General features: G+C 64.8%; 53 protein-coding genes and 1 pseudogene (1 of these 54 cut by a window edge). 17 read left to right on the forward strand and 37 right to left on the reverse strand.

What is annotated here, in order from left to right; genetic code table 11:
* Window positions 1–487: 487 nt before the first annotated feature.
* On the forward strand, window positions 488–1,567 hold the full coding sequence (locus tag LK12_RS22085) for a hypothetical protein (protein ID WP_039289981.1): 1,080 nt from the start codon (window positions 488–490) through the stop codon (window positions 1,565–1,567).
* 23 nt (window positions 1,568–1,590) lie between these two features.
* Here the strand turns inward: LK12_RS22085 and LK12_RS22090 are convergent, their stop codons facing one another.
* Genes LK12_RS22090 through LK12_RS22100 form a run of 3 tightly spaced genes read right to left on the reverse strand, consistent with a single transcriptional unit; the run spans window position 1,591 to window position 4,595 of the window.
* Entirely contained in the window at window positions 1,591–2,358 is a 768-nt protein-coding gene (locus LK12_RS22090) for an SDR family NAD(P)-dependent oxidoreductase (RefSeq protein WP_039289984.1), read from the reverse strand.
* 25 nt (window positions 2,359–2,383) lie between these two features.
* Complete coding sequence (locus tag LK12_RS24025; RefSeq protein ID WP_052223696.1) at window positions 2,384–3,517, reverse strand: hypothetical protein; 1,134 nt, start codon at window positions 3,515–3,517, stop codon at window positions 2,384–2,386.
* 25 nt (window positions 3,518–3,542) lie between these two features.
* A complete protein-coding gene (locus tag LK12_RS22100; RefSeq protein ID WP_039289987.1) occupies window positions 3,543–4,595 on the reverse strand; it encodes a phosphotransferase family protein in 1,053 nt (350 codons plus the stop codon).
* A 134-nt stretch (window positions 4,596–4,729) separates the two neighbouring features.
* Between LK12_RS22100 and LK12_RS22105 the strand changes: the two genes are divergently transcribed.
* Window positions 4,730–5,341 (forward strand): TetR/AcrR family transcriptional regulator, encoded by a 612-nt coding sequence (locus LK12_RS22105; RefSeq protein WP_039289990.1) that lies wholly within the window; start codon window positions 4,730–4,732, stop codon window positions 5,339–5,341.
* Window positions 5,342–5,456: 115 nt separating this feature from the next.
* Window positions 5,457–6,644, forward strand: coding sequence for a hypothetical protein (locus LK12_RS22110; RefSeq protein WP_039289993.1), 1,188 nt, complete (start codon window positions 5,457–5,459; stop codon window positions 6,642–6,644).
* A 556-nt stretch (window positions 6,645–7,200) separates the two neighbouring features.
* Here LK12_RS22110 and LK12_RS22115 read toward each other — a convergent pair.
* The gene (locus LK12_RS22115) at window positions 7,201–7,431 is read right to left on the reverse strand and encodes a hypothetical protein (RefSeq protein ID WP_039289995.1); all 231 of its coding nucleotides are present in this window, start codon (window positions 7,429–7,431) and stop codon (window positions 7,201–7,203) included.
* Between the two features lie 199 nt (window positions 7,432–7,630).
* On the opposite strand from LK12_RS22115, the gene pip reads away from it, so the two are divergent.
* Window positions 7,631–8,572, forward strand: a complete 942-nt coding sequence (pip, locus tag LK12_RS22120) for a prolyl aminopeptidase (RefSeq protein ID WP_039289998.1) — start codon at window positions 7,631–7,633, stop codon at window positions 8,570–8,572.
* Between the two features lie 85 nt (window positions 8,573–8,657).
* On the opposite strand, the gene LK12_RS22125 is transcribed toward pip, so the two are convergent.
* The 6 genes from LK12_RS22125 to LK12_RS22150 form a co-directional block, all read right to left on the reverse strand.
* Window positions 8,658–9,956 (reverse strand): hypothetical protein, encoded by a 1,299-nt coding sequence (locus tag LK12_RS22125; protein WP_039290001.1) that lies wholly within the window; start codon window positions 9,954–9,956, stop codon window positions 8,658–8,660.
* Between the two features lie 168 nt (window positions 9,957–10,124).
* Entirely contained in the window at window positions 10,125–10,325 is a 201-nt protein-coding gene (locus tag LK12_RS22130) for a hypothetical protein (protein ID WP_197063623.1), read from the reverse strand.
* A gap of 95 nt (window positions 10,326–10,420) precedes the next feature.
* Window positions 10,421–11,332: a HEPN domain-containing protein gene (locus tag LK12_RS22135; protein WP_039290003.1), complete on the reverse strand. Its 912-nt coding sequence runs from the start codon at window positions 11,330–11,332 to the stop codon at window positions 10,421–10,423.
* Window positions 11,333–11,509: 177 nt separating this feature from the next.
* Window positions 11,510–13,477 (reverse strand): relaxase/mobilization nuclease RlxS, encoded by a 1,968-nt coding sequence (gene rlxS / locus LK12_RS22140; protein WP_039290006.1) that lies wholly within the window; start codon window positions 13,475–13,477, stop codon window positions 11,510–11,512.
* 487 nt (window positions 13,478–13,964) lie between these two features.
* Window positions 13,965–14,117 carry a hypothetical protein gene (locus LK12_RS25000; protein ID WP_197063624.1) on the reverse strand — a complete coding sequence of 51 codons (153 nt, stop codon included), beginning with the start codon at window positions 14,115–14,117 and terminating at the stop codon, window positions 13,965–13,967.
* Window positions 14,118–14,562: 445 nt separating this feature from the next.
* Complete coding sequence (locus tag LK12_RS22150) at window positions 14,563–14,883, reverse strand: DUF736 domain-containing protein (RefSeq protein WP_039290012.1); 321 nt, start codon at window positions 14,881–14,883, stop codon at window positions 14,563–14,565.
* A gap of 385 nt (window positions 14,884–15,268) precedes the next feature.
* Between LK12_RS22150 and LK12_RS22155 the strand changes: the two genes are divergently transcribed.
* Window positions 15,269–15,496 carry a hypothetical protein gene (locus LK12_RS22155; RefSeq protein WP_039290015.1) on the forward strand — a complete coding sequence of 76 codons (228 nt, stop codon included), beginning with the start codon at window positions 15,269–15,271 and terminating at the stop codon, window positions 15,494–15,496.
* Between the two features lie 142 nt (window positions 15,497–15,638).
* Here LK12_RS22155 and LK12_RS22160 read toward each other — a convergent pair whose 3' ends face one another.
* The 4 genes from LK12_RS22160 to LK12_RS22175 all read right to left on the reverse strand — a co-directional run bounded on the left by LK12_RS22160 (window position 15,639) and on the right by LK12_RS22175 (window position 19,922).
* Window positions 15,639–16,037, reverse strand: a complete 399-nt coding sequence (locus LK12_RS22160) for a hypothetical protein (protein WP_156135583.1) — start codon at window positions 16,035–16,037, stop codon at window positions 15,639–15,641.
* Window positions 16,038–16,293: 256 nt separating this feature from the next.
* Complete coding sequence (locus tag LK12_RS22165; RefSeq protein ID WP_082010697.1) at window positions 16,294–18,255, reverse strand: ParB/RepB/Spo0J family partition protein; 1,962 nt, start codon at window positions 18,253–18,255, stop codon at window positions 16,294–16,296.
* 108 nt (window positions 18,256–18,363) lie between these two features.
* Window positions 18,364–18,804 carry a DUF2958 domain-containing protein gene (locus LK12_RS22170; RefSeq protein WP_052223698.1) on the reverse strand — a complete coding sequence of 147 codons (441 nt, stop codon included), beginning with the start codon at window positions 18,802–18,804 and terminating at the stop codon, window positions 18,364–18,366.
* Window positions 18,801–19,922 carry an ArdC family protein gene (locus tag LK12_RS22175; protein ID WP_052223699.1) on the reverse strand — a complete coding sequence of 374 codons (1,122 nt, stop codon included), beginning with the start codon at window positions 19,920–19,922 and terminating at the stop codon, window positions 18,801–18,803. Before LK12_RS22175 ends, LK12_RS22170 begins: the two co-directional genes overlap by 4 nt.
* 632 nt (window positions 19,923–20,554) lie before the next feature.
* Between LK12_RS22175 and LK12_RS25330 the strand changes: the two genes are divergently transcribed.
* Window positions 20,555–21,196: a thermonuclease family protein gene (locus LK12_RS25330; RefSeq protein WP_331454157.1), complete on the forward strand. Its 642-nt coding sequence runs from the start codon at window positions 20,555–20,557 to the stop codon at window positions 21,194–21,196.
* A 109-nt stretch (window positions 21,197–21,305) separates the two neighbouring features.
* On the opposite strand, the gene LK12_RS22185 is transcribed toward LK12_RS25330, so the two are convergent.
* A complete protein-coding gene (locus LK12_RS22185; protein ID WP_052223700.1) occupies window positions 21,306–21,914 on the reverse strand; it encodes a TetR/AcrR family transcriptional regulator in 609 nt (202 codons plus the stop codon).
* Window positions 21,915–22,107: 193 nt separating this feature from the next.
* On the opposite strand from LK12_RS22185, the gene LK12_RS22190 reads away from it, so the two are divergent.
* On the forward strand, window positions 22,108–23,535 hold the full coding sequence (locus LK12_RS22190; protein ID WP_052223726.1) for an aromatic ring-hydroxylating oxygenase subunit alpha: 1,428 nt from the start codon (window positions 22,108–22,110) through the stop codon (window positions 23,533–23,535).
* 60 nt (window positions 23,536–23,595) lie between these two features.
* Here LK12_RS22190 and LK12_RS22195 read toward each other — a convergent pair whose 3' ends face one another.
* From LK12_RS22195 to LK12_RS22205, 3 genes are all read right to left on the reverse strand, one after another.
* Window positions 23,596–23,898, reverse strand: coding sequence for a HigA family addiction module antitoxin (locus LK12_RS22195; RefSeq protein WP_039290018.1), 303 nt, complete (start codon window positions 23,896–23,898; stop codon window positions 23,596–23,598).
* Window positions 23,898–24,179 carry a type II toxin-antitoxin system RelE/ParE family toxin gene (locus LK12_RS22200; RefSeq protein WP_039290020.1) on the reverse strand — a complete coding sequence of 94 codons (282 nt, stop codon included), beginning with the start codon at window positions 24,177–24,179 and terminating at the stop codon, window positions 23,898–23,900. Before LK12_RS22200 ends, LK12_RS22195 begins: the two co-directional genes overlap by 1 nt.
* Before the next feature lie 93 nt (window positions 24,180–24,272).
* A complete protein-coding gene (locus tag LK12_RS22205) occupies window positions 24,273–24,893 on the reverse strand; it encodes an SOS response-associated peptidase (protein ID WP_039290022.1) in 621 nt (206 codons plus the stop codon).
* A gap of 96 nt (window positions 24,894–24,989) precedes the next feature.
* Here LK12_RS22205 and LK12_RS22210 point away from each other — a divergent pair, with 96 nt between their 5' ends.
* Window positions 24,990–25,322, forward strand: a complete 333-nt coding sequence (locus tag LK12_RS22210; RefSeq protein WP_039290190.1) for a hypothetical protein — start codon at window positions 24,990–24,992, stop codon at window positions 25,320–25,322.
* On the opposite strand, the gene LK12_RS22215 is transcribed toward LK12_RS22210, so the two are convergent.
* The 4 genes from LK12_RS22215 to LK12_RS24775 form a co-directional block, all read right to left on the reverse strand.
* On the reverse strand, window positions 25,303–26,040 hold the full coding sequence (locus tag LK12_RS22215) for a lytic transglycosylase domain-containing protein (protein ID WP_052223701.1): 738 nt from the start codon (window positions 26,038–26,040) through the stop codon (window positions 25,303–25,305). The genes LK12_RS22210 and LK12_RS22215 overlap by 20 nt on opposite strands.
* A complete protein-coding gene (locus LK12_RS22220) occupies window positions 26,028–26,582 on the reverse strand; it encodes a S26 family signal peptidase (RefSeq protein ID WP_039290024.1) in 555 nt (184 codons plus the stop codon). The genes LK12_RS22215 and LK12_RS22220 overlap by 13 nt, the downstream gene beginning before the upstream one ends.
* Complete coding sequence (locus LK12_RS22225; RefSeq protein WP_039290027.1) at window positions 26,575–26,802, reverse strand: helix-turn-helix transcriptional regulator; 228 nt, start codon at window positions 26,800–26,802, stop codon at window positions 26,575–26,577. Before LK12_RS22225 ends, LK12_RS22220 begins: the two co-directional genes overlap by 8 nt.
* A 169-nt stretch (window positions 26,803–26,971) precedes the next feature.
* Window positions 26,972–27,703 carry a helix-turn-helix transcriptional regulator gene (locus LK12_RS24775; protein ID WP_052223702.1) on the reverse strand — a complete coding sequence of 244 codons (732 nt, stop codon included), beginning with the start codon at window positions 27,701–27,703 and terminating at the stop codon, window positions 26,972–26,974.
* A 204-nt stretch (window positions 27,704–27,907) separates the two neighbouring features.
* Here LK12_RS24775 and LK12_RS24390 point away from each other — a divergent pair, with 204 nt between their 5' ends.
* The 7 genes from LK12_RS24390 (at window position 27,908) to LK12_RS22260 (ending at window position 33,887) form a co-directional block, all read left to right on the forward strand.
* Window positions 27,908–28,792, forward strand: coding sequence for a LuxR family transcriptional regulator (locus LK12_RS24390; protein ID WP_052223703.1), 885 nt, complete (start codon window positions 27,908–27,910; stop codon window positions 28,790–28,792).
* A gap of 126 nt (window positions 28,793–28,918) precedes the next feature.
* Window positions 28,919–29,536 carry an acyl-homoserine-lactone synthase gene (locus LK12_RS22240; protein ID WP_039290030.1) on the forward strand — a complete coding sequence of 206 codons (618 nt, stop codon included), beginning with the start codon at window positions 28,919–28,921 and terminating at the stop codon, window positions 29,534–29,536.
* Between the two features lie 18 nt (window positions 29,537–29,554).
* The gene (locus LK12_RS22245) at window positions 29,555–30,469 is read left to right on the forward strand and encodes a phytanoyl-CoA dioxygenase family protein (protein WP_052223704.1); all 915 of its coding nucleotides are present in this window, start codon (window positions 29,555–29,557) and stop codon (window positions 30,467–30,469) included.
* Window positions 30,466–31,122, forward strand: coding sequence for a GntR family transcriptional regulator (locus LK12_RS22250; protein WP_052223705.1), 657 nt, complete (start codon window positions 30,466–30,468; stop codon window positions 31,120–31,122). Before LK12_RS22245 ends, LK12_RS22250 begins: the two co-directional genes overlap by 4 nt.
* Before the next feature lie 111 nt (window positions 31,123–31,233).
* Complete coding sequence (locus tag LK12_RS24780; protein ID WP_156135585.1) at window positions 31,234–31,371, forward strand: benenodin family lasso peptide; 138 nt, start codon at window positions 31,234–31,236, stop codon at window positions 31,369–31,371.
* 114 nt (window positions 31,372–31,485) lie between these two features.
* Complete coding sequence (locus LK12_RS22255; protein ID WP_039290033.1) at window positions 31,486–32,085, forward strand: lasso peptide biosynthesis B2 protein; 600 nt, start codon at window positions 31,486–31,488, stop codon at window positions 32,083–32,085.
* Window positions 32,082–33,887 carry an asparagine synthase-related protein gene (locus LK12_RS22260; RefSeq protein ID WP_052223706.1) on the forward strand — a complete coding sequence of 602 codons (1,806 nt, stop codon included), beginning with the start codon at window positions 32,082–32,084 and terminating at the stop codon, window positions 33,885–33,887. Before LK12_RS22255 ends, LK12_RS22260 begins: the two co-directional genes overlap by 4 nt.
* Window positions 33,888–33,953: 66 nt before the next feature.
* Here the strand turns inward: LK12_RS22260 and LK12_RS22265 are convergent, their stop codons facing one another.
* The 9 genes and pseudogenes from LK12_RS22265 to LK12_RS22310 form a co-directional block, all read right to left on the reverse strand.
* Window positions 33,954–36,077 (reverse strand): Atxe2 family lasso peptide isopeptidase, encoded by a 2,124-nt coding sequence (locus LK12_RS22265; RefSeq protein ID WP_052223707.1) that lies wholly within the window; start codon window positions 36,075–36,077, stop codon window positions 33,954–33,956.
* Window positions 36,077–38,647: a TonB-dependent receptor gene (locus LK12_RS22270; protein ID WP_039290038.1), complete on the reverse strand. Its 2,571-nt coding sequence runs from the start codon at window positions 38,645–38,647 to the stop codon at window positions 36,077–36,079. Before LK12_RS22270 ends, LK12_RS22265 begins: the two co-directional genes overlap by 1 nt.
* Before the next feature lie 100 nt (window positions 38,648–38,747).
* Window positions 38,748–39,740 (reverse strand): FecR family protein, encoded by a 993-nt coding sequence (locus tag LK12_RS24030; RefSeq protein WP_052223708.1) that lies wholly within the window; start codon window positions 39,738–39,740, stop codon window positions 38,748–38,750.
* The gene (locus LK12_RS22280; protein WP_052223709.1) at window positions 39,737–40,345 is read right to left on the reverse strand and encodes an RNA polymerase sigma factor; all 609 of its coding nucleotides are present in this window, start codon (window positions 40,343–40,345) and stop codon (window positions 39,737–39,739) included. Before LK12_RS22280 ends, LK12_RS24030 begins: the two co-directional genes overlap by 4 nt.
* A gap of 683 nt (window positions 40,346–41,028) precedes the next feature.
* Window positions 41,029–42,036, reverse strand: coding sequence for an aldo/keto reductase (locus LK12_RS22290; protein WP_197063625.1), 1,008 nt, complete (start codon window positions 42,034–42,036; stop codon window positions 41,029–41,031).
* Between the two features lie 50 nt (window positions 42,037–42,086).
* On the reverse strand, window positions 42,087–43,022 hold the full coding sequence (locus LK12_RS22295; protein WP_039290044.1) for a TauD/TfdA dioxygenase family protein: 936 nt from the start codon (window positions 43,020–43,022) through the stop codon (window positions 42,087–42,089).
* 233 nt (window positions 43,023–43,255) lie between these two features.
* A pseudogene (locus LK12_RS24035) lies at window positions 43,256–43,468 on the reverse strand (thioesterase family protein); the annotation flags it as partial.
* A gap of 171 nt (window positions 43,469–43,639) precedes the next feature.
* Window positions 43,640–45,268, reverse strand: coding sequence for an AMP-binding protein (locus LK12_RS22305; protein WP_052223711.1), 1,629 nt, complete (start codon window positions 45,266–45,268; stop codon window positions 43,640–43,642).
* A gap of 151 nt (window positions 45,269–45,419) precedes the next feature.
* Window positions 45,420–46,208 carry an SDR family NAD(P)-dependent oxidoreductase gene (locus LK12_RS22310; RefSeq protein WP_039290050.1) on the reverse strand — a complete coding sequence of 263 codons (789 nt, stop codon included), beginning with the start codon at window positions 46,206–46,208 and terminating at the stop codon, window positions 45,420–45,422.
* Between the two features lie 179 nt (window positions 46,209–46,387).
* On the opposite strand from LK12_RS22310, the gene LK12_RS22315 reads away from it, so the two are divergent.
* A complete protein-coding gene (locus LK12_RS22315) occupies window positions 46,388–47,398 on the forward strand; it encodes an alpha/beta fold hydrolase (RefSeq protein WP_197063626.1) in 1,011 nt (336 codons plus the stop codon).
* 49 nt (window positions 47,399–47,447) lie between these two features.
* Here the strand turns inward: LK12_RS22315 and LK12_RS22320 are convergent, their stop codons facing one another.
* On the reverse strand, window positions 47,448–49,022 hold the full coding sequence (locus LK12_RS22320; protein WP_052223713.1) for an AMP-binding protein: 1,575 nt from the start codon (window positions 49,020–49,022) through the stop codon (window positions 47,448–47,450).
* Window positions 49,023–49,482: 460 nt separating this feature from the next.
* Here LK12_RS22320 and LK12_RS22325 point away from each other — a divergent pair, with 460 nt between their 5' ends.
* The gene (locus LK12_RS22325) at window positions 49,483–51,834 is read left to right on the forward strand and encodes a TonB-dependent receptor (protein WP_039290051.1); all 2,352 of its coding nucleotides are present in this window, start codon (window positions 49,483–49,485) and stop codon (window positions 51,832–51,834) included.
* Between the two features lie 117 nt (window positions 51,835–51,951).
* Here the strand turns inward: LK12_RS22325 and LK12_RS22330 are convergent, their stop codons facing one another.
* From LK12_RS22330 to LK12_RS22350, 5 genes are all read right to left on the reverse strand, one after another.
* A complete protein-coding gene (locus tag LK12_RS22330) occupies window positions 51,952–52,713 on the reverse strand; it encodes a crotonase/enoyl-CoA hydratase family protein (RefSeq protein ID WP_039290054.1) in 762 nt (253 codons plus the stop codon).
* A 35-nt stretch (window positions 52,714–52,748) separates the two neighbouring features.
* On the reverse strand, window positions 52,749–53,396 hold the full coding sequence (gene npdG / locus LK12_RS22335) for an NADPH-dependent F420 reductase (RefSeq protein ID WP_039290056.1): 648 nt from the start codon (window positions 53,394–53,396) through the stop codon (window positions 52,749–52,751).
* A gap of 121 nt (window positions 53,397–53,517) precedes the next feature.
* On the reverse strand, window positions 53,518–54,525 hold the full coding sequence (locus LK12_RS22340; RefSeq protein ID WP_039290059.1) for an LLM class flavin-dependent oxidoreductase: 1,008 nt from the start codon (window positions 54,523–54,525) through the stop codon (window positions 53,518–53,520).
* A gap of 117 nt (window positions 54,526–54,642) precedes the next feature.
* Entirely contained in the window at window positions 54,643–55,704 is a 1,062-nt protein-coding gene (locus tag LK12_RS22345; protein WP_197063627.1) for a helix-turn-helix domain-containing protein, read from the reverse strand.
* 200 nt (window positions 55,705–55,904) lie between these two features.
* Window positions 55,905–56,581, reverse strand: partial view of a phytanoyl-CoA dioxygenase family protein gene (locus LK12_RS22350; protein WP_039290064.1) — the 3' portion only. Its footprint extends 181 nt past the window's final position; the window shows 677 of its 858 coding nt (coding positions 182–858); the start codon falls outside the window, past its right edge; the stop codon is at window positions 55,905–55,907.

The raw sequence follows: 56,581 nt of genomic DNA on the forward strand, positions 1-56,581 counted from the left end.
CTCATGCTGCTCGGCGGTTAAATCGTCACACTTGGAAGTGGACATTCGAAGCCGGACATCCCAGGTCCATAGGAAGGAAGGAAGGAAGGAAGGAAGGAAGGACTGGGCCTATCCAGACCGTCCTCTCCGGATCACTTCAACTTGATTTCGGACATCGTGCCGGAGCAAAGTTGCCGTCCGTTGGCGCCGCTAGAACGGACGTTTAGCCTTTCAATGCGCTCTCAAAACTCTGATTGTATATTCGTCGACGAAACTGGCGAAGGCGCTATGAAATCCATTTACGACGGTCAGCCCTCCTTTAACGAGCACCAAGAGCGTCTTGGCTCGCAATAGCTATCTAGCCTTCGCAGGAACGCGTAAGTTGGTCGCATATGCGATTATCAATATTGGGAGATGCCATCTCGTTTGACGCAGCGTTCTCCGGGTCTCAACCTGCCTCCAGGACTGGCGGCTCAAAAGCGCCGGAATGAGGTCTTTGGGAGAGCCCATGATTGACAAGTTTACATCGCCGCAAGGCTCCCGTCCCGGCATGGGAGAATATGCATTCCAGCCGGTCGCCGGGGGTTTTCAGCCCACTCTCGAATCCATGGCGTCGACAGCGCCGCTCATGGGGATGGACCCGGAGGGGCTCTATCTTTGGGGAACACTGCGCGACGAGGACGGCAACATGTACTGTCCCATGCGTCGCATTCCCTACGACTTGCCTGGCGCCAAGAAGGACGCGCGGCGCTATTTCTACCTGCAGCACAACGTCGGCGCGGATCACTTTAAGCTAGACAAGATCGGGCGGCAATCGGCCCCCAACGATGGCCACAGCTTCGGCCTTGAAGGCGACAGGGTGGTGTGGCGCAGTCACCCCGATGCACCGGGCAATCCGTGGCTTGCCGAATGGACCCCGGAAGCCTGCCGGTGGGTCGAGGAAGGCGCGATGGACATCCGCGGCACGCTGATCAAGCCGGGGCTGCAATGGTACATTCCCAGCCGTTCGGCGGCAATGTCCTACGTTGCCTGCATCTTCCTGGTGGAGGGCGAGATCCTGGGGCGCAAGGTCCGAGGCTTCATCGGCTTCGACGTGATGTACATGTACACCGGGGGCGAGGTCTACGTCACCAAGGATCCGCTAGTTCAGGAAGAGCTTGAGCTCATCTGGTACACATGGGCGACGCTCTACAAGGATGGCACGATCGATGCCGGGCACTTCCTGATCGGCAATGATCTCATGGGCTTCGGCATTCTGACCGACGAGAAGGAACAGGTGCGCTTTACCTATGATGTCGACTGCCAGGTGACGTATGGTGAGGACGGCTATTGGCTAACCGGCATCGATGCAAAAGTCTTTGGCGAGGATTGGGAGTTCCTGCCCGATCCGCGCGGGCGCATGCCTGACCTGGGCCCGATTCCCAACCCGCAGTACGACGGCCGCTGGCGCAAGGCCGGCGACACTCGTGAACCCGAAGTCTGGTTCGCCTGGGGAGAGGCGGCATCCGCGCACGGCACGCAACCTGCTCAGCGCCTGCCGGGCGTGGGGCGGCGGATCATCACGCCGCTGGACAGGTTCTCAAGATAGCAGGGACGGCGGGCCGACCGCGCCTAGCGCAGCACGGTCTGCCCGCCGTCCACCATGATGGTGTGGCCGGTCACGTAGCGCGAGCCCTCGGTGGCGAGGAACAGCGCGACGGGGCCGATATCGGTTTCGGGATCACCGACGTAGCCCATCGGGATTTCAGCGACGATCTTCTCGCACATTTCGGGCTGGCTGTCTTCGAAGCCCTGCCAGGCGGCAGTGCGAGCGAAGGGGCAGATCACGTTTACGTTGATCCCGAAAGGCCCCCATTCCTTGGCTGCAGTTCGGGTCAGGGCACGCACGCCTTCCTTGGTCGCCGCATAGGTGCCGAGATAGGCTGCGCCGTTGGTTCCAGCCGCGGATGCCACGTTGATGATGAACCCCCGGCTTTCCTTCAGGTGTGGCAACGCGGCCTGCATGCACCACAAGGTGCCGTAGAGGTTGATGTCCACGCCCATCTGGAAGAATTCGTTGGGCGTGGCATCGAGCGGCAGGAACGGTTCGAACGCGGCTCCGGCATTGTTCACAAGCACGTCGATCCGGCCGAACTTGTCCGCTGCCTGCGCGACCATGGCTTCGACGTCGTCCTGCCTGGCGACGTCGCAGGCAATGGCATGGGCGGACAGGCCCAGCGCGGCGAGTTCGTCCTCGACCGCGCGGACCTTGTCGTAAGTGCGCCCGGCCAGGACGACCGTGGCGCCTTCCTTGGCGAAGGCGAGCGCGATACCGCGCCCGATCCCCTGTCCGGCACCGGTGATGATGGCGACCTTGCCCTTCAGGCGATCGAGCGGCATCGCGAGGCTTCCTTTCGCTTGCCGGTCAGGTAACGAAGAGTTCGCCGATGCCGGGGATCAACGGTTCGGACAGGCCCCAGCCCTGCTCGCCGCTGCAGGTGATGCGCATGGCGAAATCGTCGGTGAAGTGCAGTTCATCGTGAGTGGCCTGTCCTTCCAGCGGCATCGCTTCGCCCTCCACCGCGAGCGGTCCCATCCAGACGCCCTGCGTCCACTCCTTCCAGCCGCCGTAAGTGCCGGCACCGGGACGGCGATAGAGCACCGAGAATGGCTCCATTACGAGTTCACGCTTGGTCCCGTCGTCGAGATGCACGACTGCGTGGATGCCCTTCACGCGCTTGGTGCCCTCGAAGAAATCCCATTCCAGGTCGACGTCGATGATCTTCTGGTCGGCCTTGCCGGTATGCGGTGCGTGCTGGACGTGCCCCAGCGCCGGACCGAACTTCTTGTTGTCCGGCGTCTGCGCGAATTCGAATGAAGTGTTCCAGTCGCCGAACTGCATGGTAAAGTAGTTCCAGCGGAAGGGGATTCCCTCGCCCGGCTTCTCGAAGCCGCCAAGGAGCGTGCGCGTCGTGCCATCGGGTGCCGTGTATTCACCAGTGTTGGAGCGCAGGCCCCATGACCGGTCGCGCGAGGCCCACCAGTCCTCGCGCTTGACCTCGTGGCGCTGGCCATCGATCTCGATCCAGCCTTCCACGCTGCCGGTCTGGAAATAACGGATCATGTGGTTGACCACACGCCCGCGCCGCTGGCGGTACATGGCCGGCGTCTGCTGGTAGATATCGGTTTCGCCGATGAAGCGCAGGTCGCAGGTGAACCCGCACTGTTCGTGCTCCTCCACCGTGACGCGGACCGAGACGAGCGGCTCCACCACGTCGTAGCCCAGCGGGCCGACCTTGTAGGTCTCGATGTCAGGGAACAATGCGCGCGAGGCCCGCACATTGTACTGCGTCTTGCCGTCGACGACCAGCGCAACGGAGGCGTCCATTACGTTGCGGTTGATGTACTTGCCCATCCCGAAGCCGAACTGGAACTTGCCGCTCTTTTCAAAGGCGGCAAACCAGACGCGTTCGGTGAACTGGCTGTCACTGGTCTCGGACTGATCGAATGTCTTTACCGTCTGGTGGCACAACCACTCGTCGGCTGGGGTAATCGCCATTTTCATCTCTCCGCGAAAGCGTGTGTCAGGAAGCCTTTTCAAGCAGCTGTTCGAGCCGCTGGACTGAAAAGTTGTTGGTTGCGTAATCCTCGGGGAAACCCTCGATCCCACGAGCGATGTAGGTCTTGGCCGAAATGGCCATCATGATCGCCATCCATACGCCCTGCATGACGAAGTAGTAGTCGAGGTCCTGCAGAGGCCGACCGAGAAGCTCGGAAAAGCGCTGCGTGGTTTCTTCCAGCGAAGGCAGGCCCTCGAGCCGCTTCTGCTGGTGGACCACGTAGGCTACCTCGTCGACCAGCCAAAACCATGCGAGGTCGTTCTCGGGCGGGCCGATATAGGCGGTTTCCCAGTCCAGCGCGGCAGCAGGTTCGTAGTCCTGGTAGATGATATTGCCCGGCCGCCCGTCCGACCAGCACAGCGCCAGCGGCGGAGCGGCCGGTACGTTGGCTTCGAGCCAGTCGAGCGCACGCTCGATCGGTTCGATGGGTGTTTCCGACGCCCAATCGGCCAGCTTGCGATAGAGCGCAAGCTGCTTGCGTACGGCTTCGGTTCCGCTGGCCGGTCGATCCATGAAATCGAATTCGGGCTGGTGCCAGTCGATCAGGTTGACCCTGGCCATCACCTCCAGCGCGCGCCACCATACCTTCGCGCGGTTCTCCACGCTGGCTTCGAATAGGAAGCCGTGGCCGTGATAACCGGGCGGATAGTCGCTGGTTACATCGCCGTCGATGCGCGCCATCACGAAGAAGTCACTGCCGACGATCGATGTGTCGGGCTCGTAGAGGATCACTTCCGGGACAGGGATGCCATTCTTCGCCAGCGCCACGAGGATGCGGTACTGGAAGGCGATGTCATAGTCCTGGAAGTGCGACTGCGCGCCCGAGGGGGCCCATCGGGCGACCAGGTTCTGGCTGGAAGCCGCTCCGTCCTTGGTGCGCGTCAGCGTAAACAGCCGCGTTTCGTTGGAATGGCCCGAGGCAGACCGCTTGTAGTCGGAGATCGATACCTTCTCGTCTGGCCAGCGGGCCGCGAAATAGGCGGCGAGCCTCTGTTCTTCCTGATCCTCTCCGGTCACATGCTTCCCTTTCCCGGCGTTTGCCATTTTCTGACAAACTTGCTTTTTAGATGAGCCTCTGGAATGGCTTGGTACGATATCGTACCGGCGACCTGATCCGTACGCAAGCACCAGCAAGAGACCGCAAAAGACGCATGACCCGATATCGCTCATACAATGCCTTGCCTGATCAACCGGAGGGCACTTCGGAAATTCGCGACAGGATTATCGCGGCGGCCACGCAGCTTTTTGAGGAGCACGGCTTCCGCAAGACATCCATCGATGCAATCACGCGCGATGCGAGGACGTCGAAACGTACGGTTTACGAGTATTTCCCGGACAAGCACGCGATCCTGAGCGTGGTGCTTGCGCAGTTCATCCGCCAGCGCTTTACCGAGTTGGAGCGGATGAAGGCACAAGACAGCGGCCTCCCTCCCCGGGACGTGCTGAGGCACCTTGCCCAAGGGCTGTCCGACGTTGCGCGTGACGGTGAAAGCAAGGCCATGTATCGCTTGCTTCTGGCCGAGGCCGACCACGTACCCGATATTGCGCGGGCATCACACGACATCGGCCTCCAGCAAGTCGTGGAACTGGTACACAAGCCGCTGTCGGCGCTGGGCATAGGCGATGCGGAGATGGCGGCGCAGATCTTTTACGACGTCTTCGTGATGGCCCCTCTCAACCGCGCGCTCGTGGGCGTCGAACCCATGCCCATCAACGTCGACGTGGCTCTCGACGCTCTCCTCGACGGCTTTTCCCGCACCTGAAGACCGGGTTCACAAGCCATCGCAAAATCTCCCTTGCTCCGGCGGTACGATGGTGTACCAAGGATGGTACGAGTTAGTACCGCCCGACATGGCGGCTTTGCCGGGAGAGAGAAATATGCAGATCGAAACAACGGGGCAGCTTTCGCACATGAGCCGTCGCAAGCTCTTCGCAATGGGCGGCATGGCGGCCATTGCGATGGGCGTAAAGCCGGATGCCCTGTTCGCGGCCGACACCGCTGTACCGGCTGGCAAGGCCCCCTCCACCGGCGCATCGGGCAGCCTGCCCTGGCCGCGCCGTGCGAAATTCGGCGGCAAGGCCATCGTCGGTCCGCACCAAGCCAGCGCCGCCGCCATGATCGACGATTCCCCGGTCCTGGGCCTGCCGCGCGAACGCACCTTCTTCTATGGCAACGTGCGCGATGCCGAGGGCAACCTCTACGAACTCGTGCGCGGCATGGCGGGCAAGGGCTTCGGCGGCCTCGACCAGTTGTTCATCCAGTCCAGCAAGGGGATGGACACCCTGCATGTGGACATGGCGTCCATGGGGACAGCTGCCCCCAGTGCCGGGCACAAGGCACAACTTGATGCCGCCGGCAATGCCGTCTGGACTTCCGCGCCCGGTGCGAAGGGGGCGCCCTTCCGCATCAGCATGAGCGCCGATGGCAGCAAGGCTGCCTGGAAGGAAGGCGACCTGTTCGAGCTTGAGGGCGAACTGCTTGGCCCGGGCCTGCAGTGGACCGTGCCCGATGCCGATAACAGCGAATTCTACGTATCTCAGGTCTACGAGATGAAGGGTCACTACAAGGGTACCCCGGTTCGCGGTATCCTTGGGCTTGATCAGAGCTATCTGCCGCAGGGCGTGTTGATGTACAGCGGAAAGGATCCGCTGTTCCTGAAAGACCAGCACCATCGCTGCTGGTACACCTGGGGCACACGCTACGAGGACGGCTCCTACGAAAGCGGCCATTTCGTGCTGGGCACGGAACGCGTGGGCTTCGCGCTCATCACCAACCAAGATGGCGAGCTGATCCTCGACACCGAAGTTACTGGCAACGTCGATCTGATGGACGACAATGTCTGGCCCAGGCGCATCGTGGTCCACACCTCGGGCGGCAATTTCGAATTCCTGCCCGATCCCAAGGGGCGCATGCCCGACCTGCTGGGCAACATCCAGTCCTTTACGCCGCAGAACGAAGGCCGTTGGCGGCGGATCGGCGATAGCCGCAAGCCCGTATCCTGGTTTGCCTGGGGTGAAGTGCAGTCGGCAGACAGGATCGACTACGAGCAGCATACCAGGTTCTAGAATGACAAATTTACTGTGGAGGTGCCGCAGGCCCTGGGGCTCGGTTGCACCTCCGCAGTCAACGTTCGTCGCAAGGCGCGCAGATGGAGATCCATTTGCCTGACATCGGCGGGCAAAACCCAAGATTTTGCAGTCCGGACCGACCTTCCGATACCGGTCATCCAGCCGTCGGCCAGTCTTGCGCATGCGGGATGGAAAGGCGGCCAAGTCTGCTCCTGGGCGATAAAATCGGCGATTGAGTGTCCTTAATGGGTCGAGACCTGCTGATAGTTTCCACCGCAGGGGCTGGCTGGCAGCTATCTCACCTTTGCTTCTCAAAACGCGACGGTCACCTCCCGACCCGCCTTCCCCGTTCCCTGCCGCCGCTTGCTGTCTTTCAGCACGTCCGGTGTTCGTCTGAAAGCCGCCACTTCTACAGCGGCACGGGAATGGCGGCAATGTCCCAAATGCCGACCGTTCACTGTCGTCCACAATTCGGTAAACGGAGGGTTGCTATAATGGGTGCAAATGACGCGCTGCACGTCGGCTTCGCCGGCGACCGCAGCCAATTGTCGGTTCAACCGTCTGCCACGATCGAATATTCGAGTCGCACATCGTCGAGCAATCGTTCGATCGCGGCGCGCTGCGCATCGGTGCCGCTTGGTGTGACATCCCAATTGCAATGAGCATGCGTGTCCATGTCGCGCACGATCACTTTGCCAAGCGCCCGCTTCCATGTCTGCGAAGTGCCGCCTCTCTCCCGGATAAGGCGCGCGATAAGCAGATGTTCGAGGTCGGAGGCAGTCATGCCCACGGCTTAGCCTTTGTTGGCGGCTAGGCAAGCAGAGGTTCAGGCGCCGGCTTGATGGATCAATGGCAGGTTTCGAGGATCAACCGCGGAGCGGGAAACATCGGCTCCGTCGGCGGCAGTGGGCGTACCGCCCTTAGTTGGTTATCGATGCCCCAAGTCGCTGGCTGAATTCGGGCGGGTTGCTAAAAGCGACGCCATGCGCACGCTCTATCCCCAGATCGAACCCTTTGCTTCCGGCCATCTAGACGTCGGCGATGGACATCAAGTTTATTGGGAACGCTCAGGCACGCGCGGCGCCAAGCCCGCCGTTTTCCTTCACGGCGGTCCGGGCGGCGGCATTTCGCCGGATCATCGCCGCCTGTTCGACCCGGCGCGTTACGATGTGCTGCTGTTTGACCAGCGCGGCTGCGGCCGGTCTACCCCGCACGCCGATCTCAACGCCAACACCACATGGCATCTCGTCGCGGATATCGAGCGGTTGCGCGTCATGATGGGCGTGGAGCAATGGCAGGTGTTTGGAGGCAGCTGGGGATCTACACTCGCGCTCGCCTATGCCCAGCGCCATGCAGAGCGGGTGAGCGAACTGGTGCTGCGCGGCATCTTCACGATCCGGAAGAGCGAGATCGACTGGTATTATCAGCATGGCGCCAGCCGCATCTATCCCGACAAGTGGGAAAGGTTCGTCGCGCCAATTCCGGAGTCCGAACGGGGCAACATGGTCGCGGCCTATCGCACCATTCTGACCGGCGAGGACCGCGCCGCCCGCATCGCCGCTGCCCGGGCCTGGAGCGTGTGGGAAGGCGAAACGATCCGCCTGCTGCCCGACCCGGACCTGTCTGCAACCCATGACGAGGATGACTTCGCGCTCGCCTTTGCGCGGATCGAAAATCACTATTTCGTCCATGGTGGCTGGATGGAAGACGGACAGCTGATCCGTGACGCGGGGAAACTGAACGGCATTCCCGGCGTCATCGTTCAGGGGCGCTACGACATGGCGTGCCCGGCAGAGACCGCCTGGGCGCTCCACCGCGCCTGGCCCAATGCCCGCTTCGAGATGATCGAGGGGGCAGGCCATGCCTACAATGAGCCGGGTATATTGGACGCGCTGCTACGTGCGACCGACGGATTTGCGGGGTAGCGCAACGTCCTACGCTAACGCAATGACCGCGCTGTTGCCGACGTCATCCTGGTCCGCCTGCCGCCAATGTTCCGCGCACCCGGACCTAGCAGCGCCACGGTGCATCCGGCCGCAAATGCCGGCCGAGCTTCCGCCGCTCCCACATGTTCAGAAGCGCGATGGTGACTTTCAGTTGCACCCGCGCGGTTTCATGCTCCGTGAAGAGTGGATCGAAACGATCGCTCGCAGCACCGGGGTCGGGGATCTCGCGCAGAATGGCCGGCGGGGCCGTGGTCATGTGCAGCGCAGACATCATCGCGAGCATTTCCAGGTGCTGCGCGAGTTCGTCCCGATCGAGAACCGGCCCGCCCGCATGCGCGTACTCCCTGACGAAAAGTTCGAGCAACTCGTCCAGATGCCGGTCATGCATCTCGGGCTCCGCTGCGCCAATACAGCCCCAGATCGAGGACGCCACCGACATCTGCCCGACGCTGCCCCAGTCGATGAGCCCTGCTCGAAGCGTGCCGTCGGATTCATGCCAGAACCAGGCATTATCGATGTTCGCGTTCATGTGGCAGAGCGCGATCAGGTCGGGCTGCGAATAAAGGAAGCGCCAGATATCCTCCTGCAGGTCCACCGCTGACAGCGCGTCGGCGCAGAAGTCCTCGAGAAAAGCACGATCGGCAATGTGCGCCGGTGCCAGATGGGGATATTGGAGAATGAATTCCGCCAGACGATTGATCCGCTTGGCGAGCAAGACTTTCTCGAAGCGGGGGCGCCCCGTAACCAGCCTCCCTAAATCGAGAGGGAAATAGCGCTCCACGCTCTCACCGAGATGCCCTGCCTTGTACGCACCCGAAAGCCGAGCCAGGTTCGCGATCAGTACGCTGTAATGCGCGAACGGCTCGGGCAGCAAATGGTCCATGCATTTGGGGTAATGCGGCTCGACGGCACCCTCACCATAGGGAATGCGTTCCGTAACGATAATTCCAGTGAGCGTGTCCTGCGCAATGTCGGCAAACAGGCACTTCGGAACAGCGACCGGAAAACCGGGTTCACGCGACAGATTTGCCAGCCGCACTTCCGGGGGCATGTGGTAGCGGCCGCTGTCCCGCACCTGGTCCTGGAAGTTGCGCGAGAATTTCACGAAGAGATCACGCGGCAGATCCGGCGTCTCACGCTCATAGGTAACCGAAAGCAGGGCCTTCACGCCGGTTCCGCCCAGCATCCACTCATCGAGGCGCGTGATCTGCATGACGCTGTTGTCCAGCCCCAGCGCACCGCTCATTCGGAAGGCGCGCGTCAGAAATTCCGGACCGCCGGCTTTCAGTGCTTCGGGATGCGCGGGGAATGCGATGCCGAACATGTCGCCCTGCGCCCAATCGATCGTCTGCGTACTGGTCATGGGGCTGCGCTAGCGCGAGATTCCGAGCTAGCGCAATGGGACCGAAGCTTTGAGGCCACTCCTTCCGCGATCAGGCAGGCAAAGTGAACGAAACATCGCCACCATGAAGCTGGGACCTGTGCCGTCTGGCGATACTGGCGGCAGCGAAGGCAAGCGCACCGCCTTCATTCATCCTTTGGGCGTCACCCAGACTTCCACCGGAGTGATGAACTTGCCCGGAGCCGGCTTGCCGACATGGACCCTGTCGGCGGTAACCTGTTCGCCCGTCTCGAGATGGAACGTCACCCAAGGCTTGGGCATGCGTTCGAACTTCAGCTTCTGGATAGCCTGGCCCGTCGACGAATTCATGATGGTTGCGATGATGCTCATGGACCGGGCCGTTATCGTCCCGAAGACCAGTTGGTCCATGCCCGGGAAGAAGTTATCCGATGCCTATCTGAAGCGGGCAGTCTCCAGCGCGCTCATCAAGCTTGTCGCAGATCCCTGATCCTCTGCTCGCACACCTGGGCAACCACATCCCTGAGCCGTTTCACGCTGGTGTAGAGTGCGTCGAGATCCTCGATACTGATATCGTAGTTGGCCGAGTAACGCGCCTCGACGTAGGCGCGCTTGAGGAGTTCGAACCGGCGCCGGTCAGCCTTCCCCGAACGCGGCCAGGCCTCGATCAGTCGAGCCTCTTTGTCCTCCGCCAGCGAGCGCAGGAACTTGATGTTGTGCGAGCGCGGGAAATAGAAGGTGCACGTCAGGAGATAGCAGGCATAAATCTTCTCGGCAGCCTGATGGAGCGAAAATGCTGCAGCCTTTCTCCATTCAAGATCGTCCACGCCCTGCTTCATCTGGAAATTCACAGTAGCGAGTTGGACGTCGATCTTCTTGATCCAATTGTCAAAGTACCGCTCCGCCGTCCGCAATGCGTCCGCGTCGGTAAGCGGCATCGGCGCCGCCAGCGGATGGTTCGGCAGTTCGTAGAGCACGATGCCGTCGCGCACGATGTCGGCCCAGAAGTACTCGCCGCGCTTGAGCGCCTGGTTCACTTCGCCGAGATCGTGGACGATGATGTTGACCTGCCGCCCGATCGCCGGATCGCGCAGGATACGGTCCTCGGCGACATACCAGAACTCGGCGATGTCGGTGAGCTTCTCGTGACTGACGACGATCAACAGGTCGAAATCCGACTGGTAGCCGTTCTCGGGCTCGTCGACCCAGTCGTTGCGGGCATAGGAGCCGAAGAGGATGATCTTGAGGATCCGCCCGCCGCGCTTCCAGCCCTGTGTACCGAGCGCGGTCGCCTTCTCGAATTCCTCCATGAGGATCGCGGTCGCGCGCTGCAGTTCTTCCTGCTGCCTCACCGGCAGGTGCGAGAGGTCATCGCGCATGACGCTTGGTCCCTCGCCCGGCGCGCACGCCCGCAGCAGCCATTTCCAGCGTATCGAGCCCATGGATGTTCGCGAAGCGTTCCATTGGCCCATCCTTCCTTGTCGGGCGCAAAAAATCAATGCCGCATCGGGACTTGTGCCGGTCGATATCGCGCGAATGAACGGCATTTAATCCCATCACGAAATACTCGGCCCGCCACGCTCGCGCCCGATGGTCCAGCTGATCCCGCCTTCGCGGACAAGACCCGACACCTTCTTGCCCAGCTGCCGCTCGAGCACCGGGCGCCAGGGAACGAGCGTGAATTCCCGCGACTTCTCGATGAGCGCGAGGCGTCCGCCGATGGCCTCGACAGGCTGGCGGCAAAGCCCCTCGAGGCGCTCCCCGGCCCTCGCCTCGAGGAACGGCATGCCGAGCTCTTCGGACAATTGGCCGGCGAGGCGCAGCAATTCGCGCCGCTGCAGCGAGGCCAGCATGCCCGGGCGATAGACCGTCTCCCCGCCCCGTTCCTCGGCCAGTCCCTCTTCGATCAGCCACTGGCGCCGCACGGCCTGTGCGGCGCGCACCTCGCGCCCGAACCCGGCATCGCGCACCGGGACCGGCGCTCCGCTCACCAGTTCCCGGTCGAGCCAGGTCGACGCGTCGGCTCCCGCCAGCCGTTCGAGCGGCACCGGCGACAGCGTCTCGACGGTGACCGGCCGGTCCCTCAATTGCCGCGCCTCAAAGGCCGCCGCCTTGTCGAGATGATCGGAAGCGATCACCCAGGTACCGTCGGGCTCGCGCTCGACGCTGCGCATGACGCGCCGCATGGCCTCGAGCCGGCGGACATGGGTTTCGGCGAAGTCATGGCTCGCGGCGGGATCATGCCGCAAGTGCGCATCGATGGTGTAGCGCCCGCCGTTCGCGGCAGCGACCCAGGCCACGGTCCGGTCGGCATCGCGCACGCCCCCGCTTCGCGGGCTCACGCGGACAATCGCGCCCGCCGGGATCGGCTCGAAGAACTCCCCCTTGCCGATCTCAGCATAGTGCGTGCGCCCGTCAATGCCGTCGACGATCAGATAATGGCGATCGAGATGCTCATCGGCGAGCCCGCGCATGACAACGCGGCCAGTGACAGGCCGCGCATCTTCGGCAGCCGGATCGAAGATCACCCGGTCGGCCGTGGCGCGCTCGAGGTTCCGGGCTGAGAGTTCGCGCTGAATGGTGCGGATGATGTCGCCGCGCTCGCCCATCCGGCGCAGCGTACCCGCAAGGTCCCCGTCGAGCCGCCAGCGGCCGCCTTCGAGCGGCTCGGCCAGGCCCAGCGAGGCAAGCTTCTTCAGGCGGCCCGCGCGCAGCGCCTGCCGGAGCGAATCGGCTTCGCTTGCGCTCACCACCCGCTCGCCGTCCATGTCCCGGATCAGACCGTGGTCGATCGCGGTCAGCCGCTCGGCCATGACATCGCCGCGCAGCCGCTCCTCGATTTCGAGGTCGGTTCGCGGGCCCAGATCGAGCGTCATGATGCGCGATGCCTGTTCGCGCAGCCCGTGCGAAATATACTCGCGGGCGATGACGAGGTTCTCGCCGCGATCGTCCTTGCCCCGCAGCAGAATGTGGGTGTGCGGATGGCCGGTGTTGAAATGGTCGACCGCGACCCAGTCGAGCCGGGTACCGAGGTCCTCCTCCATCTGGCGCATCAAGGCACGCGTGAAAGGCTTGAGGTCCTCGATCTGGCCGGCATCCTCGGCCGAAACGATGAAGCGGAACTGGTGGCGGTCACCCTCGCCGCGTTCGAGGAAGGCCTTGCCGTCCACCTTGTCCTGTTCCGCAGAGTAGAGCTCGCCGGGCGCGCCTTCGCGAGTGACGCCATCGCGCTGGATATAGCGCAGGTGCGCCGCCGCTGCTGCCCTGCCCTTGCCCGCCAGCATGGCCAGCCTCGTCTTGACGATCACCCGGCGCGCACGGAACCGGGCATGCCGGTCGCCCGAGCGCAGAACGCGCGCGAGGCCCGCGCCGCGTCCGATCCGGCTGCCGTCGAAGCGGCGGACGCCAGGAGAGGCACGATTGCCGGCACGGCGGGCCGCCCGCATGACCTGGTTGAGATACCTGGGCTCACGTCCTTTGGCGGCCATGCGGCCGAGGCGCGGTTCGAAGTCGTTGTCGTCCACTGACGCGTCCTTCCCTTACGGAACGACGCTCCCCGGCGATGCAGGTCGGCATTCGCGCGCAAAACCGCAAGGAGTCTCGCAATCTCGGCGAGCAAGGCATTGTACCAATGAGATTTTCACCGAGGCAATCTCGCGCCGGAATTGCCAGTCTCGCGCATGCTCTCAAAAAACGATGTGCAGACAAGAGCTTGGCGGTCCCGAACGGGATCGCGAGACTCTCCCTCTATCTTGCCCTCCGCTCCAAATGCCCCCTCCCCGCGAACCCTTCCCAATTCCTCTTCCGCCATCCCGCTCGAACAACCGTCCGATCCGCCCGGGAACACCCAGCCAGACCCGAAAATCAGGCTCCGATTTCACGAAAATCTACTCGCATTCCATCACCGGACAGTGCCAAGTCCCTGCCCCAAACACGCCGAACTCGAGCCCCGAAATCCACCATGAAACGGCACCGAACCGATGCCGCCCCGCGCTGAAATCCCCCTCTCTGCTACCCGCCCGGCGCCCCGATCGCGGCGCCCTGCAGCTGCTCCCGCCGCTCCAGGGCCGCCTGCAATTCCGCCGCGATCTGCGCCTGTTCCGCGCGTTCCGGACAAGCTTTCAGCTCTGCGCGCAGTTCCTCGATGTGCTGGTCGATCGTCATCCTGACCTCCTCTTCGTGTAAGACAGGAGCCCTGGCCCGGCATCGGGCAGGCCGGGTCAGGGACCGCGAAGCGGCCGCGGCAGCGGCGATGGGGGTCACGATTTTTTCCGGCGCCGCTTCCCTTGCGCGCCCCAATGCCCTCAAACCGCCGGAAAAAATGGTGGGGCCCCGTCGTCCTTGAGGCGGGTTGCCCGATGCCGGATCATGGGACGTTTGAGCAGAAGCCCCTCCCGCCCTCGCCGCCAGGACCGGACCTTGCCGCGCGCCCTGTGGCAGCGGATGCTGTTTCAGCTGGGCATTCGATACCATCGCTTCGCGCGGACCGGTGAGCGCGATCCGTCCTACCCGATTGCTCGAAGCCGTTCCCTCAGGCGGCCCATTTTCAGCCTCCGCCCGTCAGCGAGGAAAGCAGCCCCGCGCCGCGAGGGACGCGGGGCCGCCGGGATCACTCGCCGGGGTTCCAGAGGATGGCGAAGGTATCCTCGTCGTCCTGCCCGGCGGCGCGGCCGAGATTGGCGTAGAGGGTGCGCGGGCCGAGCTCGGGGGCCGCCATGGCGAGGCGGACGTATTCGCGTCCCGAGACCTCGCCGGTGCGGATCCAGCCTGCTCCGAGTTCGACGCCCGAGGCATGGACCCGGTAGTCAGGCTGCTCGCCCGTCTTGTCGCGGTTGGGAACGATTTCGATCTCGGCGCGAACCGAAAGCGTGCGGATCGCGCCCTTGAAGCTGCCGTCGCGCTGGCGCTGCACATAACCGATGGCCGACATGTCATATCTCCTTGTTGCTGCCCGCCCGGACCTCATTCCGGGCGATGGGGCAGACCAAGGGACGGCGGTAGCGGGCGCGCGAACCGCCAGGCCGGAGCGGCAGCGGAGGACCGGAAGCGGCGGGCTGATTTGGCGGCAAAGCCGCGTTTCGCGAGGAAGTCCGGGGCCCTGCCCCGGGCGGGGAAATCAGCCGGTCCGCGATGGTTTTGCAGGCCCGCGGCCGTCCCAGGACAGCCCCTCGAGCCGGGAAAAGGGCCAGGGCGCACTGGCAAGGAGGGGCCGCGATGCCTATCTGGACGCTGGACAGCGTGCCGGGGGGCATGCTGAAAACAGGACCGGACCTCGTGCTTTCGAGCGCAGGTGTGGCGGTTCGAAAGCAGGGCACATGGGGCAAGAGACAACGACGGTACTGGATCGGGTACGCGGCTTGATCGAGCGGCTCGCGCCCGAACCGGTGTGCGATGACTGCATCACCGAGCGGCTGGGCCTGAGCGTGCGCCAGCACGCCAATCACAAGACCCGCGAGCTTGCCGGCATGCACGGTTTCGAGCGGGGGCAGGCCAGCTGCGCGCTGTGCGGCGCGGTCAAGAAAGTGATCCGCAAGCACCGCTAGGTGCCGACTGCATTCCGCAAATGACGGTTTGCAAATGGCGCTTTTTGCGCCCTTTGGGTGCTCATGTGCAGAAAGTACGCTGCGCTCCGGGTTACGCAAGCACACCATTTTCGACTCACCCTGAGCGGAATGCAGACAGCACCTAGGACGGCGTACCCGCCTGCATTTGCGGCACGGCGAGGCTGGCCAGCGCGGCGATCCCGGTGGCGAGCGAGGCCATGCAGGCCGCGACGGTCGAGGCGAATGGTCCGGCGCCGCCCAGCTGCATGAGCCCGGCGGCGACACTGTATCCGGCCATGCCTGCGGGAATCGCGAAGAGCGCGGCCACGCCGCCGCGGATCACCAGCGGCAGGCGCGAGGCCAGCGCGAGGCGCCCCAGGATCAGGACCACGGCGGCGAGCAGCACGCCGAGAACCAGCCCGGCGAGCGGCCCCGCCTGCCCCCGTGCGCACAAGAGGAAGGCGCAGAATCCGGCCGCGACCGGCAGCGCCACGGCGGCGAGCCGGAACAGCCCCCAGACGAGGAAAGCGATGCCGGTCATGGTCAGGACGAGGCCGGTCAGCATGGCTCAGTCTCCGGGAAGAACGATGAGAACATAAAGAAAACATTGGCGGTTTCAAAGGGGATCTTGCCGCGCGCGTGTGCCCGCCAGGGCGCGCGGGCGCGGCAGGATTTCCATCGGGCCGGGGCGGATTTCCGGGACCGGCGCGGCCTATTGTTCGAGCCCATCCACCAACTTTGCCCGCGCAGCGGGAGTAACGGAGCGGCGGCATTGTCGCCGCCGCTCCTCACCGCATTCAGGCCGCAAGCGGCTGTGCCGGATCGCCGGTTCCGGCGTTTCCGTCTTCGCCAGATTCCCCGTCGCCTTTCTCGTCACCATCCTCTGTGGACGTGCGGGATGCCCCGGTGAGGTCCTGCGCGTCGCCGGGCTCCGCGCGGTGCGACGGGGATTGAACCGTGCCGCAAACGTGCTCCCCGGTCTCGCTGCTGTCCGGTTCTTCCTGCCCGGCTTCGGCCCGTTCCTCGTCGTCCAGCATGGCTTTCGCGGCGAGCAGGATGGCGTGCGCATCGACCGTCCCGACGCCGCCGCGCCCGGTATAGGCGGCGGGCGGAACGAGGAGCCATTTCGGGACCCAGCCCTCGCGCCTTTCGCGTCCGCCCGAGCCCTCGAGATGATCGCGCAGGATCGTTCTGAGCGTCTTCGCCTTCTCGGAAGCATTGGCTGCCGCCACGGCTTCGCCCGCCACGTCTGCCAGCAGTGCGGAGAGCACTTCCCGGTCGTGCAGCAGCTCGAAGAAGACGCCGTCGGCCTGCCAGTAGCGGGCCATGTCGAGCCCGGTCGCCATGGCCGCCGCCTCGACCGCCACGCTTCCCGAGGCCAGCGTCTCGCCCATGACGACCGCGATCACCTGCAGGACTTCGGCATCGGAAAGGCCGAGGAGCCTCAGGAACACGCCCGCGAGCCCGTGGCCATCGCCGTTGCCGCCGGCGACGCTGGGTTCCTCGCCATCGAAGCCGAGCAGGCCGAGCACGGCGCGGCGCGCCGCCCCGAATTGCACTTCGGCCGGACTGGCGGCGAGGCTCTCGAGAATGTCCTCGCGCCGCGCGCTTTGCGGCTCAGGGCGAATGCACCAGAGCGGCGAACCGGCGATGGCATGGGCCGCCATGAGCCGCAAGGCTACGCCGGGATGACCGAGCAGCGCGGCGCGCAATGCCGCATGGCGGTGCAGGCCGAGATAGTCCTGCAGCGGGCCGGACAATTCGGGGCGGGCGGCCTTTCCGGAGGCGTTTTCCGCACTGTCGGGGGGCTCGCCCTTCGCGAGCCTGCGCGCTTCCTTCGCGGTCAGGTAGCCCTCGTGAAAGGTCACTTCGCCGCTCTCGCGCACATCGATATAGACGCGAGCGCCCTTGCGCCTGGGCGCCTTCTCGTATTCCCACGTGTGGAAGTATTCGCCGCGCGGGACGATGACCGCATCGCTCCATCCCGCCTCGATATAGGCCGCGCGCCGCGCCTCGATGGCCGCATTCTGCGCGGTCCAGAAGGCCTCGCTGTCGGCGAAACAGCGCTCCTCGCCGAACAGGTCGGAGACCAGCGCGAGACCGCTCGCCTCGGCATCGAACAGGGCATTTTCGGCCCTGATCGACTGGCCGCCGAGCAGCCAGGCCTTGAGCTGGTGGCCCTTGGGGCACCATGCATCGGGATCGCCCCGCAATGCCAGCCATGCCTTCTGGCGGCTCTTGCTGGCGAGCGTGAGGTGCCGGACAGTCAGGGCATCGATTTCCTCGCGGCGGTAGAGATCGCGGATGCGTGGCAGCAGGTTGCCGAGCGCGAGCACGCGTTTGACCGCCAGTTCGGGCAGCCCGAAGGTCTCGGAAATGTCCTGCGGCTTGCGTCCTTCGCGGACCAGCCGGGTGAAGGCTTCCCACTGGGTGACTTCGTCGGGATCGAGCCGGGCGGTGTTCTCGATGAGCGAGGCCTCGATGGCATCGGCCTGATCGCCCGCCTCGAGGATCGCGCAGGGGAGCGGCCCGTGGTCGATCCCTTCGGCGAGAACAAGGCCGTTCGCGGTCCAGCGCCGCGCGCCCGCGACGATACCGAAGCGGCCTTCGCCGTTTGCCGGACGGACCACGAGCGGGACGAGCACGCCGCGCTTGCGCACGGTGGGGACGATGTCGGCAACGTGGGGCGCCTTGCGGCCATGGCGCATGTTGGCCTTGTCGACGAAGAGCTTGTCATGGGGCAGAAAATCGAGTTTCACGGCATTTCCTTTCTTGCAAAGGGGCCGGTCCGCAAATTCGTGATGGGATGCGCGGACCGGCTTTTCGAAGATGGACGGCCACCGCTTCGCGGGCGGCGGCCGCCCGGCTCATTCCTCCCGGTCCTTGGCGAGACCGGGACGGAATCGGGGCGCGGCATGGCCGTTGCGGGCCACGCGCAGGAGGCGGGTTTCGGCGGCAAGGATCGATCCCTCGCGCCGCGCGGTGTCGGCCCAGACCGAAAGCGGCATGTCGCTGGCAAAGGCGATGTCGCGTTCGATGCCGAGCCCGAAGGGCAGGCGCACGCGGCCCAGCTCGGCAAGGGAGAAGCTGCCGAGTTCGGGACAGCCGAACCCGAGGTCGGCGAGCCCGAAGAGGGTGTCGCCGTCCTCGTCGAGTTCGCTGGCGAGCCATGTGGCGCCGCCCATCGGGTTGAAGAACTTGGCCACCGGGACCGGATCGGGCTCGCGGCGGCCTTCTTCCAGGGCGGCCACGCGCTCGAGATCGTTGGCGCGCAGGGCGCGGCGAAGCTCGGGGGTAAGCAGGATCATGCCGCCACCCTCCCTTCGCCGGTACCGCTTTCAGAATTCGCAACCTGACCGCCCGATGCAGTGCTTTCGCCCTCCCCGTCCCGCATGCTGCGATGGCGCGCCAGCAGCCATTCGGCGGCCTTGCTGGCCGCGCTCGCGGCGCGGAAGATCGCGCGGTTGTCCTCGCGCAGGACGTCGAGCCATGCACCGATGTAGTCGGCATGGCGCACGGTGGGGACGATCCCGAGGCTGGCGCAGAGGAAGGCGCTGCCCATTTCGGCGATCAATTCCTCGCGGGCATAGTCCTTCGATCCGAAGACATTGGCGAGATGACGATCGAGGCGGCGGGGATGGCCGGTGGCGTGGGTCAGCTCGTGCAGGCAGGTGCGGTAGTAGTTGACCTGATCGCGGAACGCGGGCTGCGGCGGCACCTGCACGAAATCGGCGCTGGGGACGTAATAGGCCTTGTCTCCGCCGATGCGAAAATCGACGCCCGAGGCAGCGATGACCTCTTCGGCGAGCGGCACGATCTCGCGTTCGGGCAACGGCACCGGATCGGGGGCAAGCCCCGCCCCTGTCCTTCCTTCCCCGCCATCCCCCAGGCCTTCGCACTGCGCCACGTTGAAGACGGTGAAGCGCTTGAGGAAGGGAATGGTCCGGGCGTCCTCGCCGGTCTCCTGCGCGCGGTTCCTTTCGGCCTCGGGGGTGAAGCGGTCGGCATAGACGACGCAAGTCCCGTGCTCGCCCTTGCGGACATGGCCGCCTGCCTGCAGCGCCTGCCGGAAGGTCAGCCAGCCCTGCGAGGGCCAGCCGTTCTCGATGACCGCGCCCCACAGGATCAGGATATTGATCCCGCTGTAGGGCCGCGCGGTGAGCGCATTGCGCGGCAAGGCTGGCGCCAGAACTGTTCGCTTTGGCCCCGTTCCCTTTCCGCCTGTGCCTTCGCTGCGGTCCCCTTGCCCGCCGGGACCGGGCCGCCCCCAGGGCTGGACCCACGGCAGACGCCCGGCCTCGAGTTCGGCGACGATGCGGCGCGTGACGGTGTCGTAGAGATCGCCTCCCCTGACATTCTCGCCCTGTCCTGCACCCTTTTCCCGATGACGCCGGGGCCCGGCACTGCGGCTTGATGTATTACGCATGGCTGTCCTCCTTGCCCCGCCCCAAAACCCCCATGGCTTCCCCCCGGAGCGGGGGTGGGCGGCGCATTGCGACCTGCCGGGGCCGGCCAGGAGGCGGCCCCGCACCCGCCGCCGGGGTCCCCGCCGCGAGGCGGCGGGGTGGCAAGGGCCGGAACGGTGAGTGGAGGAGCCGGTCTCGAAGAGCCGGCTTGCGGGACGCCGGGCAGGCCCCAGAAGGGAGCGCCGCCCACGCGCGCGACGAGGGGAAGGCCAGACAGCAGCGCCGCCGCGCCCCCGCGCGGCGTCGACATCCGGGGACGCGTGCGTCCCCGCCCATCGCGCCATGCGATCGTCACCGCCAGGCCGGGACCCGGAAACGGGGCCCGGCGCAGCCCGGCCGTACTGGGGCCGGGCGGAGTAGAGCGCGGTCGCGCCCGCGGCGCGAGGCGCCCGCTTTCACAGTTGTAATCCCGCCGGGAAAACAGCAGGCAAGCATGATCAGCGGCCCGGGAGGATCAGCCATTCACACGAGCCTACCCGCCCCCTCACCCGAAATCTGTCAGGCACCTGCCCCATGAGGGATTTACAGGCTCCCCGAACATCCTGAAGAAAGGGCATCGGCTCGCCGGAGCCTCGAGGAAAACGAACCGGGAATGCACAAGAAGCCCCGCGATCCGAAGCGGCCTGCCAATGTGATGCAGTTTCGCGGACATGCGCCCGGTCCCGAGCGGCGCGAGGGCGGCGGCCCGACCCGGCGCGGCCAGACTTCCGGCACCGTGACCCGCTACAGGCGAAACGCAGGCAAGCGCCGCAAGGGCATTTCCACCCCGCTGCTCGTCGCGATCGGCCTTGCTGCCGGGGCCGTGATCGGCCTCGGCGCGAGCAAGTGGCAGGACGAAGGCTGGGCTGTCCCGGAACTTGCCGGCCAGGGTTTGGCGGGTCTTGGCCTGGCCAGTACCGGGACACGGGAAACACCATCGCTGTGCATTGCCGATGTCCACGACGGCGACACCGTGCGCAGCTGCGAGGGAGAGCGGATCCGCATCGAGAACATCGACGCCCCCGAAATGCCCGACAGTCCCAAGTGCACCGACCGGCGGCGCAGCGGCTGGTGCGACCATGCGCTCGCCCGGCAGACCCGCGACGAGCTTGCGGCCTTCCTGCGCCGGGGCCGCGTCACGATCAGCCGCAGCGGCACCGACAGGTACGGCAGGACGCTTGCCAGGCTCAGTGTCGATGGCAAGGACGCGGGCAGGCACCTCGTTTCGATGGGGCTGGCGAGACCCTGGCTATGAGCCTTCGCGCCGAGGCCCTGTTCCTCGCGGCCTGCATGGCGCTGTCGTTCCTCGCCTGGTTATTCGGCTGACACGCGTCTCATGACCATACAGGATCCTGCCTGCTGCCTCACGGCCTGGTGAGCAGGTCGTGCACGGCCAACCGGAAGGCGCCGAGGATCCTGCCGGGGTCGGCGTTCCGGTCGGCGGTGATCCGGCTGGTCATGCCATGCGAGAGCATGACGATGGCTTCGAGGCGGTCCTCCACCTCGTCTTGCGGGATCGGCCCTGCCAGCGGCAACAGGCTGCTGCGCATGATGTCCCGGAACCGCTGGTCGATCCTTTTCACGACGCTGGCGACCTTGGGGTTGCGTCCGGCCTCCGACATGATGTCCAGGGTGAGCGGCGCCCGTTCCGGGTCGATCCACCAGGCGAACTGCGAAATCCAGGCATCCACGAACGAGGCGGAGGCGGTCTGGCCTCCCTGCTCGGCAGCGGCCAGCAAGGCCTCGAACCCGGAGAACCGCCGCTCGCAAAGCGCGATGATGATGGCCTCCTTGTTCTCGAAATACTGGTAGATGTGGCCGACGCTCATTTTTGCGGCCGCCGCGATCCGCGACATGCTGGCGCCGTGGAAGCCCTCGGCCAGAAAGCAGTGCTCGGCCGCGTCGAGCACCTGCTCCTGGCGGAGCGCGGCCCGCTGGTGCCGCCGTCCCAAAGCTTCAGCCTTGTAGGCCATCGTTTCCGGTAATCCCCGAACTATCACATCACCGCTCACCGCCCTATCCGATCCGGCTCGAGGCCTAAAGGGTTGAACCACAAAATACGATAAAAAGAATGAATATTCGTTCTTTTTGATGTACAGGCGATTCGAGGACGCCAAGGGGCGCCGCAGCCGGCGCCGGACGCCGCCGCATTTCGGAGAGAACAGCATGAATGGCGCGACACCCATCGACGCAGGGAACATCACGGCGCGGGACATGGACGAGGAACGGCTCGTCACCTATCCCGCCGAGGCATTCCTTTCGGCCGAGTACCTGCAGGCGGAAAAGAAGCTGCTGTGGCCCAGGGTCTGGCAGATGGTCGAACGCGAGAGCGACCTGCCCAACCCGGGCGACTGGCTCACATACAATGTCGCGGACGAGTCGGTCATCGTGCTGCGCAACGAAGACGGCAGTCTGAAGGCATTCCACAACGTCTGCCCGCACCGCGGCCGTCAGCTCGTCTCGGTGCCGGACATGCTGCCGGGCCTGAACAGCTCCGAACCGGTTCACTCGGTGCGCGGCAGCAACCGCAAGAGCTTCGTTTGCGGCTTCCACGGCTGGACGTTCGACCTCGATGGCCGGAACACCTACATCCTCGATCCGCAGGACTGGCAGAACAGGCTCACGCCCGAGATGACCTGCCTTTCCGAAGTGCAGGTCGATACCTGGGCGGGCTTCATCTACATCAACATGGACCCCGGTGCCGCGCCGCTCAGGGAGTGGATGGGCCGCGCCGGGGAACTGCTCGATCATTTCGAGATCGGCAAGATGCGCTACAAGTGGCGCCAGTGGGCGATCTATCCGTGCAACTGGAAGACCGCCATCGAAGCCTTTCTCGAACCCTATCACGTCGCGGCGACGCACACGCAACTGCTCGATTACGGCGAGTACTATGCCTACTCTAGGCAGTACGGATTTCACTCGGTCACCGGCTACGACACACGCGATGCCCGCTTCCAGATGGCCAACAGCTCCGGAACCGTGCGGGCCGGCAAGGGCGACGATCCGCGCGTCTCCACGTACGAACTGATCCGGGAAAACTACGAGACGGTGAACTATACGGCCTCGACCGAGAGCCTCGTCAGGGCGGCCAGTCGCCTGAAGGACGAATTGCCCGAGGGTACGAGCGCGCAGGAGTGCATCGCCTACTGGCAAAGGATCGCCCGGGAAGCCGACGCGGAACGGGGCGTGACCTGGCCGGACATTCCCCCCGAAATCCAGAGCGAGTCGGGTCTCGCCTGGGGGATATTCCCCAACCAGAACATCCTGCACGGGGTGACGTTCGCCGGTCCTGCCTACCGCGTGCGGCCCTATGGCGATGATCCCGACACGTGCATTTTCGAGGCCTATGCGCTCGAGCGCTTTCCGGAAGGCGAAGAGCCGGAGACCGAATGGGTCTACGTCGATGCCACTGCCGAAAACTGGGGGCCGGTTCTGGCGCAGGACTTCGCCAACATGGAATTCGTCCAGAAAGGCATGAAATCCAGTGGCTTTCGCGGAACTCTTCCCAATCCGCACCAGGAGCAGAAGGTCATCAACCTGCACCGCTGCCTGGCGAATTTCATGGAAGGACGCGGCGCTCCCGCCCTGCTCTAGCGGGATGGCAGGATGGACTGGCCACGGCCCATGACGCTGCCGCGACACGGGCCGCGGGCGTCAGGCCGCTTCGTCGAAGCGCCGGACCCGGATCTCGTTCTCGTGCTCGCGCGCCTGGGCGAGCTCGTAAGCCGACTGCATGCGCATCAGCGTGTCCGCGGAAACGCCGAAGGCCTTCTCGAAGCGCAGCGCCATGTCGGCGGAAAGCCCTGCCCGCCCGTTGAGCAGGTTGCTCATGGCGGGCCGCGTCACGCCGAGATGCTCGGCCGCCCGGGTCACGCTGAGGCCGCGCGGCAGGATCATCTCGTCGCGCAGCCAGGGTCCCGGATGGACGTGGAACGAGGGATGAACCTTGATCGCCATCAGTGGTAGTCCTCCAGATCGAGATCGGCGATGGTCTGTTCGTCGATCCTGGTGAATGTCAGCCGCCAGTTCCGGGTAACGGTCATGGCGTAGGTGCCGGCCCGATTGCCGGTCAGGGCATGAAAGCCGAAGTTCGGCGGCACGGCGAGTTCCTCGAACGATCCGGCCGCGGCAATGAAAGCGATCATCCGGCGAATGCGCTCCGGCTCGATCACGCCCTTGGCCCGGCCGGTCTCGACGAACGTGCGCAGCGCCTTGTGGGTGATGCTCTCGATGTCCACGACTTATCGTATAAGGTCCCGTCGCCCGAAACGCAAGTGTAAAGTTACACTTTACACACCTTCCGGCACATCGAACGCACCGCTGCCTGCCCGCTACAGCAGCGTTCCGCTGCGTGCTCTTGCCCAGGGCTGCCGGGTGCGCTCGACGGCGAGCGGCCCGGCCCACGTCCGGCACAGGGCGAAAGCCTGGGCGGGGGTACCTTGCAGCCAGCGTCGCCAGTCCCGGCGTGCAAGGATCGTGGGCATGCGGTCGTTGACGCCGGCCATTTGCGGACAGCCGTCGACCATGACCATCGAATAGGCCTGGCCCCAGGCGTCGGTGTCACGCCATATCCCGGCAACGGCGAAGGGTCCGGCGTCGCGAGGAGCGAACCAGGTCCGCGTCATGCGGCCTTTTTCGCCGTCCGCCTCGGCCCAGGCCGAGACCGGGACAAGGCAGCGCCGGTTCTCGAAGCTGTCTCGCCAGAATGCGGTGTGGAGCTTGTCCTCGCGGGCATTGTTGACCGGCTTGGGCTTGAGCGGCTGCCCGGTCTTCCTGCTCTTCAGCACCAGCGGGAAGCCCCAGGTCATGCTGCGCAGCGCGCCATCGGCCACGACCAGTCCGGGATAGCCGGGGTAGACCTCTTCGGCGAAGTTCACCGGAACGCCGGGTTCGGCTCCGAACAGCGCGGCGACGGCTTCGCGCGGGGCGGTCATGCGATAGAGGTTGCACACGCCGCAAGCATGGTCGGCGGGGCCGGTGTGTCAATCCGCCTGCACGCGGCGCATGAATTGTTCTACATACGTTCTCATGATTGCCCTCCCGACTCGATGTGTACCGTGCGCTGGTCCCGCACCGGGGTAATGCTCCCCACCTGCATTCTCGAGGCGGCCACGTTCCAGCAGTCGATCGGGCTGACCTGCCGGTGCGGGCATGCCGCGCGCTTCGAGGCGCACGGCCTGTGGTGGCATTTCGAGAGGCGGGGCTGGGACGACCGGTTCACGGCGGCACGGTTACGCTTCTGGTGCCGGGTCTGCGCTTCGCGCGAGCGGCGCAAGGTCCGGCCCGACAGGCTCGAGGCGGTGCCCTGGCAAGCAGGCGACTTCGAACTGCCCTGGCCGGACGAACGCCGCTGGAAGAAGGCTACCGCGCGGCTTCGCTGACCCGCTCGCCCGCTGCGGTTTGCGCCTGGTCCTTGCCCGGGGACGGGTCGGATTCCGGACAGGTGCCTGCCTTTCCGGCACGGCGATAGGCGAACAGGCCTCCGGCAAGCCCGGCAGCTTGCTTGCTCGCGTTTCGACCGCAACCGGTCGCAAAGAAGATGACCGCGCCGGCTCCGGCGCCGGACGGGGCCCCGGCTGCTTGCCCGCGAGCACGAAGCCTTACCCCTAGCTGGGCGAGATAGGCACGTGTTTCCCCGGGCAGCGGCCGGCCTGTGGCAAGGTACGCGCGGTAGCGGTGCGGGCCGGCATTGTAGGCGGCGAAGAGCCCCGGATAGCCGAACCGGTCGTAGAGACGCCGCAGATAGCCGCTTCCGGCCATGATGTTGTCGCGCGGATCGTGCGGATCGGCGCCCAGGGCGAGCTGCTCGCGCATAGCGGCCCAGGTCCCCGGCATGAGCTGCATGAGCCCCATCGCGCCGGCGCGCGAGACGATCGGGCGACCATCCAGCTCGGTCCGCCCTGCGCTCTCGGCGGCGATGACCCGGGCGATCCAGGCGGCAGGAATGCCGAAGCGCGACGACGCTTCGCCGACGTAGGCCGCCCAGCGCCCGCCCGGCGGCGCATGTGCCGGATCGGCGGCCTCCCCGGCCCGGCCCTCCCGCGCCATGCCGGCCATGGCGAGCGCCAGGCCCGCGGCGAGGATCCTCAACGGGTCCATAGCGGCCATGCCCTGCCGACAACGCGCTTTCCGGCGACCGGCCCGAAATAGCGGCTGTCGAACGAGCGCGGATTGCGGCTGAGCAGGAAGACTTCGCCGCGCGCCAGGACAAGGCACCCTTTCCAGCGCGGCAGGAGGCGGCCGCGCAGGTCCCTGCCCCGGCGCAAGGCGACCGGGCTTCCCTTCACGGTGATCCGGTTCCCGGAGGCGCAGACACGCGCGCCCTTTTCCGCGGCCACCTTCTTCACGAGCGGGACCTCGAAGGGAAGATAGCGCCGCCGGGCAGCCAGGCGGCGGAACCGCTCGGGAAGCCAGGCAATGGCATAGTCGCCGCGGTGCACGGCCATGCCGGGCGCGACCGCGTAGAGCCCGACCGGCGCGCTGTCGCTGGCATTCCAGACGAGCAACGGCGCGAATGGCACGGCCATGGTCGCGCCCAGCAGGCCGCTGGCTACGCCGGCAGCAAGAGCGGTCCTGGCCGGCCCTCGGCGGCCGCCGCGCGCGTGCGCGGCGTCGGCCGGCGCGCGGGAGGTCCTATTCACCGGCCCGCTCCGAACGCGATGCGTTCGACCAGGCCATGAGGTCGTCGAGGTGATAGACGACAAGCCGGGCGTGACGGCGAAAGGGCGGCCCGCCGCCACGTACGCGCATGCGCTCCAGGCGGCGCGGGGCAAGACGCAGGTATTGCGCGGCCTGCGCCGTATTGAGGAACGGGCTGGTCTGTCCGGCCGGGTGACTGCGGGTGGTTTCGTCCTCGGTCATGGCGTGCTCCTCGGGGCTCGAGCGGGCCCGGTCGCGGGAAGCAGGAATGCTGCGCTCCCGGGATCGACGCCCCTGCCTTCCGCCGCGGCGGCCAATCGTCGCCTCCCTGCCCGACGGAAGCCGCCATGTCGGCCGAGGCAGGGCCGGGAGACCATCCCCCCTTTCGGGGCTATTGCCAGGTCACCAGTTCGTCGAGGCTCACATGACCGTGGCTGACGGCCGCCAGGGCCAGCTGGGTCCGCCGCGCGACCCCGAAGCGTTCGCGGGCGGACTTGAGGTAGGTCTTGACGGTTTCCTCGGCGAGCCCGAGGATGGTGCCGATCTCCCAGTCGGTCTTGCCCTGGGCCATGAGCCGGATGCATTCCAGTTCGCGCGGGGCGAGATGCGCGATGGCGCGCCGCCGGGGAGCCAGCAGGATGTCGAACAGCGCCGAGAAGATGCCGTGGGCGAGAATTTCCGCGGCAAGCAGCGAGTCGACGGGAAGAGGCTCGCCCGGATGCACCGCGAAGGAGCAACTGGCAGAGCGTACGCCGGGAACGTGCAGCGGCACGGTAAAGCCCTCGCCGAGCCCGGCGCGAAGCGCATCGTTCATGACCTGCCGGTTGGCTGCCGTCAGCTGCAGCAGCCGCGGCATGTCCCGCCAGGCGAAGCTGCCGGGCCGGCGGCTTGCCAGCAGCTGCACGGGATCGTGGCGGTGGAGCCCCTGGCGGGCGAACGTCTCTACCCAGCAGGCGGGGTAGTTCTGCAGGAAGACGAGATGCCGGGGCGGCCGGGCAAGGTCGGCGTGCTGGACCAGCGCATGGTACGGAAAACCGAGCACGCACGCGCCGTCATCGAGCAGGCGCACCAGATCGCCGGTGGTCACCGCCTCGCGCATCCGGCCGGCGAACCGGGCGATCATCCCGGCCGCGCGGCCTGCCGCGCCGGCGTGCCAGACATGGGTCGACGGGCCAGCCCCGTCCCGCCCGGGTTGCGTGGTTCCAGACACGTCGGTTCAATCCCTGCCGAATATAAACACAATATAATTGTCAAGTCGGACGAATTGGAACTTAATTGCCTGTCACGAGAACAGCCTCCTGCAGGGAGACGCTACCTTGACGTAGACTTGCCGACCCTTTTTCCTCGCCTCGACCATGCTGCCGCAGTGCGCGCCTGGGAGCGCACGAACCGGCCGGACATGAAAGGCGGCCGGGCCTGTGCCGCGCAGCGAGAGCGCGCCATGACCGGCCGGCGTCGCGTAAAGATGTACATTGCTTCGGTTGCCGCCGAGTTCGCCCGCAGCCTTTCGGCTGTCCGGTCGCCGGGCGATCTCAAGGATGCCCTGGTCCAGGCTTGCGGCGAGATGGGACTCGGCTATTTCGCGCTGTCGCACCACGTCGATTTCGCGCGCTCGCCCGACGCGATGCGCATTCACAACTATCCCGAGACCTGGGAAGACTGGTACCTGGCCAACCGGCTTGGCCTGTGCGATCCCATCCACCGGGCGAGCCATGTCGTCGCGCGCGGGTTCTACTGGCACGAGGTGCCCCGGCTCATCCCGCTCAACCGGCACGATTACCATGTACTCGAAAAGGGCCGCCACGCGGGGCTGGGCGACGGCGTCACGGTTCCCGCGCATGTTCCCGGCGAAGCCAGGGGATCGTGCACCTTCGTGGTGCCGCGCGGGGCGGAGCTGCCCGAAGACGTTCTGCCCTGGGCACAGATCGTCGGCATGGGCGCCTTCGAGGGCGCGCGGAACCTGCGCCGGAGCACGGACAGGCACGACAGGCCGCGCGTCAGCGAGCGCCAGCGCCAGTGCATTGCCCTTGCCGGACGCGGTCTGTCGGACCGGTCGATCGCCCAGAGGCTGGGGATCGGCGTCCAAACGGTCATGGAGTACATGCGCGATGCCCGGGCGCGGCTGGGGGCAAGCAATCGCACGCAACTGGTTGTCTGCCTGCTCGCGGCAGGCGAGCTGTGCATCGATGACCTGGCGCCGCTGGCCTTCTGACCGCGCATTCGAGGCGCCCCTGCCCCCGCGGCGCCGCGACGGAGAAAAATCCCCCTGATTCTAGGGATACCGCGCAGCCCCCTTCCCTGCTCGACTGCGGTCCTGTCTCGAGCAAGGGGAACTGGAATGATCCATACGATTGATGCAGGCACACAGGCGCAGGGCGCCATTCTGCGCGCGATGTTCGAAGCGCGCAAACGGGTCTTCGTGGACCTGCTCAAGTGGGACGTGCCGGTCCTGGGCGGCAGCTGGGAGCTCGACGGCTTCGACGATGCCCATGCGACCTACATCGTTGTCAGCGACGAGCTGGGCCGCCACCGGGCCTCGGCGCGCCTGCTCGAGACGACCCGGCCGCACATCCTGGGGGACCTGTTTCCCCGGCTCAGCGACGGTCCGGTTCCGCGGGGACCGGCCATTCGGGAAATCACCCGCTTCTGCCTCGAACGCGACCTCAGGGCCAGCGAGCGCCGCGAGGCGCGAAACCAGCTGGTCTCGGCGCTCGTCGCCCATGCCCTCGCCCGCGGCATCGAGCGCTATACGGGCGTCGCCGAAATGGCCTGGTTCCAGCAGGTCCTCAGTTTCGGCTGGCATTGCCGTGCGCTCGGCGCCCCGCAGATCCGCGACGGGGCAATGCTGGCGGCCCTTGCCATCGACATCGACGGGACGACGCCGGGCCTGCTGGAGGCCGGAGGCATCTGGTCGGGCGGTGACGTCCTGGAATCGCCGGTCCCGCGGGCAGCCTGAGAGGAAGGAGCCGACACCATGACATCCCTGGACCACCGGACCTGTTCGCCCCGCAACGCGCCGGCGCCGTCCATCGCGGCCGAGGAAATCGAGCGGAACGGCTTTTGCGTCATGCGCGGCCTGCTGTCGGGGTCGGAAGTGGCCGATCTCGACGCGACCATCTCGGGCACATTCGAGAAGACACCGATGTGCCGGGGCGGGTTCTACGGCAACCGGACCAAGCGCTTCGGCCGCCTTCTCGTGCGCGCGCCCTCCTCGCACGCCATGGCACGGCATCCGGCCATCGTGGCGCTCGTTTCGCGCGTACTGGGCCCATGGTGCGACTGCATCCAGCTCAACGTCATGCAGGCGATCGAGGTCCATCCCGGCGAGATCGCGCAAGTGCCGCATCGCGACCAGGACATGTGGGCGGGGGAAAAGGGCCGGATCGAATATCTCGTCAACGTGATGTGGCCCCTCACCCCGTTCCGGGCGGAAAACGGCGCGACGCACATCTGGCCGGGATCGCACGGGATCCGGGCGCTCGACGAGGCCCATGCCGATAACGGGATGCCGATATGCTGCGAGCCCGGCGACGCCATCGCCTTCCTGGGATCGACCCTTCACCGCGCCGGAGCCAACCTCAGCGCGCATCCGCGCCGCGGCATCGTCATTGGCTATTCGCTCGGCTGGCTCAAGCCCTACGAGAACCCCTGGCTCGCCTACCCGCCGCATGTCGCGCGCGACTTTCCCGCCGATCTGGCCGCGCTCGCCGGCTATCGCCAGCACCGGCCCAACCTCGGCAATTACGAGGGGCAGTGCCCTTCGGTCCTGCTTGGCGATCCGGTGCCCGACAACCTGCCTGCCATCGACGCGCTCACGGGCGAGCAGGCCATGATGGTGGCCGGACACGTGGCCAGGGAGCATGCCCGCGCGGAGCGGAAGACGCCGTGAGCCCCGGGCTCACGGCCGAACGGGTCTACGCGGCCCTCAAGCGCGAGCTCAAGCATGGCGATCTTCGCCCCGGAGACCGGCTCGATCCGGCGCGGCTCGCCCGCGAACTGGGCGCAAGCCCCACCCCGGTGCGCGATGCGCTGCACCGCCTGCTGGGAGAGGACCTGGTCCATGCGCGGGCGCATGACGGATTTCACGTCCCCGTGCCATCCGAAGCGGACCTGCGCGACCTCTATGAATGGAACCGCGACCTGCTCCTGCTCGCGTTGCGCAAGGCCGGGGGTTCCGCCGTGCCGGATCCCGGCGTCCTGTCCCGCCAGGACAGTCGGGCAGGCGATCCCGAGGCCAACGCCGGCGACCGCGACGTTGCGAGTGCCGTCGCCGGGCTGTTCCGGGAGATCGCCGCAAGCGCAGCAAGCCGGCAGCTTGCCCGGGCCGTGCAGCACGCGAGCGACCGGCTTCATCCCGTCCGGCGCGTCGAAGCCGAGGCGATCGCGGCAAGCTGGGATGAAGTCGCATCCATGCGCGGGGCCTGGGCGGCAGGAGCGACCGGCGACCTGCGCCGCCAGATCGGCGCCTACCACCGGCGCAGGGTCGCGGGCGTCGTGCGGCTCGCGCCGCTTCTGACGACGCCTGGTCAAGGCCCAGGATGAATACAGGCGGCAGACAATCGCTCTATATTCCAAATATTTAATTCCTATAGCCGCCAGTCTTTCCCAGGTTTGGATTGCCGCATTGGGCGGCGCAAACGAAAGGAGACCATCATGGAACGTGAAGAAACCGGCCGCGAAGACGACGGCACGATCGAGCTGGGCGCTGTCAGCGTGGAAACCTGCGGCGGCATCGGCCCGCAGTTCGACCTCCAGCTCCACCAGCCCGTCGCCGGCATTCTCGACGACTGAGGCGATCGGCACGCGGGAGCCTGCGGGCTTCCGCGTGTCCTTCCCGGCCATCCCGTGACACTTTGCCTCTCCCCCTCGGTTTCGTTCTGCAGGATCGGCGGCCGCCACGTCTTCATGGATCTGGGGCGTGACCGCTACTTCTGCCTCGACGCCGAACGCGAAGCAGCATTCGCGTCGCTGCTGGACGATCCCGGCACTGCGCCGGACCGCGCCATCGACGACCTGCGCGCGCGGGGGCTTCTCGTCGAGAGGCGCGGCGAAGGCAGCACATCGCTTGCCGCCTGCCCTTCCGGCATTGCATCGAGGAGCCTTCTCGACGCGGCGGCGGCCCGCAGCGGGCTGCGCCATCTGCCTGGCCTCGCCCGGGCATTGTCGCGGGCGCGCCGCGACCTTCGCAAGGACGGCCTCGCCCATGTCCTCTCGGACCTGGCCGGCCTGCGCGCGAGACCGGGTGCGCGTGCGAGCGATCTCGACATGGCGGCCATCGCCCGCGCTTTCGAGACGCTGGCGCTCCTCGCGACGCATCACGACCAGTGCCTTCCGCGATCCCTGGCGATGTGCCGCTACCTCATCCGCCGCGGTATCGCGGCCGAAGTGGTCTTCGCCGTGAAGCTCGATCCCTTCAAGGCGCACTGCTGGGTCGAGGCCGACGGCTGGATCGTCAATGACCGTCTCGAGGCGGCCATGCCCTTCACCCCGATCCGTCGGCTATGAGATACCCGCGATACCTGGCGCTTGCAGGCGCGAGCGATCCGTTCGGCGTGAAGCGCGAGATCGCGCAGCGGCTCGAGGTCCGCTGCGGGCTGAAGCGCGTCCTGGCAACACCGCGTCTCGATGTCCTCAGCAATTGCCCTGCACCGGTCCTTCTCGCATCGGACCGCGGCGCAATCCTGGGACCGATCCACGCTCGGCCTCCATCGGTTCTGGCAATGCCCTGCCCCGACGAGATGGAAAGCGCGCTGATCGTCTCGACCCGGGGCGCGCGCCTGATCCGGGAATACTGGGGTGACTATGTCGCCTTTCTCGACAACAGTGAGGCGCAGCGGGCCTTCGTCCTGCGCGCGCCGCTGGGACACCTCGACTGCCTGCGCTGCGACTGGCGCGGCATTACCCTGGTTGCCTCCGATCTCGCGCTTCTTCGCGCGGCAACCGGCAAGGCCTTCCCGGCCGACTGGAACGCGGTCGCAGCCTTTCTCGCCAGCGACGGGCTTCGCGTGCATGCCAGCTGCCGCGAAGGCATCGAGGAAGTGCTCTGGGGCGAACGCCTCGTGATTTCCCGGCAAGGCCTCTCGCGCGAGGAAGCGTGGTCCCCGTGGTCGTTCGCGCCCGAGCCGGTGACATGGCCGCGCGCGGTTCCGGATGATGCCGGGAACCGCTTCCAGGCGGCCGCGCAGCAACTGCGGGAAACGGCCATCGCGGTCCTGGGCGCGCAGGCTCGCGATGCGGGCCCGATCGTGAGCATGCTGTCGGGGGGCCTCGATTCCTCGATTCTTGCCGCATGCCTGGCGGCCAGCCGCTGCGACGTCACCTGCCTCAACCTGACCACCGGCGATTCCGCCGGCGACGAGCGGGACCATGCCCGCATGGTCGCCAGGGCGCTCGACGTGCCGCTTGTCGAGGCTGCGCACGATGCCGCCCATGTCGACCTTTCGATATCGCATGCCGCCGGACAGGCGCGTCCGGTCGCGCGCGGCTTCTATCAGGCGACCCGCCAGTGCAAGGCGGCCGCCGCGCGAGCCCATGGCGCGCAGGTCGTTTTCGACGGCGGCGGCGGCGACAACCTGTTCTGCTCGCTGCAATCCGCGCGGCCGATTGCCGATCGACTTCGCGTCGAAGGCCCGCGAGGGGGCGCCTTGCGGACGGCTGTGTCGATGGCACAGCTCACCGAAACGGGCCTGCCGACGCTCCTGCGCAAGGCCGCCGTCCAGGCGTGGCTTGCCAAGCCGGACTGGCCCTGGCCGCGCCAGGAGCGGTTCCTGACCCGCCATGCGCTGGATCTTGCCGGCCGGCCCGCCCATCGCTGGCTGGCGGCCCCGCGCGCGTGCCTGCCGGGATCGGCAGCACACGTGGCGCTCCTTGTCGCCGTCGGGAACCTGCTGGAGACGCGCGAAGCGACGGTCTGCGAGCGGGCGCCCCTGATGGCCCAGCCCCTGGTCGAGCTGTGCCTGTCGGTTCCCAGCTGGCTGTGGTTCCAGGGTGGCTACAACCGGGCCGTGGCCCGGGCCGCCTTTGCACCGGACCTGCCGCGCGAAGTGGCATGGCGCCGCACCAAGGGGACGCCGGACGGATTCGTTACCCGGCTCTACGAGACCAACCGCAAGGCCCTGAGGGACCTTCTGTGCGAAGGGCTGCTCGCGTCGCAGGGCCTTCTCGATCGCGAGGCCGTGTCCGCCGTGCTGTCTCGCCCGGGGCCGGTTCGGGGTAACGCGCACCTGCGGTTGATGCAGGTCGCCGATGTGGAGGCCTGGCTTCGAAGCTTGCAGGACGAAGCGCTGGACAACCTTACCAACACATGAAGCGGTCGGCGGCTGCCCGAAAAGGCGACAGGCACCGACACCGGCCAGCCCGGCCCGATGCAGGATTCACGGCTGCGTCTTCATCGCGTCCCAGCGGCGATACTGATCGTGTTTGGAGGGATCGGGATCGCGCCGCCCCGCCAGCCAGAAGTCGAACCAGTCGAGGTTGCGGCGATAGATGGCCAGGCGATGCGCCGGTTGCCACTTGATGTGATATTCGTCCGGAAAGACGTACATCTCGACAGGATCCCCGTGCGCCTTGAGCGCGGCCCAGCTTTCCAGGGCCAGGAGATATTCGCGGTCGGCAAGCTGCATCAGCAGCGGCACATGGAGACGATCGGCATTGGCCGCGAGCGACATCGCTTTCCAGAAATCCGGATCCGGTTTCGCGAGCGGGGGATAGCCCATGTCGCGCAGCGTCTCCGCCCAGCGGGGGCCGCCGTAGATCATCGTCGAGTGCGGCTCGAGGCAGCAGCTGCTGATGGCAGCCGCCGCGAACATGTCCGAATTCACGAGGGCGAAGGCCGTCGTCGTCGCGCCGTCGCTGAGGCCGGTAATGCCGATGCGCCGCGGGTCCGCGATCCCCAGGCGAACGGCCTCCTTCACCCCTGTATCGATCGCGCTCAGCAGGCTGCGCTTGTCCGCCCAGTCCCGCTCGTTGGCGGCGTTGACCTGCTGCGCTGTCACGGCATTCGGATCGGCGATGCCGACCGAGCGGGGCCGCTCGAGGCTGAGCACCGCCATGCCACGGGCGGCAAAGGCCTGGATCGGGTATTCATCGCCGGTCCCACCGCGCAGGAACCCGCGGCTGTGGTACTGGACGACGACGAGCGGGATGCGCCCTCCCGTGTATCCGGGGGGAAGCACCAGGTCTGCGCGAACCTTCAGCCCGAAGGCGTTGCGATAGTGGAGGTGGCGAACGCTGCCCATCCGGATCGCCGCGAACTGCGGATTGGGATCGAACAGGACTTGCCTGCGGCCGCTCGCGGGATCGATCGCTTCGATACGCGGCGGCGTGACCGCGTCCTCCACGAGGCACACGAGTCCGGCATGCCGGGGCCCGGAAGCAACGCAACCGTGGATCAGACGCTCGCCCGATACGATACGCCGGGGTGCGACCTCCCCCGGCGTCCAGCGAAGAAGGGACATCCTTTCGCTGGCCCATCCCTCCCTGCGGGTAAAGACGATGCTCTTACCCAGCCAAAGAAGCGACGGGATCGATCCCTGACAGGCCTGTGCGCCGCACGTAACGGGCTTGCCTCGAGGCGACCTGGCATGGAGCCTCATGGGGGATGCCAAGGCCTTTGTTTCCGGTTCCAGCCAGGCCAGACGTCCTTGCGGGCCCGCTGCCACGAGAGCGGCCGCAACCCCGGGTTCGAGATCGGGAGCAAGCCGGCGCGCATCGGCCGGCATGGCGGGACCGACCCGCCCCGATTGCAGGTCGGCGGACAGAAAGGCCAGGGGCTGCGGCCCGGCGAGCGCGGGACGCGGCGCATCGTTGGGCGCGAAGCGGTCGTCGTAGAGATATCCGCTCCCGGCCTCGCCTGCGATCTGCCGGCTTTCGCGGGCCAGGCCCGGACGGGTCGAGGCGAGGAGACGCTTGCCGTCCTCGCTCCAGGCCAGCGTTTCCACGTCGTCCGCCAGGCCGCCGACGGCATGCGATCCGCTGCCGTCGGCGGCCGCGATCCAGGCCTGCGTATGCCCGCCGATCCGCTTTCGATAGGCAATGGCCCGCCCGTCGGGCGACCAGTGCGGAACGACCGGTTCGGGATATCCGGAATTCACCATCAGGCCGCGCGATGGATAGGACTGGCCCATGTAGGTGCCGCCGCGATCGACGATCCGGGGGCGCGCTCCGGGGCGGATATCCATCACCACCAGGGCCCGGCACCAGCTATTCGTGCCCGGGACCGGGCGGGCGATGACGAAGGCGAGGCGTTTCCCGTCGGGCGATACGGCAAGCGGGCTCACGGGCGGGATCGACACGGCATCGGGCTGGCCGATGTCGCGCAGCCCGGCGAGGTCCTCGGGCGTCACAAGCCGCTTTTGCTCGACCTTATGCGGCCGGGCCGATCCGGCGGGCAGAACCGTCTCGCAGGCGGCATGGACGGGACCTGCGCCTGCCCCGGCACCGCCAATGAGCACTCCGAGCGCAAGGACAGCACGCCGCCGTGTGGCGAGAAGCCCCATCACCAGGTCCTGGCGACGGCAAGACTGACGAAGCGCCCGATCGGCGAGTAGTTCGTCGAATCGTAGGGCGTGTCGTAGTAGAGTGTCGTGCGGATCGTGTCGGGCCTGGCATTGAAGGCGTTCTGTACCGAGGCCGTGAAGTCGAAACCCTTTGCCCAGCCGCCTTGCGGCCGGTAGCGCACCGTGAGGTCGACCGTCGTCATGCCCGCGACATCGACGACGGGATCGTAGCGGGCATCGCTGACGCCGCCCGTGTAGTTGACCGCGGCAAGCACGTTCACCCCGCGCAGGCTCCAGGCCGCACTGGCTCTTGCCCTGAACCCGGGCGGATTGAAGATCGTGCCGGAAAGCCGGCTCACCGGCTGCGCCGGCCCCCGCTGCTGCTTGGAGTCGAGAAGACTGGCGTTGGCGCCGAGGTCGAGCGCGCCTGCACCGAGATCGGCATGATAGCTGGCGAACAGGTCCACGCCCGCGATCGTCTGGCGCGCGGCATTGGCGTAGCGATTGTCGATGATGGCTGCAGCGGCCTGCGGATCGGCACCCCCGGTGATATCCGTGAACTGGTCGGCCAGCGCGAGGACCGCCGAAACATCGGCCGGGCTCGGCGCGGAATTGACGACATCGGCGAAGGCCGGGTCGCTCAGCGCGCGGGACAGGAAGAGGATCGGGGTGACGATGCGGTCGCGATACCGGACATGAAAGGCGCTCACTTCGAGGCGCAGTCCTTCCAGCGGTGCCGGTTCGAGCACCGAGGTCACCGACCAGCTCGTGGCCCGTTCGGGTTTGAGATCGCGGTTGCCGCCGGCAAGCAGCAGCGCCGTGGCCCCTGCCGGGTAATCGCTGCCGCCGACGAGCTGGGCCGGAACGAGGGTGGCGCCGCGGACCATGTGCAGCTGTATCAGGGTAGGCGCCCGGAACGACCTGCCCCAGCTGGCCTTGAGCGTGAAGCCCGCTACGGGCGCGTAGACCAGGCCCAGCTTGGGGGTCACCACCTCGTCGATGCCGGGATAGCGCTCGTAGCGCAGCGCCGCGTTGAGATCGAGGCGATGGAGGCCGGCGATGTGCTGCGCGGGCGCGGCCAGCGGCAGCGTCGCTTCGCCGTATCCGTAGTAGCTGTCCTGGGAGACCGAGAGCCTGCGCTCCGCGTAGAGCGAGCTCGTGCGCGTCAGGCGGTTTGCGCGCCACCCCAGGCCGAGAGCCAGCTGGGCGCTTCCTCCCGGGAGCGCGAACAGGGGGCCGCCTGCTCCGATCTCCGCGCCCTTGCCTTCATTGCAATAGCAGTTCTCCCCGCCGGGGATGACGATGTCGCCAAGGTAGCCTGTCGGACCGAAGTGAACCCTGTCCTTGCCGTAGTGCCCCTGCACTTCGGCGCGCCAGGAAGAGCCGATCTCGATCTGGAGCGACGGAGCCAGCGCGAAGGAGTTCGAATGCGTATTGCTCACCAGCCGGCTGGCATCGAGATCACCCTCGAAATTCAGGGGAAACGTGCTTTTCTTCCAGCGCCTGTTGTAAAGCGCATCGAGCGACACCGTGACGCCCGGCGCCAGGCGTTGATGGCCGGACAGCAGGATGTTGTGATGCTTGAGATAGGGATAGAGCGTGACACCGGGAGCGGTATCGGCCGCGTAATCGCGCTCATCGGCGGTGATCCGGGTCGATCGGGAAAACTCGTAGGCGGCCAGAAGCCCGCCCGTCGCCCAGGTGTGCCCGGCAAGCGCGGAGTACTGCTGCTGGAAGTTGCCGCCATCGGTCGAACCGCCAAGGCGTGCGCTGGTGCGAAGACCGTCGTAGTCGCCCCTCAGGATCACGTTGGCGACGCCCGCCACGGCGTCCGAACCGTAGATCGCGGAAGCGCCGTCGGCGACGATTTCGATGCGCTCGACCGCATCGAAGGGGATCGCGGAGATATCCACGCTCTGCACGGCCGAGGAATAGGGCAGGCGGTGGCCGTTGAGCAGCGTGAGCGTCGCATCGCTTCCGATGCCGCGAAGGTTGATCGAGGATCCGCCGCCGATGTCGGCGCCGTTGGCTTCCGGCACGTTCATGCCCACCCCGGGGTTCTGTCCGCCTCCGAAGTTCTGCGGGATCGCACGAGCGACATCGGCCAGCGAGGCATGGCCCGCATCGCGCATCTGCTCGGCATCGATGGTGACGACCGAAGAGGCGATCGGCGCCCCGCGGATGCGCGAACCGGTCACGACGATCTCGTCTCCTGCGAGGGCGGCGCCGGAAGCGACCGAGCTGCCGGATGCGCGCTTGACGATGTAGGCGCCGCCGACCTGCCTGACGACGAGCCCGCTGCCGCGCAGCAGGTACCGGATCGCCTCTGCGGCCGTCAGGCGTTGGTGAAGCGGCGGCGCGACGAGACCGTCCACCAGGTCGGCGGGCGCGATGATCTCGACGCCGGCCTGCTGCGCCAGCGCCGCCAGCGCGCTGCCCAGCGGCTGGGCCGGAAGGTCGTAGGGCGCGCCGTCGTTCGCCTGGGCGCAGGCCGGCGTGGCACCTGCAAGGGCCGTTGCCAGCAAGAGAAGCCGCGTGATCCCGGCCTTGCCGTTATTGCGTGTCGTCATGGTATCCTCCCTGTCCGCGAAGGGCCCGTGCCCGTCCGGATGATTGTGTTCGGAGGCGATTGACGACGCTGGGGCCGAATACCCTACGCAAGAATTCAGATTAATCAGGTCGACCTGGCTTGCGGGCAACGAGGACGGACCCATCGCTGCGCACGGTGACGGCGAGATCGAGCGCTTCGCCAAGCTTGGCCGCCAGCGCGACCGGATCGCCGGGTCGGAAGGCGCCGGTGACCCTGAGGCGGCCAAGCTGCGGATCCGCCAGGACGATCTTTCGCGGGCTGTAGCGGTTGGCCTCGGCGAGGAGTGCGGACAACGGCAGGCGGTCCGCCGGCAGCAGCCCGCTGGTCCAGGCCGCCACGCCGCTCGCGGCGCGATCCACCTGCGCGGCCGGATCCGCGCCGCGCATGACGGCCCGCTGGCCTGGAAGCAGGCGCGCCAGATGCCTGGGCGGGGCCCGGCTTTGCAGGCGTTCGACGTCGACGCTGCCCCTGAGAAGCGTGACTTCGACCGTTGCGCCCTCGATGCGGACATCGAAGACAGTGCCGCGCGCGACAACGGCCCGGTTCCCTGCGGTCACCACGAAAGGCCGCGTCGCATCGTGCGCGACATCGAAGCGCGCACGGCCCGAGAGCAAGGCGACCTGCCGCTTGCCAGGACTGAAATCGACAGACAATCGGCTTGCCGTGTCGAGCGTGACCCGCGAGCCATCGGCCAGCCGGACCTGCCGGATTTCTCCGACGTGGCTCGAATAGGCGGTGGCCGGCAGGGCCTGACCGCGCCATTGACGGCTGGTGAACAGTATCAGCGCGAGCATGATCGCGATGAGGCCAAGGGACGCGGCAAGAGCGTAGCGGTGCCTCGCCCCGGGGCGGGCACGCGCGCGGGGCCGGCTGTGCGAAGGTCTTCGCCTGCCCGTCGCCGCCCAGACCTGTTCGATCTCGCGATAGGCACGGGCATTGTCCGGATCCGCAAGCCACGCCTCGAACCGGGTGCGCGATCGAAAGGCGTCCGGCCCGCGCATGCGCGCGAACCAGTCGCTCGCCTTGTCCATCCGCGACCGTGCAGCGGCGCCGTTGGCCTCTTCATCGCTCATGCCCCCTCCCCCAGCGATCGGTGGAGATGCCTGAGGGCGAGCGAAATGTGCTTTTCCACCGTCTTGACGCTCACCCCCATGCGCGCGGCGATTTCCGGGTAGGTCATTTCCTCGAAGCGATGGGCCATGAAGATTTCACGCGTCCGGTCCGGCAAGGTCTGCAGGGCGGCATCGACGCGCACGAGCATGTCGCGAGCTTCCAGAGCCGCCACGGTATCGGCGGCGGCGAGCTCGTAGTCGTCCGCGTTGACATGAAGATCGCGGGCCCGCCGCATGGCCATCCTCGCCTCGTCGCGCACGAGATTGCCGGCAATGCGCGTGAGGTAGGCCCGGGGCTGATCGAGTTTGGCGATTCTCTCGCTGCCAAGGCCCAGCAACCGCGCAAACGCGGCCTGGACAAGGTCTGCGGCCCTGTCGTGAGGCAGGCGCAGGGCGAGCCAGCCGCGCAGGCGCGGCAATTCCGACCTGTAGAGCTCGGAAACGTCGACCGGCTCGCCGGCCGATGGCCGGTCGTTGCACCGCGCATCGCGCCCTTCCGTTGGATCCGCTACAGTAGCGCGCGACCGGGATCCGGACGCACGCGGGTCTGCCCTGCCCGCAGCCATGGAGATGGTTCCTGCGAGGCGCCGGACAAGCCGTCGCAGGAGAGCCCGGCTTGACCATGCACCGACGCCTTTAGCGCTGGATGAGCGCCTGGACATGCGCGCCGGCCACCCGGCGTCGTGCATGCACGATCGCGCCCGGTGAACAGGTCAGGATCAAGCGAGGGTCTCGCGCCTCGGCGCTGCGAATTCCCAGCGCGGGCACGAGCCTACGGCCGATGCCCTGCATTTCAAGCCCCGCGTGCCGATGGCGCATGATGCATGACAAGATTGTAACGCCCTGTGCCCTTCCAATTATATTGACCGGAAAACGGGCGTCATGCGACTTTCTCCCTTGGGCATCCGGGCGGCTGGCGCTCTGTCCAAGCCTTCGGCCAAAAGCCCGGCACATGGCCCAAGACATGTCTCGACGCCCGGATGTCCGCCGCGCGACCATCGCAGGACAATAATTGATGGACCGCGCGCGGGGAAAACCATTCCCCCCTTGGGTCTTCGGCCGAGAAGTACCGGCGGGGCCTGCCCCCGGATGACCTTCATCATCCGCCCGCCTTTTCGAGTTACGGCCGCATCCTCCTTAACGACATGACGAATTTCGCGCTACGAGCGCGGGTCGCGCCGCTACCCGTGGTCCTGCAACTCCGCCAACCGGCACAGTCCATCTGACAGGACCCGGGGCGCCAATGACGCTAGGGTGTCAGGCTTTGACCGGAACCTCCAACCAACAGGTTCCTGATCGTCGGGCTGGCCAGCATGTCATGTGGGACACCGCGTGCGGACTTGCTGGCTTCCTGCAGCGAACGCACATCTTCATCTTCGAGCGCTAACTCAAGATATTCCAGGTTAGTAACCAACTGCTCGCGGGAACTGGCACCGATAATGGGAATGACGTCGTTGCCAAACGGCATTCGCAGCAAGCCAGCGAGAGCCAACGACGCGGGTGCAACCCGGTGCTTCTCGGCCAATTCACCGACGACATCGGCAATACGCCGCGCCTCTGGAGTCGCTTGGGCATCGCGTCGCTTCTGACGCGGTCCCCCCTCAGGCCTAGCCAGGAGCCCCCCCGCCAACGGCCCCCAAACAACGGAACCCAATCCGAGTTCGCGGGCCATCGGCAAGAGATCCCTTTCAGCCGCGCGCTGGGCAAGGTTAAATTCGACCTGTATCGCGGCGAGGGGCGTCCAGTCTCCCGTTTCGGCCAGCGTCTGTGCACGGCTGACGATCCAGGCGGGCGTGTTGGACAAGGCGACGTATTGCACCTTTCCTGACCGGACAAGATCGTCAAACGTCCGCATCACTTCGTCGATGCCGCAAGTTTCATCCCACCAATGCAGGTAGAGCAAATCGATCCTGTCCGTCTCCAGTCGCTTAAGACTGGCCTCCACGCTACGGATCATTTCCCTGCGACTGGCACCCGATTTCATGATGCCGTCGGCATGGGAAACACCATACTTGGTTGCCACCACGAAATGGTCGCGATCGGACTTGATGAAGTCTCCGACGAGCCGCTCGCTCTCACCTGCGGAATAGATGGGCGCTGTATCGAGGAACACGCCGCCAGCAGATGCGTAGCTGTCCAAAACCTTGCGACTTTGCGCAGAGTCTATTCCCCAATCGCTATTCACAAAGTTCATTGTGCCCAATGCCGCTTCGGACACGCGCAGACCCGTTCGTCCTAGGCGCTTATAACGCATCATGATCTACTCTCCTGGCTATGACCGCATGTGTGAGTACAAGATGCCCGCGCTCAAAGACTTAATCCAACCGGAGCGGCGGATCCTGCAGTTTCCAGGCGGCCGAAGCCGTAGTCGCCCTTGATAGTGGTACGTTGCATACGCCGCGGAAATCTGGCGGGGTTCCCACTGACTGAATGTAGAAAGCGCCAGTTGTCCCAGATAACCATGTCAGTCGGCTTCCAGCTGTGCCAGTAGGGCAGCACTTTCGCCTCGATTTCGGCAAATAGTTCATTCAACAGAGCATCGCCCTCGGGCGTTTCCATTCCTGCGATGCCGGCAGCCTGCCATGGCGCCACGTGCAGCACCTTTTCGCCCGTCTCTCGTTGCCAGATAGCGGGATGGACAGATCGCGGCTCGGACTTGGTTCTCGCAATCATGTCCGCGATGGGCTTGCTGATATTGATCGCCCTGAATGACTCAGGCTTGCCGAACCTCAATTCGGTGAACATCAGATGCGAGTGATAGATAATGTCGAGCCGTTCGAAACAATCGCGCAAGTCGGGATTGATGGCTTTGTACATCTGTACGCCATCGGCAAAGCCGGTTCTGCCGCCCTCAGGTGAGATCAAAATGGGCCGTAAGACGCCGCCACGATTAAGTTCTTTGGCGTAGCAGGCATCGAAATGCCACGGAATCCAGCCTGACAGCTCTTCGCCATCGACCTCGAACACGTCCACGTAATTGAAGTCGGTCATGCCGCGCACATCTTCGTCGGCCATTGGCACGTCGCTCAGTGCATGGCTTTCCAGCTCTCCGAACGCTTCGCTGAGCGCGACCTGCATCGCATTCGTCGGCTCCATTTCTTCGAAAACGATCATTCCACGCTCAGCGAAGACTTCGCTGATCTGCTTGCGCACTTCCTTGTCGCACGAGTTTTCGCGCGTAACGCCGACAATGCGAGCGCCGAAAGGCAAATCATTGGAAAGTGGTTCGATTTTAATCGGCATGGAAACACTCCTTCGACATCATCAAAGCGCGCTGGAATGGCTGAGACTGAAAACGGCAACCAATGCGCGATTCACTTTTCCAGCCTGGAGGCGACAAGTGTGCCGACCGTCCTCCCGTCCAACGGCTTGCCGCACCCGCAATGACGCCGTCGGGCGTCTTCCCTCCCCCTTGCAGGTCAGGCGAACATTTACGCCAAACCTCGAAACACTTGCCCGGCACAATGCCGCCGAAGTTACTTGCGGCGCTGTTGCACGGGCTGCAAAAAGGTCTCGTGTTCGACCAGGAAGCGCTCTATCGCGCCGTCCCCTGCCAGGATATTTCCATCGAGCACTGCGACGGCAAATGTGAACGCCCGGTCATCGACGTCGGTCAGTTCAGCACGAACCCGCAGCGTGCCACCCTCAGGTGTTGGCGCGAGATGCCGCATGTCCACGCGTTCCACGCTCGTCCAACCTTCATCCTATGCAACGGGCAGCACCTCCAATGTCGCAGCCTCGGCCAAAGCGATTAATCTGGGGTCCCCGGCACGGCCACATCGCCCGATCCCAAAGCTGCAGCCAGGCCCTTTTCCATGACTGTGGCTTCGATCTGAGCAGCAAGACCCACACAAGCGATTTCACGGCACCCTTACCATGTTTTCCAACGCTTGCTTGCGAAGTTCGAACTTTTGGACTTTCCCCAGCGGCGTCCGGGGAAAGTCATCGAAAACAAACAAGAACCGCGGTACCTTGTAATTCGCCATGCGTTCGCGCGCCCAGGTACTAAGGTCATCCAAGGTCAGTTGAGCTGCCGGCTTCAGGATAACGCAGGCAGCAGTCACTTCTCCCAAGCGTTCATCGGGCAATCCCACGATTGCCACCTCCGAGATCGCCGGATGCTTCGCCAACATGATCTCGATCTCGACCGAGTACGCATTGAATCCACCGACAATGATGACGTCCTTCAGTCTATCGAGAATGCGCAACCGGCCATTCGCGTCGATTGCCGAAACGTCGCCGGTATGGAGCCATCCGTCGGCATCGATGGTCTTGCGCGTCTGCTCGGGATCGCGCCAGTATCCTTGCATCACGTTGGGACCGCGCACCAGCAATTCGCCGCGATCGCCTTCGGGCACGTCCTGCCCATCAGCATCCACGAAGCGCACTTCCACACCGGGGATCGGCCGCCCCACCGTCTCGATAATCGCATCCAGCGGATCACCGGCCTTGTTGCTGGAGATCATGGCGGTCGATTCCGTCTGGCCATAGCTCGTCAGAAAGATATCGAAGCCGAGCGTGTCATATCCGGCGCGGATGATGTCGGGCGGGGTCTTGGCGCCCCCCGTGTGGCCGGTGCGCAGCGAGGAAATGTCGCGCTTGGCGAAATCGGGGTGCTGCATGAGGGAAAAGAATACGGCCGGCGCTCCAGAAAGCTGGCTGATGCGTTCGCGTTCAATCAATTCGAGCATCGCCCCCGGGTCGAAGGTAGCAAGTGGATACATGGTCATCCCCACGAGCAGGGCTGCGACCCAGCCCGAGCGGTATCCGAACGAATGGAAAAAGGGATTGACGATGGCCGTGCAGTCGTCCTCGCGCAGGTCATTGCACCAGGCCCAGTAGAGGCTCATCCACAGCCCCTGTCCGTGCCCGTGCATTGCCCCCTTGGGCATGCCGGTGGTGCCGCTGGTAAACAGGATGTCCGCCGTTGTCTGCGGCGTCACTTGCGCGGCGGCCTCTGAATAAAGAGTGCGCTCCGCCACTGTGATCTGCGCGGGCGCGAAACCGGGATCGTCGATCCTGATGATCGCCTTGAGATGCGCCAGATCAGCCGTCGGCCGCTCCTGTCCCGGCCCGCCGCAGGCCTTGACGACCATCGCCCGGTAATCTGTGCCCAGAAACGCACCGACCGTGAACAGTGCGGCGGCTCCCGACTTTTCCAACGCGTAGCGGATTTCCGGTCCCTTGAAGCGGGTGTTGATCGGGACCATGATCGCGCCGATCGCCATGGTAGCACTCGCCGCAACCGCCCAGCCGGTGGAATTGGGGGCAAGCACGCCGACCCGGTCCCCCGGTTCGATCCCCGCCGCGAGCAGGTCATAACCCGCCCGGATCACCCGCTTTTCGAAATCTGCAAAACTGGTGACTGTACCATCCGCCTCGATTGCATAGGGCTTGTCGCCAAAGCGGCGTGCAGCATGGGCCAGCACTTCGGGCAAGGTATGGCCCAACCCCACTTCCAATCCGGATACCTCCAAAGGTTGCGTCATCTCAGTGCTGTCTCACCGCTCGTTTCGCCAAATGCTGCGCTCCGGTCCAACGGATACGCTGCGATGCACTATGCGCAGCGTGCGTGCCGAGACCAATCCGTCACGCCCGCATATCGCTTACTTGATAGGCGATGAGGCCGTGTCGAAAGGGTCAATCGACGTAGCGCATTGATTGCCCGCCATCGACGGCAATGGCCTGCCCGTTGACATAGCTGCCCGCGGCGCCTGCAAGCGCCACGACCATGCCCGCGATTTCATCCGGCGTGCCCGCCCGGCCAACAGTGGACCGCGTCAGCTCCTTGGCCAGAGCGTGCGCGTCATCGAATATGGCCCCGGCCATTTCGGTGCGGACTAGGCCTGGTGAAATCGTATTGGCCCGCACGCCCGCTTCGCCGAATTCAACCGCGATGTTCCTGATGTACTGCATCGCGATCGCCTTGCTGAGCGTGTAGCTGTGATAGATGCCGCTGCCGAAATGGGCAGCGATCGAACCGATGTTGATGATCCTGCCCCAGCCTTGTGCTGCCATTGCAGGAAGCAGGCGTTGCGATAGCCTGTGCAGGGCCCTGAAGTTGCCATCCAGCGTCTTTTCCAACACGGCGTCGTTCATCTGCCCGCTCGGCCCAACATGGATGTGCAGTCCTGCATTGGCTACAAGTATATCAGCCTTGCCGAATTCGCCGATGGCTTCGTCCACCAGCGCCTCGAGATCCCCTTCCCGCGTAATGTTTGCTGACACCGCCAGGGCCCGCCCCGCACCGCGCGCATTGATCTGTTCGACAAGGCTTTCGGCATCGCTGGACTTGCGCGCGCATACAACGACGTCCGCCCCGTGCTGGGCCAGCCGCTCGCTACAGGCCCGCCCGATGCCCCGACTTCCGCCCGTGACCAATGCCACGCGCCCGGAAAGATCGAAAAGGGTACCGCGCAGATCAGTCATTTGTGAGCCTCCACCATGGTGCGAATGCGAACACCTGCCGCACGGGCAGCCCTGTTGTTACAACGAGAGACCCTTCATGGCGCAGCGCCGCGCCCCTTCATCATGACTGCGATAGGAGCGGATCCAGGTTGGCCCGCCGCACTCAGACATCTTACGGCAGAGCACCTGACACCCCGGAAGTGGGCCTTCACGCGCCGCGTCGGGCGGCGCTGACGTGCGGGCCGATCCTGCGAGAATTACCGATGAGCGAACCGAAAGACCCTGAACAGAAGAAAGCGAGTTGGACCTTCCGCAAGGTCGCACCGCCACTCGCTGTGTTTGGCGGTACCCGGCCACCCGCGCCGGAATGGTTCGAGGAGGCTCTGGCCATGCCGTACGAGCAAATCTTCGTCGATGTGGAAGGCTGCGCCATTGAAACCGTGGCCTGGGGGGATCCGAAAGCACAGGGGGTGTTGCTCGTCCATGGCGCGATGGCGCATGCACATTGGTGGATTCCGGTCGCTCAGTTGCTGGCGCGTCAATATCGCGTGGTCTCCATGTCACTGGCCGGGATGGGCAACTCTGCCCGCCGCGAGCACTATTCCGTGCGCCAGATGGCCAGAGAGATCCAGGGTGTCCTCGAGGCCAGCGGACTGATCGAGGGCGGGCGGCGCCCCGCGCTTGTCGCGCACAGTTTCGGTGGCAAGCCCGCGGCCATCGTCGCGCACGACCACGGCGAACACCTGATGGGCACGCTGTTCGTCGACAGCCAGATCGTGGAAGACAACCGTGCGGTTTCCCCCATTTCTTACAAGCGCCGCGAATATGCCAGCGAAGCCGATGCAGTTGGCCGTTTTCGTTTGGCGCCAGACCAGCCACCGGGTTCGCCCTATGTGATGGATGCCATAGCGCGTGCCGGCATCCGCAAGGATGGGGATCGCTGGACCTGGTGCTTCGACCCGGACCTGTTTCGCCGGCTTGAATACGAAAGCGGCTGGAATGAAGCGCGCAACTCCAGGTGCCCGCTTGCCTTCGTGCGGGGCGAGTTGAGCACGATCGTCGATGATACCATGCTGACGAAACAAAAGGCCTCGATGCCCGCCGGAACACGCTTCGTCGATATTCCCACGGCGCATCACCATGTGATGATCGACCAGCCGATTGCCCTGACAGCAACGATCTGCGCCCTGGTGGAAGCCTGGCGCAATTGAGGAACACAGCGTTTGCAGCGGGCAGCGCCGTCGCCTCAGCCCCCTTCCCTCAGGCCATGGCCCGCAGGTCGTTCTTGGCGATCTTGCCGGTGTTGTTGACCGGCAGCGCGTCGAGGAAGCGCACGGAGCGCGGGACCTTGTAGTTCGCCATTTCCTTGCAGCACCAGGCAATCACGTCGTCCTCGGTGATCGAGCTGCCCGGCGAGCGGACCACAAAGGCGCGGCCGACCTGCCCCAGACGCTCGTCATCCACACCAATCACCGCCACTTGCGAGATGCCGTCCATCGACAGCATCAGGTTTTCGATCTCGGCCGGATAGCAGTTGAAGCCGCCGACCAGATACATGTCCTTGATCCGGTCCGCGATGTGGAGGTTGCCGTTCTCGTCGAGCCAGCCAGCATCGCCGGTCAGCAGGAAGCCGTCCTGCGTGAAGGCCGCTTTGGTCGCTTCGGGATTGTTGTAGTAGCCCTTCATGACCTGCGGCCCCTTGACCGCGATTTCTCCCCGTTCGCCTGTCGGCACCTCATTGTGTTCGCGATCGAGGATCTTCAGCTGCAGGTTGGACAGCGGGCGTCCCACCGTTCTGACGACTGTCTCGGCATCATCGTCGGGGAAGGTGTTGGTGACCGAACCCGCTGCCTCGGTCAGTCCGTAGCCGGTCATGACCGACGTGCTGGAGCCGACAAGATTGCGCAGGTCTTCCACCTGACTGACGGGAACATTGGCGGCTCCGGTCGAAATGATGCGCAGGCTGGACAGGTCGAACTTGTCGCGGTCCGGATGTTCGATCATGGCCTGTGCAATCGTCGGCACGACAGGAAGGTAGTTGACCTTCTCCTTCTCGATCAGCCGCATGAATTCGGTGGCATCGAACATGCTCACCGGAATGGCGCAAACCCCTTCCAGCAGAGCGATTTGCCAGCCGGCCCGGTACCCGGCATTGTGGGCAAAGGGATAGGACACCGCGAAAACCTCACCCGGTGAAAAATGCGAGACTTCGGCCTGCTGCATACGGCACGCCTCGAGGCTCTGCGCCTGCGTCATCGGCACGCCCTTCGGCTTGCCTGTAGTACCCGAGGTAAAGATGATGTCGGCCAAATCGTCCCCCGATCCACCGGCAATGCGTTCCTCGACCTGATCGCGCGTAACTCTGCGTCCAAGCTCGCGCAGCACGGCCAGGTTGATCACGCGATCGTCCGGACCGGGCGTTCCTTCCTCATTGAGCACGATGATCCGCTCGACGCTGTCCGGCGCGCGTTCGAGCAGTGCCTCGACAAAATCGAACGAGCCGAACGCGCGGTCCGCGAAGACGAAGCGCGCGCCCGAATCCTCGAGGATGCCCGCTGCCTCTCGACCGCGCAGGCGCGTGCCGATGGGGACCAGGGCCCCGCCCGCGGCCTGCAGAGCAAGACTGGCAAGCGCCCAAGGGATGGAGTTCACGCCCCAGATCGCCGCTCGATCACCTCGCTCGATACCCAGAGCCATCAACCCTGACGCCAGTTCCAGCGCGGCCGTTTCCAATTCCGTGAAACTGAACTGGGCTTCGCCCGAGCGCATGGCAGGAAGTTCCGCATGGCGACGCACGGACGCCTGGAATGCCTGGAACAGCGAAGGATTGTTCATCTGATTAAAGTCCCAATTCCCCGTAGCGTTGATGCTGATCGCAATCCGCGCGTTGTCGCCTGCCGAACAACAGACTGTCGGAAAACCTATATTGCGGTCGACTCACCTTTGAAGGAATCCACACATAATAAAAACACAAACATTCAACCGAAACGCCCACTAAACACCCATTCAATATAATTAAAGTTCCATTATTACGCGTGAAAAATAGAACATAATTCAACTCATAAATTGGTATGCACTTCACACAACACAACGCCACTCTCTCATAGCATGGCGCACAAACGTCATTAGGGGAAAACGGAAAGATATCATTTTGGTCCAACGGCCACGTTCGCTGATGTCGCTGCCCCCGGATGAAGCTACCGAATGATGGCCAAAGGGGTCGAAGGTAACAGAGCCCCTCAAAACGATGCGCGATCGCATTGGCTTTGGGCAAGGAAAACCGGGAGAGGATGCGATGAAGAACGCGACACGTCTTATGGTCACTGCGAGCGCTGCGGCAATGATGCTGCATCCGGGGATCGCACGGGCTCAGGCACAGGAGCCGGAAACAAAACACTCGGCAGCGCTGGCCGAAGCCGACATCATCGTGACCGCCCGGCGCCAGAGTGAACGGCTGCAGGACATTCCCGTCGCCGTCACCGCGCTGGACAAGAGCTTTCTGGAAAACCACACGGTTCAGAACCTGACCGAGCTTTCACAGTATGTCGCGGGCATCAAGATCGAGACGACAGTCTCGCCCGACCAGTACATCCTGAGCCTACGCGGACAACGCAGCAGCCTTGTCCTTTCGGGCGTCGATCCGGCCGTCGGCCTCTATGTCAACGAAGTGCCCTACAGCCTGGCCATCGGCGCGAGCCAGCAGTTCTACGATCTGGAATCGATCCAGGTCCTGAAAGGGCCGCAAGGCACGCTGTTCGGGCAGAGCACGACTGGCGGCGCCGTCCTGTTCACCACCGCGCGCCCAACCGACGTGCTCGAAGGTTCGCTGAAAGGCGGCGTCAAGTTCTTCAACGGCAATTCCGGCTATTACGGCACTGCCGTGCTGAACCTGCCCGTCAGCGAAAAGCTGAGCGTGCGCATCGCGGCCAGCGGCATCGACCGCGAAGGCTACATCAAGAACAAGGGCCCCTTCCCCCCGATCCCGGGCACGCCGATCCCCGAAGCCAGGCTCAACAGCCGCGGCACAGGGGACTTCTCCGACGACCGCGAAATCAACGGACGGCTGAGCATTCTGTTCAAACCCACAGACACAGTCGAGTCCCTGACGGTAGGCACCTACGGGAAGATGTGGACCAACGGCACAGGCAAGCACTGGACTGCAAACAACCCGAACGGTTTCGTACAACTCGTCTACGGCTTCTACGGCCTCGATGCCCAGCAGATCTTCTCCGACTATCAGTCCATGCTGAAGCAAAATTTCTGGTCGGCGGTAAATCCGATCGACCAGTACGTGAACACCAAAACCTGGGGTATTCTGAACAACACAAGCATTGAGCTGAGCGATACACTGACACTGCGCAACATCATCAACTACCGGCACTTTCACCGCGACCAGCGCATTGAGGTGATGGGTGCACCATTCAGCATCATAACGCCAAACAACCCGGTTGATGGCCACGAATGGTCGGAAGAGCTGCAGTTGCAGGGCCATGCACTCGACGGCAAGCTGGACTTCACCTCCGGTCTGTTTTTCTTCGAACAAAAGACCGACGTGCGGACGGGCGGTGTTGTTCTGAGCATGCAGCCTACTGATGTCTATTCCAACAACGTTGCAAGAAGTTACGCAGTCTATGCCCAGGGGACCTACAGCTTTACGGATCAACTCTCGCTGACACTCGGCGGCCGCTACACCTGGGATGACCGCACGGTCCATATTGACGGCCTGTCGAGGGTCGTCACGCCTACGCGATGCAGCCTTCTCGTCACGGGAGGTGGCGCTGCGCTTCCCATCGACGCCTGTGTCATTGCGAATTCGGTCAGCTACAGCACGCCGACCTGGACGGTGAGCCTGAACTACAAGCTTGATCCTGAGACATTGCTTTACCTCGCCCATCGCCGTGGGTACCGCTCGGGCGGCCTTTCGCTCTACGGCACGTCGCTGACGACCGCTCTGCCTTTCAAGCCGGAGAAGGTCACCGACATCGAGTTCGGCACGAAACGAACGTGGTTCCTGGGCGGCGAGGCTTCCCTGATCACCAACCTCGCCGCCTATTATTCCGACTACAAGGACGCCATTCGCAACATCAGTCCCCCGGGAGGTAATCCAGCAGACATCCTGCTGACCAATGCCTCGAGCGCGAAGATCTACGGCGGCGAACTCGAAATGACGCTCATCCCCGTCAAGGGCCTAACGATCGCGGGATCCGCCGCCTATGTGCACGCCAAGTTCGGCGACTTCCCGACGGCCAATGGCGATGCCACCGGCAATCCCCTCGCGAACGTCCCGCGCTGGGCTCTTACCGGCAGCATCCGTTACGCCCCGATGGACAATGAAAATGGCAAGATCTCGCTGGGCGTCGAAGGCTATTATCAGAGCATGTTCTGGTTCGACGACGAGAACCAGACCCCCGGCGTGGATGGTCCGATCGATTCCATCCGGCAGCCCGGCTATGGCTTGCTGTCCTTGCGTGTCGACTGGGAAAACGTGATGGGCAGCAACATCAAGGCCTCCGCTTTTGTAACCAATCTCACCAAGACCGAATATTATCTGGGCGGTTCAACGCTGCTCTACACCGGCCTTGGCGCCAATGCCGCAGTTCCAGGCGATCCGCGCGTGTTCGGTATCGAGCTCGGCATCGATTTCTAAAAGAAATGTGCGGCGGTCAAAATGACCGCCGCACAAACCGTCCTCCAATCTGGAAACAATGAAAAGCCGCGGGAGCTGAAACTTGCCTTTGAGCTGCCAGCCGCGTGACCGGAACGTTCAACGTCCCTGCCAGCGCGGCGCACGCTTCTCGACAAAGGCCGCCGCGCCTTCCCGGGCATCGGCACTGTCAACGATATGGCCCGCTATTCGCATCTGCGCCTCGTATGCCTCGTCCACGTCCCAGTCCGCCTGCCGGGCGATGATCGATTTGCTCGCCATTACCGCGAGAGGGCCGTTAGCCGCGATCTGGCGCGCGAGAACGAACGCCTCCTGCAAGGCCTCGCCCGGTTCCGTCAGGCGATTGACGAGCCCGAAACGCTCGGCCCGCTCGGCATCGATCGGCTCGCCGGTCAAGGCCATTTCCATGGCGATGTGGTGCGCGATCAGGCGCGGCATCTTCCAGAGCCCCCCGCCCGTAGCAACCAGCCCCCGCTTCACTTCGGGAATACCGAAGCGGGCATTTCGGGCCGCCACAACCAGATCGGCGGCGAGACAGGCTTCCAGCCCTCCGGCGACGGCCCATCCCTCGACAGCCGCAATCAGCGGCTTCTCGGGCGGCGTCTGCGTTATGCCGAGCAATCCCCGGCCCGGAGTGCGGGCCTTGTCCCCCTGCCCGAAGGCCTTGAGATCCATCCCGGTACAGAAATTCCCGCCCGCGCCCGTAATGATGCCGACCCGCAATTCGGTATTGGCATCGAGTTCATCGAACGCGGCCGTGGCAAGCAGGCTCGTCTCGCCATCAGCCGCGTTCCTGATCTCCGGCCGGTTCAGGATGACCAGCAAAATGGGCCCATGACGCTCGACAATGACTTTCGGCACGACTGCGGCCTTTCTTGATGTACTGTGACCGCGCGCTAGGCCGGTTTCGCTTCGCCCGTGATCTGCAACCCGGCCCCGTTGATCCCGTAGGACTTGTTCAGGAAGATGAGCACCGAGGTCAGCGCCTCGGCAGCGGCCGAGCTCGCCAGCGGGCCCGCCTGGAAGGCACGCAGGCCCATCGCCTCGGAAAGTTCCACGACCTGTGCACGCGCCTGCTTGTCATCGCCAAAGACCAGCACGTCGCACAGGATTCGCGCATCGCCCATCAGCTTGGCCGCAGCGACGTTATGAAATGCCCCGACGACCGCCACGTCGGGACCAAGGATCGTCTGCGCGCGCACGGCGGCAGATCCTTCTTCCGGTAATTGCACGCGGGCCACCCTGGGCGGAACGAGAGGAACCGTTGCATCGACCACGACCTTGCCCGACGCTGCGGGCGCGATCTCTTTCAACGTCGCCTCCTGCGCCGCGAAGGGTACGGTCACGATGATCAGGTCTGCGCCGGCAGCAGCATCGGCATTCGCCGCAGCGCGTATGTCATGGCCAAGCTCATCGGCGGCTCGCTGCGCAGATTGCGCGCTGCGGGAACCGACGATCACCGCGCGCCCGGCCTTGGCCAGCCGGCGCGCGATGCCCCGGCCCAGCGCGCCAGTGCCTCCTATGACCGCGATAGTATCAGGCATCGATTGCCTCCCCCCGGAATTGAATTCATCCGCATTTGCGGATTGCCATGGAACGCCGAGAACTGAAGGGCAGTCTGCTGGCGCGGCTTGGTGGTGCACGTCGGCATGACCGCGACAGCAATCAGTGCATCACGTTCGGATCGGACACGATGTCGAGATGCGGCGCCACCTTCTTCTCGAACAGCTTGAGGCTGGACCATGCCATTTCTGGTGGCATGCCGCCCGCCAGAGCCTGGAATTTCAATTCCCCCTTGTCGCCCAGCGACTGCGCGTATTCGAGGCACTCCTCCGGCGTGAACACCCGGAACATGGGGTTCGATTTCAGATCCTCGATAGTCTTCGCCTGCGGAAAGCGGACGTTCACCCGCAAGCCGCGCTCTGCCGCCCAGCGGCTGTATACGTTCACAGTATGGGTCCAATAGGGAAAGACCTGTTCCCAGGCCTTCTCGGGCTCCTCGCTGATGAACATGAAATCGATGCCCTGCTTGGGCAGAGGATCAGGGACGGACTTGCCCAGCCGCTGGCGTTCCTCCCGGAACATGTCGTAGTGAGCGGCCTCGGCGGGCGAGAGGCCATCGGCGATTTCGGCGGCCTTGAGGATCATCTTGCGCCAGGATGCTCCCATGAGCAGGCGGGGCTTCGGATCGGGCACGGGAGATACGATGGGAATATTTCGCCCACGGTACTCGAACGGCTCGCCCGACCATGCCTTGCGAAGGACATCGACCGTCTCGACCACCCAGTTCGCCCGGTCTTCCAGGCGGATGCCGTACATGTCGAACTCCGCCTTGCGCATCCCGGCCGAGATCACCGGGAGAGCACGTCCGCCGGTATGCAAATTCAGCACCGCGAGATCCTCGGCCAGTTTCAACGGATTGTAGAACGGCGAAAGGATGATCATGCGAAGGTTCAAGTGCTTGGTGCGGCCGCCGATCGCGCTCGCCGTGATCACGGGAGACGGGCTGTAATTGTCCTCGGTGCAATGGTGCTGACCGACGGTGACGCCCTGGAAGCCCATGCCGTCCGCCCATTCACAGATATCGAGCGCGGCCTCGTAGGTTTCCCTGACGGGGCGGCCAGTCCATGTCGGTGCCCTCAGATCGAACCATACTTCAAGTGCGGTAGCCATGTTCTCTCCCACGCGTTCTCATGTGTCTGGAAAGACTAGTCGAAGCGGAGCAAAAACGGGCAACGGTGATCTATATCAGATTGGGCTGAAAGCGAATTTCCGGTCTTGCGCCCATCTTCAGTGCCGCACTGAAGATGGGCGCAAGACCGGAACAAATGCGCTTTCCTGCGCCATCAGGCGACGGAATTCGCCGGGCATCATGTCCATCCAGCGCCGGAACGCGCGTCGGAAATTGTGCACGTTGGTAAAGCCCAGCCGATGCGCGATTTCCTTGGGCGCGATGTCTGTGAAGGTGAGGTACTCGGCCACGTGTTCGCGCCGGACCAGATCGACCAGCGCGCGGTAGTTCAGCGTTTCCTCGCTGAGCCAGCGCTTCACCGTGCTCGTGCTGCGTCCAAAGGTATCGGCAACCTGTTGCAGCGAGGGATAGGTTCCCGGCTGGAAGACCAATTGTTCGAGGATAGCGGCGGCGACACGGTCGCCCAAACTCATCCCCATGAGCGCCGCATCCCAATCCTCGTCCGCCAGCGCGGCCCGGCGTGGACTGCGTACGGCCGATGGTCGATCGAGCACGTCCTGACTGAACACGATCATCATGCACGGCCGCCCGAAGATCACGCGGCACCCTAGCAGATCCTCGTATTCGGAACGGTGAGCGGGCTCCTGATACGGCAACTCGATCCGTTTAAATGATATATCGGTGCCGAGAAAGTGCTCGCACTCGTACTTGGTCTTCGCGATGAGCTCCTCGAACAGCACGGTAGCGCCAGGACCCGGTGCCAGCGGCAGGCCGAACTTGATCTGCCATTCCCCTTGCTCGACCCGGTCCTGATAGAAATGCGGCTGCATCGACAGATCGTGAAAATGCTTCACGGCCTTTCGCGTATCCTCCATCGTCTCACAGCCCCGCAGGCGCTGATAATAGGAGCCATATTCGGTCAGATAGGAGGATTTGCCCAGCTTCAGACCGATCCCCGGGGCAGCCATGCCGGCGACGGAGTTCAGTATGACGTGCAGGTTCCAGATTTCCGGCTTGATGCCGCAGACTGGCTCTTCGATCAGCCTGCCCTGGCACTCCGAATGTATGTCCTCCCGGCAAACGCCGACGTTTTCTAGATTCTTGAATAACCTCTCGAGATCGATCTTGTATGGGCCATAGCCCCCAATCGATTTCGACACGGAAGCCACTGCCGGATCCATATCATTTCTCTCCAACGGTCCGGTGTTCTATCGACACCTGAACATGCCTGAATTACCAGAAACTGTCCTTGCGGTCCCTTCTGGTCTTCAACAACGCGATTCCATCGCTCATCTGATTGGCCGAAATCCGCCCGGCGAGCGCAAAACCATCGCCCCCCCCATTCACGCCGCGACTGCCCTCATCCGCCGAGAGCATCTGGCTCCCTTTCCTCTCGCCCCCACATCCATTCGGCGGGGCTCTTATGGTTCACGTTGCCGTAGTTGAGCCGATAGGACTCCAGCCCTATGAGCTTGCGCAACCGGGGCGGGAACGACTTCAGCTTCTCGGGCGGCAGCGCGTAGTGGAAAGCATCAAGCTGGCGCATCCACCCCAGAATGTAGGGCATGATGATGCGTGGCTGCGGCGCGCCGGTGCGGTTCTCGCCCTGCCCGTGCAGCAGCTTGAAATCATAGACCAGCACGGACCCCTTGCTCATTTCGGCCACGATCGGCTGCCACTCCGTCATGTAGCCCTTGGGCTGTGATGCCGGAACCTGGCCGTAGCTGGCATCGGGCGTGTCGTAGGCAACATCCTCCTCGCTCCAGAGGTGGGAGCCAGGCACGAAGCGGGTAGCGCCGTTTTCCCCGGTAAAATCATTGAGCGCGATGATCGTGTTGACCATCACCGGGAAATCAAAGCGCCGGTCATCGATCCACCATGTGTCCGCATGCAGCGGCTGCGCCTTCTCGCCCGGCCCGGGCATGGAAGCGCTCATGCTGGAAAGCAGGCATTCGGGATCGAGGTATTGCTCGATGATCGGCAGGAAGGCATCGCAAACCGGGATCTGCTGAAACAGCTCATCGTACTGTAGCAAGT

The organism is Novosphingobium malaysiense (assembly GCF_000802225.1).
In the GTDB taxonomy this organism is placed as follows: domain Bacteria; phylum Pseudomonadota; class Alphaproteobacteria; order Sphingomonadales; family Sphingomonadaceae; genus Novosphingobium; species Novosphingobium malaysiense.

What these genes read in the sequence shown, in the direction of transcription:
- LK12_RS22110 (WP_039289993.1), top strand. Translation starts at nt 5,457, where the DNA reads ATGCAGATCGAAACAACGGGGCAGCTTTCGCACATGAGCCGTCGCAAG.
- LK12_RS22260 (WP_052223706.1), top strand. Translation starts at nt 32,082, where the DNA reads ATGAGATACCCGCGATACCTGGCGCTTGCAGGCGCGAGCGATCCGTTC.
- LK12_RS22185 (WP_052223700.1), bottom strand. Translation starts at nt 21,914, where the DNA reads ATGGCCTACAAGGCTGAAGCTTTGGGACGGCGGCACCAGCGGGCCGCG.
- LK12_RS22135 (WP_039290003.1), bottom strand. Translation starts at nt 11,332, where the DNA reads ATGCGCGATGACCTCTCGCACCTGCCGGTGAGGCAGCAGGAAGAACTG.
- LK12_RS22130 (WP_197063623.1), bottom strand. Translation starts at nt 10,325, where the DNA reads ATGAGCATCATCGCAACCATCATGAATTCGTCGACGGGCCAGGCTATC.
- LK12_RS22160 (WP_156135583.1), bottom strand. Translation starts at nt 16,037, where the DNA reads ATGACCGGCATCGCTTTCCTCGTCTGGGGGCTGTTCCGGCTCGCCGCC.
- LK12_RS22105 (WP_039289990.1), top strand. Translation starts at nt 4,730, where the DNA reads ATGACCCGATATCGCTCATACAATGCCTTGCCTGATCAACCGGAGGGC.
- LK12_RS22240 (WP_039290030.1), top strand. Translation starts at nt 28,919, where the DNA reads ATGATCCATACGATTGATGCAGGCACACAGGCGCAGGGCGCCATTCTG.
- LK12_RS22245 (WP_052223704.1), top strand. Translation starts at nt 29,555, where the DNA reads ATGACATCCCTGGACCACCGGACCTGTTCGCCCCGCAACGCGCCGGCG.
- LK12_RS22265 (WP_052223707.1), bottom strand. Translation starts at nt 36,077, where the DNA reads ATGGGGCTTCTCGCCACACGGCGGCGTGCTGTCCTTGCGCTCGGAGTG.
- LK12_RS22170 (WP_052223698.1), bottom strand. Translation starts at nt 18,804, where the DNA reads ATGATCCTGCTTACCCCCGAGCTTCGCCGCGCCCTGCGCGCCAACGAT.
- LK12_RS22305 (WP_052223711.1), bottom strand. Translation starts at nt 45,268, where the DNA reads ATGACGCAACCTTTGGAGGTATCCGGATTGGAAGTGGGGTTGGGCCAT.
- npdG (WP_039290056.1), bottom strand. Translation starts at nt 53,396, where the DNA reads ATGCCTGATACTATCGCGGTCATAGGAGGCACTGGCGCGCTGGGCCGG.
- LK12_RS24775 (WP_052223702.1), bottom strand. Translation starts at nt 27,703, where the DNA reads ATGATCGCCCGGTTCGCCGGCCGGATGCGCGAGGCGGTGACCACCGGC.
- LK12_RS22280 (WP_052223709.1), bottom strand. Translation starts at nt 40,345, where the DNA reads ATGGCTGCGGGCAGGGCAGACCCGCGTGCGTCCGGATCCCGGTCGCGC.
- LK12_RS22090 (WP_039289984.1), bottom strand. Translation starts at nt 2,358, where the DNA reads ATGCCGCTCGATCGCCTGAAGGGCAAGGTCGCCATCATCACCGGTGCC.
- LK12_RS24030 (WP_052223708.1), bottom strand. Translation starts at nt 39,740, where the DNA reads ATGAGCGATGAAGAGGCCAACGGCGCCGCTGCACGGTCGCGGATGGAC.
- LK12_RS22225 (WP_039290027.1), bottom strand. Translation starts at nt 26,802, where the DNA reads ATGACCGAGGACGAAACCACCCGCAGTCACCCGGCCGGACAGACCAGC.
- LK12_RS24025 (WP_052223696.1), bottom strand. Translation starts at nt 3,517, where the DNA reads ATGGCGATTACCCCAGCCGACGAGTGGTTGTGCCACCAGACGGTAAAG.
- LK12_RS24780 (WP_156135585.1), top strand. Translation starts at nt 31,234, where the DNA reads ATGGAACGTGAAGAAACCGGCCGCGAAGACGACGGCACGATCGAGCTG.
- LK12_RS22125 (WP_039290001.1), bottom strand. Translation starts at nt 9,956, where the DNA reads ATGACCAGTACGCAGACGATCGATTGGGCGCAGGGCGACATGTTCGGC.
- LK12_RS22190 (WP_052223726.1), top strand. Translation starts at nt 22,108, where the DNA reads ATGAATGGCGCGACACCCATCGACGCAGGGAACATCACGGCGCGGGAC.
- LK12_RS22270 (WP_039290038.1), bottom strand. Translation starts at nt 38,647, where the DNA reads ATGACGACACGCAATAACGGCAAGGCCGGGATCACGCGGCTTCTCTTG.
- LK12_RS25330 (WP_331454157.1), top strand. Translation starts at nt 20,555, where the DNA reads ATGCACAAGAAGCCCCGCGATCCGAAGCGGCCTGCCAATGTGATGCAG.
- LK12_RS22195 (WP_039290018.1), bottom strand. Translation starts at nt 23,898, where the DNA reads ATGGCGATCAAGGTTCATCCCTCGTTCCACGTCCATCCGGGACCCTGG.
- LK12_RS22115 (WP_039289995.1), bottom strand. Translation starts at nt 7,431, where the DNA reads ATGACTGCCTCCGACCTCGAACATCTGCTTATCGCGCGCCTTATCCGG.
- LK12_RS22290 (WP_197063625.1), bottom strand. Translation starts at nt 42,036, where the DNA reads ATGATGCGTTATAAGCGCCTAGGACGAACGGGTCTGCGCGTGTCCGAA.
- LK12_RS22295 (WP_039290044.1), bottom strand. Translation starts at nt 43,022, where the DNA reads ATGCCGATTAAAATCGAACCACTTTCCAATGATTTGCCTTTCGGCGCT.
- pip (WP_039289998.1), top strand. Translation starts at nt 7,631, where the DNA reads ATGCGCACGCTCTATCCCCAGATCGAACCCTTTGCTTCCGGCCATCTA.
- LK12_RS22215 (WP_052223701.1), bottom strand. Translation starts at nt 26,040, where the DNA reads ATGGACCCGTTGAGGATCCTCGCCGCGGGCCTGGCGCTCGCCATGGCC.
- LK12_RS22175 (WP_052223699.1), bottom strand. Translation starts at nt 19,922, where the DNA reads ATGCGTAATACATCAAGCCGCAGTGCCGGGCCCCGGCGTCATCGGGAA.
- LK12_RS22325 (WP_039290051.1), top strand. Translation starts at nt 49,483, where the DNA reads ATGAAGAACGCGACACGTCTTATGGTCACTGCGAGCGCTGCGGCAATG.
- LK12_RS22155 (WP_039290015.1), top strand. Translation starts at nt 15,269, where the DNA reads ATGGGGCAAGAGACAACGACGGTACTGGATCGGGTACGCGGCTTGATC.
- LK12_RS22210 (WP_039290190.1), top strand. Translation starts at nt 24,990, where the DNA reads ATGTGTACCGTGCGCTGGTCCCGCACCGGGGTAATGCTCCCCACCTGC.
- LK12_RS22310 (WP_039290050.1), bottom strand. Translation starts at nt 46,208, where the DNA reads ATGACTGATCTGCGCGGTACCCTTTTCGATCTTTCCGGGCGCGTGGCA.
- LK12_RS22085 (WP_039289981.1), top strand. Translation starts at nt 488, where the DNA reads ATGATTGACAAGTTTACATCGCCGCAAGGCTCCCGTCCCGGCATGGGA.
- LK12_RS22320 (WP_052223713.1), bottom strand. Translation starts at nt 49,022, where the DNA reads ATGAACAATCCTTCGCTGTTCCAGGCATTCCAGGCGTCCGTGCGTCGC.
- LK12_RS22340 (WP_039290059.1), bottom strand. Translation starts at nt 54,525, where the DNA reads ATGGCTACCGCACTTGAAGTATGGTTCGATCTGAGGGCACCGACATGG.
- LK12_RS22255 (WP_039290033.1), top strand. Translation starts at nt 31,486, where the DNA reads ATGGATCTGGGGCGTGACCGCTACTTCTGCCTCGACGCCGAACGCGAA.
- LK12_RS22150 (WP_039290012.1), bottom strand. Translation starts at nt 14,883, where the DNA reads ATGTCGGCCATCGGTTATGTGCAGCGCCAGCGCGACGGCAGCTTCAAG.
- LK12_RS25000 (WP_197063624.1), bottom strand. Translation starts at nt 14,117, where the DNA reads ATGACGATCGACCAGCACATCGAGGAACTGCGCGCAGAGCTGAAAGCT.